Source organism: Nitratireductor sp. GCM10026969 (assembly GCF_042660605.1).
GTDB lineage: Bacteria > Pseudomonadota > Alphaproteobacteria > Rhizobiales > Rhizobiaceae > Chelativorans.
In genome coordinates this window covers 1-45,956 of sequence record NZ_JBHSUM010000020.1, presented here as the reverse complement: position 1 = coordinate 45,956, position 45,956 = coordinate 1, and the positions used below count along the sequence as shown (strand labels likewise).

The following is a 45,956-nucleotide window of genomic DNA, read 5'->3' as shown; positions in this document are numbered from 1 at the left end:
CGGCGGGCGAGCGGCGAGGCGAAGAGGCGATTGCCGCTGTCCTTGCTCGGCGAGGCAGCCCGCGGCGCTTCGGCCTGCCCGGCGGCACCATCGGGTTTCGGCTTCGCCGGCTCGGCTGGCGTCTCTTCCTTCTGCGGCTTCTCGGCCTTTTCCTCCGGAGCCTTTGCTTGAGGGGCCGGGGTGGAGTCCACCGCCTTGGCGGCTTCGGAGACGTCCTCGCCCTCGCCGGCAAGCACGGCGATCAGCGCGTTGACCTTCACGCCCTCGGTTCCTTCCGGCACCACGAGCTTGGCGACGGTCCCCTCGTCGACGGCTTCCACTTCCATGGTCGCCTTGTCGGTCTCGATCTCGGCGATGACATCGCCGGCAGAGACGTTGTCGCCTTCCTTGACCAGCCACTTGGCAAGGTTGCCCTCCTCCATGGTCGGCGAGAGGGCAGGCATGGTGACTTGTATCGGCATGGGCTCCCTCTCCTCAGTCCCGGTAGGTGACGGCTTTCACCGCGTCGACGACCTCGGCCACGCTGGGCAGCGCGAGCTTCTCCAGGTTCGCGGCATAGGGCATCGGCACGTCCTTGCCGGCGATCGTGATCACCGGCGCGTCGAGCCAGTCGAAAGCCCGCTGCATCACCTGGGCGGCGATATGATCGCCCACGGAGGACTGGGGAAACCCTTCTTCGACGGTGACCAGCCGGTTGGTCTTCTTCACCGATTCGATCACCGTATCGAGGTCCATCGGCCGGATGGTGCGCAGATCGATGATCTCGACGTCGAGCCCCATGCCGCGCAATTCCTCTTCGGCCTTGATGACATAGGTCATGCCGATGCCGAAGGACACGATCGTCGCATCCCTGCCCTGCTTGTGGATCCGGGCCTTGCCGATCGGCAGAACGAAATCGTCGAGCTTGGGCACTTCGAAGCTCTGCCCGTAGAGGATCTCGTTTTCCAGGAAGATGACCGGGTTGGGATCGCGAATGGCTGCCTTGAGGAGGCCCTTGGCATCAGCGGCCGTATAAGGCATCACGACCTTGAGACCCGGGATGTGGCCGTACCAGGCGGCATAATCCTGGCTATGCTGGGCGGCGACGCGGGCGGCCGCGCCGTTGGGCCCGCGGAAGACGATGGGCGCGCCCATCTGGCCACCGGCCATATACAGCGTCTTGGCGGCGGAATTCACGAGTTGGTCCATCGCCTGCATGGCGAAATTGAAGGTCATGAACTCGACGACGGGCTTCAAGCCGGCAAAAGCCGCACCGATGCCGACGCCGGCAAAGCCGTGCTCGGTGATCGGCGTGTCGACCACGCGCCTTTCGCCGAATTCGCTCAAAAGCCCCTGTGTGATCTTATAGGCGCCCTCGTATTCGGCGACTTCCTCGCCCATGACGAAGACGTCCTCGTCGCGGCGCATCTCCTCGACCATGGCATCGCGCAGCGCTTCGCGCACGGTCGTCTTGACCATCTCCGTGCCTTCGGGAATGTCCGGATCGGCCGGAAGGGGCTGCGCCTCGGCCCTTGGCGCGGCGGCGGGCTTCGGCGTGTCCTCCGTCTTCTGCTCGGCGGGCTCCTCGGCCGGTGCCTGCGCCTGCGCCGGCGGCGCGCTTGCGGGCGCCTTGTCGAGGTCCTCGCTGTTTTCACCCTCGCCGAGCAGAAGCGCGATCGGCGTGTTGACCTTCACGCCTTCCGCACCTTCCTCGATGAGAATCTTGCCGATCGTTCCTTCGTCGACAGCTTCCACTTCCATGGTCGCCTTGTCGGTCTCGATCTCGGCGATCACGTCACCGGGCGCGACGGCGTCGCCTTCCTTCTTCAGCCATTTGGCGAGGTTGCCCTCCTCCATGGTCGGAGAGAGAGCGGGCATGAGAATTTCCGTGGGCATGGGCAACTCCCCCCTTAAAGCAGGATGTTGGTGTAGAGTTCGGACGTATCGGGCTCGGGATCGGCCTGCGCGAAATCGGCCGCATCGGCCACGATGTCGCGGACCTTCTTGTCCTCCGCCTTCAATTCGTCCTCGCTTGCCCACTTCTTCTCGATGAGCCGCCGCCGCACCTGCTCGATGGGATCGTGCTCGGAGCGCATCTTCTGCACTTCGTCCTTGGACCGGTATTTCGCCGGATCCGACATGGAATGCCCGCGATAGCGGTAGGTCTGCATCTCCAGGATGATTGGCCCCTTGCCCGAACGGCACCACTCGACGGCCATGTCGCCGGCCGCCTTGACCGCGCGCACATCCATGCCGTCGACCTGAATGCCGGGAATTTTGAAGGACAGGCCCCGATGCGCGAAATTCGTCTCGGCCGAGGACCGCGAGACCGATGTGCCCATGGCGTAGCGGTTGTTCTCGATGATGTAGACCACCGGCAGCTTCCACAGCGCGGCCATGTTGAAGCTTTCATAGACCTGGCCCTGATTGGCCGCGCCATCGCCAAAATAGGTCAGTGATACGTGATCGTTGCCGCGATAGCGGTTGGCCAGCGCGAGGCCGGTGCCGATCGGCACCTGCGCGCCGACGATGCCGTGGCCACCGTAGAAATGCTTCTCCTTGGAGAACATGTGCATGGAGCCGCCCTTGCCCTTGGAATAGCCGCTCCGACGCCCCGTCAGTTCGGCCATCACGCCCCGCGGGTCCATGCCGGTCGCCAGCATGTGGCCGTGATCGCGATAGCCGGTGATCACCTGATCGCCCTCCTTGAGGGCCATCTGCATCCCCACGACCACCGCTTCCTGGCCGATATAGAGGTGGCAGAAGCCACCGATCAGCCCCATGCCGTAGAGCTGGCCCGCCTTCTCCTCGAAACGGCGGATGAGCAGCATCTCGTGATAGGCGGACAGTTCCTGCTCCTTCTTGAACTCCTCCGGCTTGGGCGTCCTGACCGCCGGCGTGCCCGTCGCGGCGGCCGCGGACTTGCCGCCGCTGCGCGATTTCGCCGATGTCGATCGTGAAGAGGTTTTCCTGGCGGCTGTCGCCATCGATCACTCCCTAGAAAATGTCTCTTGGCGGACGTGCGGAACTCGGCTTTGGGCGCCATACTGCCGCAGGAAAGAGATCTAGTCCACGACAGACGATAGTCCATGTCCGAGGAGGCTCGTCAGCGGGCGGGACGCTATCACGGAGCGTCGTTTTGTGCCATTGCAATTACGCATGGCTGTTATGTCGTTTAAGGAGCTGAAATTGCTCGATGATTAAGCGATTAACTTGAAACAAGTTAATCGTCTCGATTACGAAAAATGACGATTTCATTGTCCTGGGCGAGATTGAGCGCTCGCCGCGCTTGCTCGTCCAGCATGTCCTTCTCGAGCGTGCCGTCGCTGAGCAGGCTCACGCGCTCCTCGAGCTCGCCGCGCGTCTTGCGCAGCGCCCCAAGCTCCTCCTCGAGTTTGGCGGCACGCGTCTCAAGCCTCGCCTTGGCATTGAGACCATAATCGCCGTGATAGGCATGGAAGCCGAAATAGCTCAGCACCAGGATGGCGATCGCCGGCACGATCAGCCGGCCTGTATTGCGACGTTTGTGATGACGGGTCCACATGCGGCGATATCCTTCCGCCGCATATGGCCATATCCTTGCTTAACAGAGGGTTTAGCCGCGCAAGATTCCCCGCCCCGCATAGCGCGCCTGTCGACCGAGCTCCTCCTCGATGCGGATGAGCTGGTTGTACTTGGCCAGACGGTCGGAGCGGGCAAGCGAGCCGGTCTTGATCTGCCCGCAATTGGTGGCGACGGCCAAGTCGGCGATGGTCGAATCCTCCGTCTCGCCGGAGCGGTGCGACATCACCGCGGTATAGGCGGCCTTGTGCGCGGTCTCCACCGCATCCAACGTCTCGGTCAGCGAACCGATCTGGTTCACCTTCACGAGGATGGAGTTCGCGATTCCCATCTTGATGCCGTCGTTGAGGCGGGCCGAGTTGGTGACGAACAGGTCGTCGCCGACCAGTTGCACCTTGTCGCCGATGCGCTCGGTCAGGATCTTCCAGCCTTCGAAATCGTCCTCGGCCATGCCGTCTTCGATGGAGATGATGGGATAGTCGGCGGCAAGTTTGGCGAGATACTCGGCCTGCGCCTTGCCGTCGCGCGTCTGACCCTCGCCCTCATAGACATATTTGCCGTTCTTGAAGAACTCGGTCGCCGCACAATCGAGCGCGATCGCGACGTCGTCGCCGGGCTTGTAACCGGCCTTCTCGACCGACTTCATGATGAAGTCCAGCGCTTCCTCGGCGCTTTTCAGGCCCGGCGCGAAGCCGCCCTCGTCGCCCACATTGGTGTTGTAGCCGGCCGCCTTCAGCCCTGCCTTCAGCGTGTGAAAAATCTCGGATCCCCAGCGGACAGCCTCGCGCAGGCTTTCCGCGCCCACCGGCATCACCATGAATTCCTGGAAATCAATGGGGTTGTCGGCATGCGCCCCGCCGTTGACGATGTTCATCATCGGCACGGGAAGAACATGTGCAGCCGCGCCGCCGACATAGCGATAGAGCGGCAAGTCGGCGGCTTCGGCTGCCGCCTTAGCGACGGCCAGCGAGACGCCGAGAATGGCGTTGGCGCCGAGGCGAGCCTTGTTCGGCGTGCCGTCGAGCTCGATCATGGTGTGGTCGATCTGGATCTGGTTTTCAGCTTCCATGCCGCCGACGGCCTCGAAGATCTCGCCATTGACCGCCTCGACGGCCTGGGTCACGCCCTTGCCCAGGAATCGCGGTCCCCCGTCCCTGAGCTCGACTGCTTCATGGGCACCCGTCGACGCCCCGGAAGGAACCGCCGCGCGGCCCATGGAGCCGTCCTCCAGGACGACGTCGACCTCGACGGTGGGATTGCCGCGGCTGTCGAGAATTTCACGTCCGACGATATCGACGATGGCAGTCATGGGATGTCCTCTGGCTCGAATTGGCGTGGAGACAAATCGCGCCTCTCATACCGCACGCGGCAAAAAAGACAATGCTGCGCATCCGATCGATTGGACGGCGCGGCTTACGCCCCTTTCGCGATCCGGTCGAATGCCATCAGACGCTCTAGAAGCGCCGGCATGTCCTTGAGCGGCACCATGTTCGGCCCGTCGGACGGCGCTTTGTCGGGATCCTCGTGTGTCTCGATGAAGACGCCGGCCACGCCGACCGCCACCGCCGCGCGCGCAAGCGTTTCCACGAAGCGCCGCTCGCCGCCGGTTGAACCGCCCTGCCCGCCCGGCTGCTGGACGGAATGCGTGGCGTCGAAGATCACCGGCGCGCCCATCGCCGCCATCTGCGGGAGGCCGCGCATGTCGGTGACCAGGGTGTTATAGCCGAAGGACGTGCCGCGCTCGGTCACCAGAACGTCCGCATTGCCGGAATCGGTGATCTTGGCGACGACGTTCTTCATGTCCCAGGGGGCGAGAAACTGGCCTTTCTTGACGTTCACAGGCTTGCCGGTCGCTGCCGCGGCTATCAGAAGGTCGGTCTGCCGGCACAGAAAAGCGGGGATCTGCAGGACGTCGACGGCCTCGGCCACGGCGCCGCACTGCTCCTCGGTGTGTACGTCGGTCAGCACCGGCACGCCCAATTCGCGGCGCAGATCGGCAAAGACCGGCAGCGCCGCCTCCAGCCCAGCACCGCGCTTGCCCGCAAGCGAGGTGCGGTTGGCCTTGTCGAAGCTGGTCTTGTAGACGAAGCCGATCCCGAGCTTGTCCGTCAGCTCCTTGAGCGCGCCTGCCATATCGAAGGCATGACCCCGCGATTCGAGCTGGCATGGCCCGGCGATGAGCGCCAGCGGCGCGTCGTTGGCGAAGACCGCCCTGCCTATGTCCACGCGCGGATTGGGATTCATGCCCATATCTCCTCAGGCCTTTTTCGCCTCGTCACACCAGCCGCGACTGCTCCACCGCCGCTTCGATGAAGGAGGCGAAGAGCGGATGCGGCTCGAAGGGTCGGCTCTTCAGCTCCGGATGGTACTGCACGCCGATGAACCAGGGATGGTCCGGATACTCCACCGTTTCCGGCAGCACCCCGTCGGGCGAGAGACCGGCGAAGACGAGACCGCATTCCTCGAGCTTCTCGCGATAGCCGATGTTCACCTCGTAGCGGTGGCGGTGGCGCTCGGAGATCGCCTCGGTGCCGTAGATGTCGGCGATCCTGGAGCCCGGCGCGAGACGGGCGTCATAGGCGCCCAGCCGCATCGTGCCGCCGAGGTCGCCGGCGGCTGTGCGTTTTTCCAGCATGTTGCCTTTCAGCCATTCGGTCATCAGGCCGACGATCGGCTCGTCCGTCGGGCCGAACTCGGTCGAGGACGCCTTTTCGATTCCGGCCAGAGACCGCGCCGCCTCGATACAGGCCATCTGCATGCCGAAGCAGATGCCGAAATAAGGCACCTTGCGCTCGCGTGCGAACTTGGCGGCCAGGATCTTGCCCTCCGAACCGCGCTCGCCGAAGCCGCCGGGCACCAAGATCCCGTGCACCTTTTCAAGCCACGGTGCGGGGTCTTCCTCCTCGAAGATCTCCGATTCGATCCATTCGAGATTGACGCGCACGCGATTGGCCATACCGCCGTGGGCGAGTGCCTCGTTGAGCGATTTATAGGCGTCCTTGAGGCCGGTGTACTTGCCGACCACGGCAATGGTGACCTCGCCTTCCGGGTTGTGGATGCGCTCGGCAACCTCCTGCCAACGCTCCATGCGCGGCTTGGGCGCCGGATCGATGCCGAAGGCGGCCAGCACCTCCGAATCGAGCCCCTCGCGGTGATAGGCCGTCGGCACGTCGTAAATATTCGCCACGTCGAGCGCCTGGATGACGGCCGATTCGCGCACGTTGCAGAAGAGCGAAAGCTTGCGCCGCTCCTCCGGCGGGACTTCCCGGTCGGCCCGCACGAGCAGGATGTCGGGCGCGATGCCGATCGACTGCAGTTCCTTGACCGAATGCTGCGTCGGCTTGGTCTTGAGCTCGCCAGCCGCCGGGATCCACGGCATCAGTGTGAGATGGACATAGATGGCGTTGCCGCGCGGCAGCTCGTTGCCGAGCTGGCGGATGGCTTCCAGGAAGGGCATGGCCTCGATGTCGCCGACCGTGCCGCCGATTTCGCACAGGACGAAATCGAAATCGTCATTGCCTTCGAGGATGAACTGCTTGATCTCGTCGGTGACGTGCGGGATGACCTGAACCGTCGCGCCGAGATAGTCGCCGCGCCGCTCCTTCTCGATGATGTTCTGGTAGATCCGGCCGGTGGTGATGTTGTCGTGCCGATTGGCCGAGCGCCCCGTGAAACGCTCGTAGTGCCCGAGGTCGAGGTCCGTTTCGGCCCCATCGTCGGTCACGAACACCTCGCCGTGCTGATAGGGCGACATCGTGCCCGGATCAACGTTGAGATAGGGGTCGAGCTTCCTGATGCGCACGCGGTAGCCGCGCGCCTGCAGCAACGCACCGAGTGCCGCCGCCGCTATGCCTTTGCCAAGGGAGGAAACCACGCCGCCGGTGATGAATACATATCGCGCCATGGGACTCATCGCTTAACCGGACGCGGACGATTTCGCCAGAGCAAAATTGCCCTGTCCGCTTCTTTTTTGATCGGGTCGTGGTCAGCCGCTCAGCGGCCGGCGTCGAACCGTCTTGGGGGCGGCCTATTCGCCGGTCGGCACCCGCGGCTCGGAATTGCCGGGCTGCTGGGTCGGAGAAGACTGTTCACCGGCAGGCGCGGGTTGCGCCTCGGTTCCCGTGGGTGGTGCCGGGGACTCGCCACCGCCGAGTTCGTCGAGAATGCCGGCGCCGCCACCGTCCTCCTGCTGCGTCTCGTTCGCCGGAAGGGTGTCGAAGATGTCCGTCGGTTGCCCCTGATAACGGGCAATAAGCGACAGGGCCAGCGAGGTCGCGAAAAATGCGGCCGCCAGGATTGCCGTCGTGCGGGTCAGCGCATTCGCAGCGCCCCGCGCGCTCATGAAACCGGAGCCACCGCCGATGCCGAGCCCTCCGCCCTCGGAGCGCTGCATGAGGACCGTGCCCACGAGCGCGATCACGACGAGCAAATGGATGACGATGATGATGGTTTGCATGTTTCCTTCCGGCGGTCTGTCGCGGCGCGGGCCCTTGCCTGCGGACGCGGCTCATTACACGCCTTTGGCCCCTTTTCCAAGTCCCGCTGCCAAGATAGGCGCATGTGAAGCGCATGCAAGGAGACACGTGGGCGCGATCGATCAATTTGCCCTGGTTGCCTCGCAAATGCCGAGGTAATCCGCCGCCTTCAGGCTGGCACCGCCAATCAGTGCGCCGTCTACGTTGGAGATGGAGAGCAACTCACGGGCATTGGCCGGCTTGACCGAGCCGCCGTAGAGAATTCGAACGCGGTCGCTTTGCGCACCGATCGCCCTTCCAAGTTCCGCGCGCAGATGCGCATGGGCTTCGGCAACGTCCTCTGACGTCGGCGTGAGACCGGTGCCGATCGCCCATACCGGCTCATAGGCGACGACGGTGTTTTCGGCCGTCGCCCCGGCGGGAAGAGAGCCGGCGATCTGGCGGGAAAGGACGGCCAGCGTCTCGCCGCTTTCGCGTTGTTGCCGCGTCTCGCCGATGCAGATGATCGCGACGAGCCCGGCCCGCCACGCCGCCTTCGCCTTTGCGGCCACGTCGGCGTCGCTCTCTCCATGGTCGGTGCGTCGCTCGGAATGACCGACGATCACGTGGCTCGCACCGCAATCGGCCAGCATCTCGGCGGCAATGTCGCCGGTGTGGGCACCGCTTTCTTCGGCATGGCAATCCTGACCGCCGACGAACACGGGCGTGCCGTCGAGCGTCTCGCGCGCCCTTGAAAGGAGCGTGGCCGGCACACAGATCAGGCCTTCGATGTCGGCGCCCGCAGCGGACGAGTAACCCTCCCCGATCGCCTTCAACTCACCCAGGGATGCGCCGGTGCCGTGCATTTTCCAGTTGCCGGCAATGAGGGGGCGGATGGAGGTCGTCATGGGGCTCACCGTTCCTTATCTCGTCCGTTCGATCCGTGTTCCCTACCAAAAAGGGGCCACAAAGCAATCGACAGTGGCTTTTAAGGGCGCTATTGCCACACTGGAGGCTGTTGGGACTTCGGATGGAGGCTACGCAGCCGCTGGGATAAGAATAGTTGGAAAGACAGCGAACGCATCATGCTCGACAGCCTAAGAAATGCCACAAGCACCTGGATCTCGAAACTGCTCCTCGGCCTCCTCGTCCTGAGTTTTGCCGTGTGGGGCATTTCCGGCCAGATGTTCACCGGCGCCGGCGGCGACGTGATAACGGTCGGCAATACCTCCGTTTCCGTTCTCGACTACCGGCTGGCCTATGACCGCCGGGTGGCGGAGCTGTCGCAGCAGCTCGGCACGCGGCTGACGCGCGCGCAAGCCGAGGCGTTCGGGGTCGACAATCAGGTGCTCTCGCAGCTTACCGCCGGTGCATTGCTCGACGAGACGTCCCGGAAAATGGGCCTGGGACTGTCGCAGGAGAAAGTGGCTGGACTGACGGCCGCCGATCCGGCCTTCCGCGGCGCCGACGGCCGCTTCAACCGGCAGCAGTTCGAGTTCGTGCTGAACCAGGCGGGGATGCGCCCGGAGCAATATCTGAGGAATCGCGAGCAAGCGGCGATTCGCCAGCAGATCGTCGATGCCGTCGCGGGCGACGTCTCGGTTCCCGAGACGCTTCTGACCAATGTGGCGCTCTATCGAGGCGAAAGCCGGACGATGGAATATGTCCCCCTGCCCCGCTCGCTGGTCGAGCCCATCGAACCGCCCGGCGAGGAAACGCTTGCGAACTGGTTCGAGGAGCGCCAGAGCGACTACGCCGCGCCCGAGTACCGCAAGATCAACTACGTCAAGCTGGAGCCGGAGGACATCATCGATCCGTCGGTCATTTCCGACGAGCAGGTGCGCCGCTCCTACGAGGAGAACCGGGACCGCTACACGACGGCCGAGCGCCGGACGATCGAGCAGATCGCCTTCGCCTCGGAGGAAGACGCAGCAGCGGCACTTGAGAGCATACGCACCGGGGCGACCTTCGAAGACCTCGTGGCGATGCAGAACAAGAGCATGGAGGACGTCAGTCTCGGCACCCTCACCCGCGACGGGATTGCCGACGAGGCGGTGGCCGAAGCCGCCTTCTCGCTGCCTGAAGGCAAGGTGAGCGATGTCGTCGAGGGCGCCTTCGGTCCGGTGATCCTGCGCGTCACGGAGATCACGGCGGAAGAAGCGACACCGCTTGCGGAGGTGAGCGAGGAGATCCGCCAGGAACTGGCGCTTTCGGAGGCCAGCCATCTGGTTCTGGACACCTATGAGGCTTATGAGGACGCCCGCGCCGCCGGCCAGACCATGCAGGAAGCGGCCGAAAGCCAGCAATTGGCCATGCAGACGGTCGAGGCCGTCGACAGCTCCGGCCGCAGGCCCGACGGCTCGCTTGTCCAGGATCTCCCGGCCTCGCGGCAATTGCTGAGCCAGGCTTTCGAGACCGAGGAAGGCCTGGAGAACAGGCCGATCAATCTCGGCACCAACGGCTATCTCTTCTACGAGGTCGAGGAGGTCATCCCCGCCCGCGACCGCACGCTGGACGAAGTGCGGGACGAGGTCGTGGAGGACTGGACCGACGCCGAGGCCGCGCGGCGACTGTCGGAAATGGCCGCCAGGTTCCAGAAGGACATCGAAGGCGGCAAGACGCTGGACGAGATCGCCGCCGAGATCGGCCAGGAAAAGGCAGTCAAGCGTGGCCTGAAGCGCGAGGCCGACGATGCCGATCTGGGCCGTGCCGGCGTCGCTGCCGCGTTCGGCGTACCGAAGGGCGGAACGGGCGCTTTCCCCAATCCGGCGGGCGACGGACAGTTCCTCTTCCAGGTTACGGAGGTCTTCGAGCCGGCTTCAGCTTCGCCTGAAATGGTGCCGGAAGAGGTCGCCGGCTCGATGAGACGGGCTATCTCGAACGATCTTCTCGACCAGCTCATCGCACAACTGGAGACGGAGCATGAGATCTCCGTCAATCGTGGGGCGATGCAGCAGGCGCTGAGCTTCTGAGGCTGTTCATGGACCTCAAGGCACATATCGCCAAGGTGGCCGCGGGCACGCCGCTCAGCTTTGCCGATGCGCGCGAGGCCTTCGACATCATCATGTCCGGCGAGGCGACGCCGAGCCAGATCGGCGGCTTTCTGATGGCGTTGCGCGTGCGCGGGGAGACGGTGGAGGAAATCGCCGGCGCGGTGCAGACCATGCGCGCCAAGATGCTGCCCGTCGCGGCACCGGAAGGGGCGATCGACATCGTCGGTACCGGCGGTGACGGCTCTGGCACTTACAACGTGTCCACCTGTGCTGCCTTCATCGTTGCGGGCTGTGGCGTGCCGGTGGCCAAGCACGGCAATCGCGCGCTGTCCTCGCGCTCGGGCGCTGCCGACAGCCTTGCCGCACTCGGCGTCGACATCGAAATCGGGCCTGAGCGCATCGCCGCCTGCATCGCCGAAGCCGGCGCCGGCTTCATGTTCGCCCCTGCCCACCACGCGGCCATGCGCCATGTCGGCGCTTCCCGCGTCGAGCTCGGCACGCGCACGATCTTCAACCTGCTCGGCCCGCTGTCGAACCCGGCACGCGTTAAGCGCCAGCTGATCGGCGTCTTCTCGCCGGAATGGGTGGAACCCCTCGCCCACGTCATGAAGACTCTCGGTGCCGAGAAGGCCTGGGTGGTGCATGGAGACGGGCTCGACGAAATGACCACCGCCGGGACCACGCGCGTCGCAGAGCTGGCGGACGGGGAAATCCGCAACTTCGAGGTCACGCCGGAAGAGGCCGGCCTGCCGCGGGCCGACCTGGCCGACTTGAAGGGCGGCGATGGTGAGCACAACGCCAAGGCGCTGCGCGCGGTGCTTAAGGGCGAGCGCAACGCCTACCGCGATATCGCGCTACTCAATGCCGGCGGCGCGCTTGTCGTGGCCGACAGGGCTGAGACGCTGAAGGAGGGCGTGGCGATCGCCGCCCGGGCGCTCGACGAGGGCCGTGCGCTTGCCGTTCTGGAGAAGCTCGTCGACGTGTCCAACCGGAAATCGTGAAACGGAACGAGACGCCCATGGCCGATATTCTGCGCAGGATCGAGGCGTATAAGCGCGAGGAGATCGCCGCGGCTAAGGCGGCTCTTCCCCTGGCGGAGATCGCCGCGCGCGCCCGCGATGCCGGTCCGGCGCGCGGCTTCACCGCCGCGCTGAAGGCCAAGCATGCCGAAAGCCGCCTCGCGCTCATCGCGGAGATCAAGAAGGCGAGCCCCTCCAAGGGGCTCATCCGCACCGATTTCGACCCGCAAGAATTGGCCCGCGCCTATGAGCGCGGTGGTGCCGCGTGCCTGTCGGTGCTGACGGATCGGCCTTCCTTTCAGGGTGCGCCGGAATTCCTCACCAATGCACGAGAGGCCGCCGGCCTTCCCGCGTTGCGCAAGGACTTCATGTTCGAGCCATATCAGGTCTATGAAGCCCGGGCCTGGGGGGCAGACGCGATCCTTGTCATCATGGCGAGCGTTTCGGACGACGAAGCAAAGGCGCTCGAGGAAACCGCGGGCGAGCTCGGCATGGATGTGCTCGTCGAAGTGCATGACGAGGCAGAGCTCGAACGCGCGCTTCAGCTTTCCTCGCCGCTCATCGGTATCAATAATCGCGACCTGAGGACGTTCGAGACGAGGCTTGAGACCTGCGAGAGACTGGCGCCGCAGGTGCCGTCCGGTCGCATCATCATCGGCGAGAGCGGGATCTTCACCCATGAGGATTGCCGCCGGCTGGCAAAGTCGGGTATCGAAAGCTTCCTCGTCGGTGAAAGCCTGATGCGCCAGGAGGATGTCGCGATGGCCACAAGCGCCCTGCTCGGACTCGGAGCGGATATGCAGGCGGCCGGTTGAAATGGCGGAAACGGAGAAGCACGACCTCACCCACCTCGCCACCGACGGGCGCGCCGAGATGGTTGATGTCGGCGCAAAGCAGGACACGCAACGCACGGCGGTGGCAGTGGGCGCGGTGACCATGGCCCCGGAGACGCTGCGCGCCATCCAGGAAGGAAACGCCAAGAAGGGCGACGTCATCGCGGTGGCGCGGCTTGCCGGCATCATGGCGGCTAAGAAGACTCACGACCTCATCCCGCTGTGCCATCCGCTGGCGCTGACCAAGATCGCCGTGGAGATTGCGCCGGACGAGGCGCTCCCCGGGCTGCGGGTCGAGGCGACGGCCGCGCTGACGGGCAAGACCGGCGTGGAGATGGAGGCGCTCACGGCCGTTTCCGTCGCCTGCCTGACCATCTACGACATGGCCAAGGCGCTGGACAAGAACATGGTCATCGGCGCCGTGCGGCTGAAGGAAAAGGCGGGCGGCAGATCGGGTGACTGGCGCATGGACGAGGCCGGCGATGGCACTGCTTCCGGTTGACGAGGCACTCGAACGCATTCTGGAGGGTGTAGAGCCGCTTGCAGCCGAGAAAGTACCGCTAAATTCAGCGGCCGGGCGTATTCTAGCCGCCCCCGTGGAAGCCCGGTGCACCCAGCCCCCCTTCGATGCCTCGGCCATGGACGGCTATGCCGTTCGCGCTACCGACGTGGCCACCGTTCCCGCGCAACTCACAGTGATCGGCGAATCGGCGGCGGGCCGGCGATTTTCCGGAACGGTCGGTCATGGCGAGGCGGTGCGCATCTTCACCGGCGCGCCGGTGCCGCCCGGCGCCGACACCATTCTCATCCAAGAAAACGCCCGCCTTGTCGCCGAGGGGCGGATCGAAGCGGTCGAAACGGTGGCGGAAGGCTGCCACATCCGGCGCGCGGGGCTCGATTTCTTCGACGGCGCGACCGTTCTGGACGTCGGCCGCTCGCTCGATCCGCCAGCCCTGTCGCTGGCGGCCGCAGCGGGGCATCCGGAACTTGCCGTGGTCGGCCGACCGCTTGTCGCGATCATCGCGACAGGCGACGAACTCGTGCCGCCGGGAACCACTCCCGGACCCGACCAGATCGTCGCCTCGAACAGTTTCGGCATCGCTGCCCTGGCCGGTCAGGACGGGGCCGACATTCTCAACCTCGGCATCGTGCCCGACGACCGCGCGATGATTGCCGATGCGCTTTCCCGGGCGCTTTCGGCCGATGCGGACCTCATCGTGACGCTCGGCGGGGTCTCCGTGGGTGCGCACGACCTCGTGCGCGAGGTGCTGACGGCACAAGGTCTGGAACTCGCCTTCTGGAGGATCGCCATGCGGCCCGGCAAGCCGCTGATATTCGGCCGCCTGCAGGGAAGCCGCGTCCTGGGCCTGCCCGGCAATCCCGTCTCCAGCCTCGTCTGCGCGCATCTCTTCCTGCGCCCGCTCATCGCCGCCCTTTCCGGCCGCTCCTTCGCACCGGATCTGCGTGCGGCCGAGTTGGCCGCGCCGATGAAGGCAAACGATGAGCGCCGCGATTATGTGCGCGCGCGCGCCGAGAACGGTCCGCGCGGGCTCGTTGCCACGCCTTTCACGGTTCAGGATTCCTCCATGCTGACCACGCTTGCCGACGCCAACGCGCTCATTCTGCGTGAGCCCGGCGCCTGCGCGAGCGAGGCGGGTGAGCCCTGCCAGGTTCTGATGCTGCGTTAACCGGAAGGTAACGCTGATTTTTCACTCTTGCGGAACACAACTGGAACGTCTACCTTATGTTCTGGTTTTGTTTATGTTGATTCCCGGGGTGGAACCGATGCTAACGCGCAAACAGCACGAGCTGCTGCTTTTCATTCACAACCGTCTCAAGGAGACGGGCATCCCTCCTTCCTTCGACGAGATGAAGGAGGCGCTGGACCTTGCCTCGAAGTCGGGCATTCATCGGCTGATCACCGCCCTGGAGGAGCGCGGTTTCATCCGCCGCCTCCCCAATCGCGCACGCGCGATGGAGGTCTTGCGCCTGCCCGAGTCGATCGCCCCGGGCCTCGGCGGACAGCGAACGTTCTCGCCCAGCGTCATCGAAGGTGGCCAGAGCCGCAACGCCCCGGCGCCCACCAAGCCGGCCGCCGACAATGACGAGGACGGCGTGAGCGTCGTTTCGGTTCCCGTCATGGGGCGCATCGCCGCCGGCGTCCCCATCGAGGCCATTCAGCATCAGACGCATTCGGTGGGAGTTCCGCCCGACATGCTGTCGGGCGGGGAACACTATGCACTGGAGGTCAAGGGCGATTCGATGATCGAGGCCGGCATCTTCGACGGCGATACGGTGATCATCCGGGAGACGCAGACGGCCAATCCGGGCGAGATCGTGGTGGCCCTCGTCGACGAGGAGGAAGCCACGCTCAAGCGCTTCCGCCGCAAGGGTGCGTCCATCGCGCTGGAAGCGGCCAATCCCGCCTACGAGACCCGCATTTTCGGTCCCGACCGGGTGAAGGTGCAGGGCCGGCTGGTCGGCCTCATCCGGCGCTATTGAGGCGGACGACCGTCTTCAGCGATGTGGGGGCAGCCCCCGGGCGGCCCGCGACCAGGCACGGTGAGCGTGCCATGGCCGCCATGGCTTGGTGATTGCGAAGGTTATCCGCGCTTTCCCGCTGCCTTCCGCGCTCGGATTTTCCTCGAAGAAGATCGCTGCACTGCCGTAATGCGCCAGATCGCGCTTGGTGACGAGGGTGGCGGCTGGTGCCGGGCCGCAAGGAACAGTCGTCACGGCATCATCGAGAACGACAAGGTCGGCGCCGGCACAGGCCGCACGGGCGGCCTTGGGGGTTGCGGCATGGGCTACCAGGGCATCGCTTTCGTGGCGGGCGAGGCACAGGTCTTCACTGCAATGAAACCTCGTCTTCTCCGCGTTTGGCGGCTGCGGCGCACCCGTCTCTACATTCGTCGGCTTCACGACGGTTCCAGCCGCCAGTGCCCGCGTCCAGTCGTCCATGGTGAAGCCGTTCGGGCGGGTGCGGTTCACGGCGAGCGAGGCGCTTTCTCCAGACAGACCGACGAGCGTTGCATCTTCCGTAACCACGACGTCCGGCAGTTGCCGCATGGCGAGAAAAACCACGCCGGCGGCGGCGAGCGGCAGCGCCAGCAGGCGCAGCCATGTGGTCGAGACCACCAGGACAAGCAGCGCACCGGTAAAGGAAAGCATGGCCGTGAGCGGGATGAGACCGACGGCGTCCACAGGCGAATGGGTCGAAAACCACTCGGCGATGGCCACCACGGCGGCGATCGCCTGTCCCATCGCTTTTAGGAATATCCCATCGAGCCCGAAGGGCATGGACAGTATCGCCAGCACCGCGGCGGGCATGGCGAAGACGGATACGATCGGCATCGCCGTCAGATTGGCTGGCAGTGCCAGCGGGGTCACGCGCTGGAAATGCCAGACGCCGTAGATCGCGGTGGCCGTACCGGCGATGAGCGAGGTAGCCGACAGGCCGACGAGGAAGACCAGGCCGTAGCGCGTCAGCCGCCAAGGGAGGCTTCCCTCCGGCGGCGGCCTGCGCGTGGCGCGCTGCTGGCGCCAGTGATTCCAGGCCGCGTAGCCGGCTACCAGAGCCGCCGTCGCGGCAAAGGACATCTGGAAACTGGGCCCGACGACCACGTGCGGCGACCACGCCACGATGACGAGCGCGGCGATCGCCACGTTGCGCATCGTGATGGCGGCGCGGTCGCAAATGAGGGCGGCCAGCATCACGGCGAGCATGACGTAGCTGCGCTGCGCCGCCACCGCCGCTCCGGATATGCACAGATAGAGCGTGCACATGACCAGGGCCGCCGCCGCGGCGTATTTCTTGACCGGTACGCGAGAGGAAAATCCGGGGAACAGAGCGGAGACGGCGCGCACCATAACCATAACGGTCGCCGCCACGAGCGCCATGTGCAGGCCCGAAATGGCCAGGATATGCGCCAGGCCGGCGCGGCGCAGCCATTCGTTGATCTCTTCGGGAATGCCGGCGCGGAACCCGGTGATGACCGCCACTGCGATTTCACCCTCCGGTCCACCGATCCGGCTGCGGATGCGTTCGGCAAGCGCGCCGCGCATCCGTTCCAGCCAGCGTGCCGGATAGCTCAAGAGCGGTGCCGGCGTATCCAGTGTGACACGCTCCGGCCCGGACATGAAAAAGCCGACTGCCCCCCGCCCGGCGAAGTAGCTCGTGAACGAGAAATCATAGGCCCCGGGCCGGACCGGCCCCGAAGGCGACATCAGCCGCACCAGGCCGTAGACGCCGTCTCCCGGGCGGAGATCCGCGGGCACATCACGCGCAGTCAGCCGCACACGGTCCGGCGGATAGGATAGATGCGGACGCTCCGTTTCCAGAATGTCGATGGTGAGCCTGATCCGGCCGTCGGCCCGCCGTTCCTGCTGGACAAGGCGCCCGGTAATACGCGTGGTGACGTCGGACCCCACCATCGGCGTCGATGCGCGCAGCGTCTCCAGCTTCGCGGCGCCAACACCGACGGTAAAGACGAGAACGGCCGCGAGCGGGGTCGACAGGAGAAGTTTGCGCCGTGACAGCCAGGTCAGCAGGGTCAAAAACGCAATCGTCAGCACAAGCGCCCCGGTCCCCGGCTCACGTGGCAGAGCGAAATAGACCGCAGCGCCGCCAGCCAGCAGCACGGGCAGGCACAGAAACCCTGCCCCGCGAGCGGCGTCTCTTGAGAACTCACGTAAAAGATAAAATGCAAGAAGCTGTTTTATCTGGACAAGAGATTGCTTAATCGAGGCAATGCGTGGCCGTGGGTCCAGCTCGGTACGTCGCTCGTCCACAAGCGGAAAAGTGCCGCCGGAAGACTCCGCCTCGGCCGGCCGGAAGTGCGCCCGCTCGCCTTGCGCCGTCTCCGCGCTTTCGCCCCCCATGCCCGGCCCCTTCCACAGGCGCTTGCACCCCAGACTGCCTATGCTACATGACGGGCGAAAGATTTTCACCCCGCTTGCACGGCACTGGCGCCCGCGCAAAAGCCCTCCGGAAGAAAAATGTCGAAACCCGTCATCACCCGTTTTGCGCCCTCGCCCACCGGCTTCCTGCATATCGGCGGTGCGCGCACGGCCCTTTTCAACTGGCTCTATGCCCGGCACACGGGCGGCAAGATGCTGCTGCGCATCGAAGACACCGACCGCCAGCGCTCGACGCCGGAAGCGACGGAGGCGATCCTCGACGGGCTGAGGTGGCTCGGGCTTGAATGGGAGGGAGAGCCCGTCTCCCAGTACGCCCGTGCCGACCGGCATCGGGCGGTGGCGGAGGAGCTCGTCGCCAGGGGCGAAGCCTATCATTGCTACGCCTCGCGCGAGGAGGTCGTGGCGATGCGGGAGAAAGCGCGTGCCGAAGGCCGGCCGCCGCGCTACGACGGCACGTGGCGCGATCGGGATCCCGGCGAGGCGCCGGCCGGGATCAAGCCCGTCATCCGCATCAAGGCACCGCGCGAGGGCGAAACCGTCATAAATGACCGTGTGCAGGGCGAGGTCCGTTTCCCCAACAAGGACCTCGATGATTTCATCATCCTGCGTTCCGACGGTTCCCCCACCTATATGCATGCGGTCGTGGTGGACGATCATGACATGGGCGTCACCCACATCATCCGCGGCGACGACCACCTGACCAACGCCGCGCGCCAAAGCCTGATCTACCGTGCCATGGGGTGGGAGGTGCCTGTCATGGCGCATGTGCCGCTGATCCACGGGCCCGACGGGGCGAAGCTTTCCAAGCGGCACGGCGCCCTGGGTGTCGAGGCCTATCGCGCGATGGGCTATCTGCCCGCAGCGCTGCGCAACTATCTGGCCCGGCTCGGCTGGAGCCACGGCGATGACGAGGTGATGTCCAGCGAAGAGATGATCGAATGGTTCGAGATCGAGGACATCAACCGCGGTGCGGCCCGCTTCGATTTCCAGAAGCTGGAGGCACTAAACGGCATCCATATGCGGCAGATGGATGATGACGCGTTGCTCGACATTTTCATCGACGCCCTGCCCCATCTGGAAGGCGGCGAAATACTGCGCGCCCGGCTCGACGATGCACGCAAGGCGCAGCTGCGCGACGCCATGCCCGGACTCAAGGAACGGGCAAAGACATTGGTGGAACTGGCTGATGGCGCCGGGTTTCTTTTTGCCGAGCGGCCCCTGGCGCCGGACGAGAAAGCCGCCGCCCTGCTTGACGACGATGCCCGCAATATGCTCGCCGACCTGGCCGACCGGTTCGCAGCGGTGCCGGACTGGTCGGCACCGGCGCTTGAAACGGTCGTACGCGATTTCGCGCAGGAGACGGGGCGCAAACTCGGAAAAGTGGCGCAGCCACTGCGTGCTGCGCTGACGGGCCGTACCACCTCGCCGGGAATTTTCGATGTGCTGGCGGTTCTCGGGCGCGAGGAGGCCCTGGGACGCATCCGCGACCAGGCCGGCGGCTGACGGCATAAGAACGTATGTTGCAGCGCAACACCCATCCCTGTCAAGCTTGGCACGGGTGGGCAAATGCGCTAGCTACATGCCACGCTTGTGGCGAAATAACCACTCCGGGTGGGCAACTTCCCGCACCCCGAATTTCATGAACAGAGAGGTGACCGCGATGACCAACTCGACTGCGAAACTGGAATTTGGCGGTGACAACCGGGAATACGAAATCCACAAGGGCACCGTGGGACCGGACGTGATCGATATCGGTTCCCTCTACAAGGATACCGGGATGTTCACCTACGATCCCGGCTTCACCTCCACGGCCAGCTGCGAGTCCAAGATCACCTATATCGACGGTGATGAAGGCGTGCTGCTGCATCGCGGCTATCCCATCGACCAGTTGGCAGAGCAAGGCGACTTTCTCGAGGTCTGCTACCTGCTTCTTTACGGCGAGCTGCCGACCAGGACGCAGAAGGAGGATTTCGACTACCGCGTGACGCGGCATACCATGCTGCACGAGCAGATGTCGCGCTTCTTCACCGGCTTTCGCCGCGACGCCCACCCGATGGCCGTCATGTGCGGAATGGTCGGGGCGCTGTCCGCCTTCTACCACGATTCCACGGATATCTCCGATCCGCGGCAGCGCATGATCGCCTCCATCCGCATGATCGCGAAGATGCCGACGATCGCGGCCATGGCTTACAAATACCATATCGGCCAGCCCTTCGTTTATCCGCGCAACGAGCTTTCCTACGCGGCCAACTTCCTGCACATGTGCTTTGCGGTGCCGTGCGAAGACTACAAGGTCAATCCTGTTTTGGCGCGCGCCATGGAGCGCATCTTCATCCTGCATGCCGACCACGAGCAGAACGCCTCGACCTCCACGGTGCGGCTTGCCGGCTCCTCCGGAGCCAACCCCTTCGCCTGCATCGCCGCCGGCATCGCCTGTCTCTGGGGTCCGGCCCACGGCGGCGCGAACGAGGCCGCGCTCAACATGCTGTCGGAAATCGGCAGCGTGGACCGCATCCCCGAATATATCGAGCGCGCCAAGGACAAGGACGACCCGTTCCGCCTGATGGGCTTCGGACACCGGGTCTACAAAAACTACGATCCGCGTGCCAAGATCATGCAGAAGACCTGTCACGAGGTGCTGCAGGAACTCGGTATCAAGGACGACGCTCAGCTCGACATCGCCATCGAGCTGGAACGCATCGCGCTCACGGACGACTACTTCATCGAAAAGAAGCTCTACCCGAACATCGACTTCTATTCCGGCATCACGCTGAAGGCCTTGGGCTTCCCCACCACCATGTTCACGGTGCTCTTCGCACTTGCCCGCACGGTCGGCTGGATCGCCCAGTGGAAGGAGATGATCGAGGACCCGAACCAGAAGATCGGCCGTCCCCGCCAGCTCTACACGGGGGCCACCCAGCGCGATTACGTGCCGATGGAGCGGCGCTAAGCAAACGTCGACGGTTTCAGGCGGGGCCCTATGGGGTCCCGTCGTGCTTTCCAAGGACCGCTTTCGATCCGATAAGCCTGCCTTGAAGGCCTGCGCGAATGTATCCGGGGGATTTGAAAGCTCCGCGCTTTCCGGTCACGTATGTGGTCTTTTCCGCAGCAGGAGATCCCCTACTGAGGCCGACGGGCCAAAGTCTCTTCACGTCCCAGCAAAGGCAGCAGATCGGCCAGTTCCGGTCCGGACTCGCGTCCGGTCAGCGCGATGCGCAGCGGCTTGAAGAGGGCCTTGCCCTTGCGCCCGGTTTCGGCCTTCACCCGGTCGGTCCATTGGCGCCAGGTCTCCCGATCCCATGGCTCGGGTGGCAGGAGATCGAGCGCGGATTGCACGAAGACCTGATCGTCCGCGGAAAGCGCCGGGGTCGTCCCGGGCCCCTCCCTCACGATCCGCCACCATTCGGCGGCGTCCCCGACCGTCTCGAGATTGCCACGCACGACATCCCAGAACGGCTCGGCCAGCGGTCCGTCGATGCCCAGCTCGCGCAGTCGCGGCGCGGCCTCCTCGAACGGCATGGAATGGACGAGCGCGCTGCTTAAGGCCCGGAGTTCGGCGGGATCGAACTTTGCCGCCGATTTCGAGCTCGCGGCGGGATCGAAGCGGAGCGTCAGTTCCTTCATGTCGCGGCAGGCCGTCACCGCCCCGGCTGCGCCGATGAGCACGGCGAGCGATGCCACCGCCATCGGCTCGATGCCTTCTTCCCTGAGGCCGGCGATGGACAGCGAGCCGGTACGCTTGGAGAGCCCCTCGCCCGTCGCCGTGGTCAGCAGATTGTGGTGGCCGAAGGCCGGCGCCTCGGCGCCGAGCGCCTGAAAGAGGGCGATCTGCGCGCCGGTGTTGGTGACGTGATCGTCGCCGCGGATGACGTGGCTGACGGCAAGCTCGATGTCATCCACGACGGAGGGCAGCGTGTAGAGAAAGGTACCGTCTTCGCGGATGAGGACCGGGTCGGACATGGAAGCGAGGTCCACCGTCTGCGGCCCGCGCACGATATCGTCCCAATGGACCTCCGTGCGCCGGGGCGATAGCGGATCGTCGTCGAAATTCGGCAGGAGGAAGCGCCAGTGCGGCCTGCGTCCCTCCGCTTCCAGCCGGTTCTTCTCTTCCTCGGACAGCTTCAGCGCCTCGCGACCATAGACCGGCGGCAGGCGCCGCGACAGCCTGAGCCTGCGCCGCCTTTCCAGTTCCTCGCCCGTTTCATAGCAGGCATAGAGGAGGCCGGCTTCCCTGAGCCGTTCCACCGCGCGCTCGTAGCGGTCGAAACGCTCCGACTGGCGTACGACCAAATCCGGTTCGATGCCGAGCCAGGCGAGATCCGCCTCGATTCCGTCGGCGTATTCCGGGCGCGAGCGCTCCCGGTCCGTATCATCGAAGCGCAGGATGAAACGGCCGCCGGCCTTCAGCGTGAACAGCCAGTTGTAAAGCGCGGTGCGCGCATTGCCGATATGAATCCGACCCGTCGGCGACGGAGCGAAGCGAACCGTGACACTCATGGTGCGGAGGTAGCCGACGCCTCATCCCATTGCAAGGCGCGCGCGGCAAGCCGCCGGGAAACGAACAGCATGAGAGCCGACGCGGCGAGGCAGTAGAACCCCATGGCGGCGATCTGCAGCGGATAGGAGACGCCGAGATCGATGAGATAGCCGGTCAGGCCCGGCCCCATTGCGGTGGCGAACACCATGATGGCCACCGTCAGCGCCCGCACTGCACCGAGATGCCGCGTACCGTAGATCTCCGGCCAGATGGCGCCGAAGAGGGTCGAGGAAAACCCGTAGGAAATACCGAGCATCCCCATGAAGATGAAGGAAATCCACTGCGCGTCGAACGCGGCGAGCGTCAGGCAGGCGGCGGCCAGCGGCAGCAGGAAGACGGGCAACAGCGCCACGGCCGAGAAGCGGTCGATGAGCTGGCCCGAGATGAGCGCGAAGGAGACCGTCATGACCGCCATGAAGGTGAAGGACGAGGCGAAGACCTCCAGCGACCAGCCACGCAGTTCCACGAGATAGACCTGGTGGAAGAAAATGGTCGTTGAGATGAAGCCCGGGGCCATGACGCCCAGAAGCAGCGCGTAGAAGAGCGGGTCGCGAACGACCTCCGCGCGCGTCCAGTTGCGTCCCGTCGCGCGCCTGGGTGCGGGATCGCTGGAGCGTGGCGCCCGTTCCACGGCCACCAGCCCGGCGATCAGCGGCAGCGCGACGAGGACGAGGAATCCGGCGCCTACCAACCAGCTACCACGCCAGCCCACCAGCCCGGCAAGGCTCACGAAGATGAGCGGCAGCACCGCTTCGCTGGCATTCTGCCCGAGAACGGTGAGCGACACGGCGCGCCCGCGCTGGGCGGAAAACCACCGGCCCATGGCCGTCAGCGCGTTCTGGGTCATCATGCCCTGCCCGAAAAGCCGCAGGAGATAGATTGTCACGCAAAGCAGGACGATCGAGGTGGAGAGCGCCATGGACACGCACGCCAGCGCCAGCATCGGCACGATGATGAGCGTGACGGTCCTTGCCGAATAGCGGTCCACGATCTGTCCGAAGCGCGGCATCGTCAGGGCACTGGCCAGGGTGGCCAGCATGTAGATCATGCCGAAGGCGCCGTGGGAGAGCGCGTATTCCTGGCGAATGTTCCCCGCAGACAGGGAAATGAAGAAAGTCTGCCCGAAGGAAGAGAAGAAGGTGAGGAGAAACCCGCCGGCAAGCCAACGGGCGTTCTCGCGAAAAAAGTACAGAAAGGACATCGGTTTCTCTGGTGGAGGCGCGCGACCTATCATGCGCCCGCGCCAAGTGCCGGACTCGGCGAGATCGGGTGCATCGTAAAGGCTTGTGTCCACGGTGCAAGGCGTGCGAGCCCTGTCACACCAGCTTCCGCGCACTGGTGCAATCGCTCCTTCCGCATCCGGCTTGCACGATAGATAAGTGTATGCTTATCTGTTCCCATGTGTGAGACGGATGTTTTTCGTGCCTTGGCCGATCCCACACGGCGGGCCGTTCTGGAGCGGCTCCTGGACGGGGAGAAGAATGCCACCGAGCTGCGCGAAGGCCTGGATATCTCCCAGCCTGCGGTTTCCCAGCACGTGGCCATCCTTCGCGATGCCGGGCTGATCGAGCAGAAGCGCCAGGGCCGGCAAGTGCGTTACCGCCTCGCGCCGGACGGGCTTGCACCGATGGTCGACTGGCTGACGCGGTACAGGGCCTTCTGGCCCACGCGCGTCGAGCGACTGAGAACACTTCTTGAGGAGATGGAGCGATGACCCTCACGGCGGATGACAGGGAAAACAGAGTCGTCGTGGAATGTGAGATCGAGGCTTCGCCGGAGAAACTGTGGCGCGCCCTGACCGATGAAGAGCTCGCCGCCGATTGGCTCGGGGCCTTTCCCATGACCGAGGAGGGCCCGGCGCGGCAGGGGCCGAGCTTTCGCGTCCTGGAGGCGGAACCGTACAGCCGCCTGCGCTATGCCTGGCACGATCCCGAGAACCCCGATGCGCCGCGTGTGGTCACCATCGAACTGGCTCCCCTCGGCGAGGGCAAGATGCATTTTCGCCTGACGCACGGTGCGACCGCCCGTGCCCGACAACCCGAACCCGCCAACACGGATACGCCGCTGGCGCTGGCGGCCTAGCCGGGGCGGCGCTGTCAGAAACTGTTGTCCGAAAGGAGTTGCGCAATGCGCGACACGATGAATCTCGTCCCCATGGTCGTCGAACAGTCGCCCCGCGGCGAGCGTTCCTTCGACATTTTTTCCCGCCTTCTGCGCGAGCGGATCGTCTTTCTGAACGGTCAGGTGGACGACAATTCGGCCGCCCTCATCTGCGCGCAGATGCTGCATCTGGAAGCCGAAAATCCGGATCGCGAAATCGCCTTTTATATCAATTCGCCGGGCGGTGTGGTCACCAGCGGCTTCGCCATCTACGACACCATGCAGTTCATCAAATGCCCGGTCGCCACACTCTGCTTCGGCACGGCGGGATCGATGGGCTCGTTCCTGCTGATGGCCGGCGCACGCGGCCGGCGTGTGGCGCTGCCCAATGCGCGCATCATTCTGCACCAGCCTTCAGGCGGATTTCAGGGCCAGGCCTCCGATATCGAACGCCATGCCGAGGATATCGTCAGGCTAAAACGGCACCTGATCGGGCTTTACGCCGAACATTGCGGACGCACGCGGGAAGAGGTGGAGCGCACACTCGATCGGGACTTCTTCATGAGCGCCGAGGAGGCCCGCGACTGGGGCCTGGTCGATCACGTCTATCACCGGCGCGAGGCGCTGGAGGGGATCACGGGAGCGCTGGAGTAAGCGGCCAAGCGCCCTTTTCCCCTATGTCCGGTCGCGAAACCTGTTTGTGATGGGATAGCGGCGGTCGCGGCCGAAGTTCTTCTTGGTGATCTTTACACCCGGCGCGGCCTGGCGGCGCTTGTACTCGGCGATGTAGAGCAGGTGCTCGATGCGGTGGACCATCTTGCGGTCGTGGCCGCGCGCGACGATGTCGTCGACGGCCATCTCGTTCTCGACGAGGCATTCCAGGATGTCGTCCAGCACCGGATAGGGCGGCAGCGAATCCTGGTCGGTCTGGTTCTCGCGCAGCTCCGCCGAGGGGGCCTTGTCGATGATATTGGCCGGGATCACCTCGCCCGAGGGCCCGAGCGCGCCCGGCGGAACGTGGTCGTTGCGCCAGCGGCAGAGCGCATAGACCTGCATCTTGTAGAGGTCCTTGATCGGGTTGAAACCGCCATTCATGTCGCCGTAGAGGGTGGCGTAGCCCACCGACATCTCCGATTTATTGCCCGTCGTCACGACCATCGAGCCGAACTTGTTGGAGATCGCCATCAGGAGCGTGCCGCGTGTGCGGCTTTGCAGGTTCTCCTCGGTGACGCCCTCCTGCGTGCCCTCGAAGAGCGCTCCAAGGGCCTCCAGAAAGCCCTCAACGGGCGCTGCGATGGGCACCACGTCATAACGGCAGCCCAAGGCCTTGGCGCAGTCCTCCGCGTCCTTCAGGGAAATCTGCGAGGTGTAGCGGTAAGGCAGCATGACCGCCCTCACCCGCTCCTCACCCAGCGCATCGACGGCGAGTGCGGCGCACAATGCCGAATCGACGCCGCCAGAGAGGCCGAGGACGACATTCTTGAATCCGTTCTTGTTCACGTAGTCGCGCAGGCCCAGCAAGCAGGCGCGATAATCCGCCTCCTCCTTCTCCGGAATGACGGACATCGGCCCGTCGGCGCAAACCCATGCCTCGCCGTCGCGGCGCCAGGTCGTCACCGCAACCGCCGCCTCGAACTGGCTCATCTGGAAGGCCAGCGACTTGTCGGCCTGTATGGCGAAGGACGCGCCATCGAAGACGAGTTCGTCCTGACCGCCCAGCATGTTGGCGTAGATGAGCGGCAGGCCGCTTTCGATCACCTGGACGATGGCCACCTGCTGGCGCACATCCACCTTGCCGCGGTAATAGGGCGAGCCGTTGGGTACCAGGAGGATCTCGGCGCCGGATTCGGCCAGCGTCTCGCAGACGTCGAGCTGCCCCCAGATGTCCTCGCAGACGGGGATGCCGAGGCGCACGCCGCGGAAATTGACCGGCCCTGGCATGCTCGGCCCCGGCTGGAACACACGCTTTTCATCGAACTCGCCGTAGTTCGGCAGGTCGAGCTTATAGCGCTCGGCGATGATCTTTCCGTCATCGAGCACCATCGCCGCATTGTGCACGCCGCTTTCACGCTTGAGCGGGGTTCCGATGACGACCCCCGGCCCGCCGTCGGCGGTCTCCCCGGCGAAATCGGCGACCGCCTTCTCGCACGCCTCGACGAAGGCCGGCTTCATGACCAGGTCTTCCGGCGGGTAGCCAGCGATGAACAACTCGGTGAAGAGAACCAGGTCGGCGCCATGGCGCGCCGCCTCGGCGCGCGCCTGACGCGCCAGCGCCAGATTGCCGGCGATATCGCCGACCGTCGGATTGAGCTGAGCGACGGCGATGCGGATAATCCCGGGAGCGGCGTTCGTCATGCGGAACCTTCTCGACTGCAACACATCATATTGGCTTTCGGCCACCATCCAGCCGTTGGCCGTCCGCGCCATCGCCAAAAGCCGAAGCTACGTGCGGGATCACGGCTGCTCGGAAAGGATTAGCTATCCTGCGCTGTCGGGCGATGCAAGGATCGCGGGCCGCGCCCTAGCCCGCCACGCCGAGCGTATCCTCGCCGCGATCCAGGATGAGCGGGATGATGAGGTCTTCCTCGTCGCTGAGATGCCTGTCGAGCATCGCGATCAGGCCGGCATTCTCGTCGGCATAGGCGTCCGCCGCAAAACGCTGGCGGTCGGCGTCCTGCTGCAAGGCGAGGAGAAACGCTCGCGCCTTGTGGCTGTTGCGCTCCAGCGCCTCGTGTATGACGTGATGATCGCTGTCTAAAATATTGAAACCGCGCTCGAGCCGCCGTTCCGCCTTGGCGAAAAGAGGAAAGTAGTGCATGTCCTCGGTCTGATGGTGCCCGTGCAGTTGCTGCAGGAAAAAGCGCAGCCGCGGACCGAACCAGCGGGCGAACGCAGCCGGTTCCAACCGGCCCTCCCGGTACTCACCCACGCCGGATTGCAACAAGGTGCTGAGCTCGCGGAACATGTCGTGCCGCTGCAGCCAGAACTGTGCCATCTCGCCCAGATTGGCATGCTGCCGCCATTCCTCCCGCGGGTACTTCTCCACGAGAAAGCGCAGATCGTCCGGCAACCGGCTCCGGTTCTCCAGACGCAAATCTTCGGTGAGGTCGGTCATTCCTGGCTGTTTCCGGCCTGCGTCGGCTCGTCTGCCACGAGAATGCTGTCGCTCGAGCGTGCATGTTGCGGCAGCCCGTCCTCTATGTCGTAATAATCGCCCTTGTTTGCAACGAAGATGTGGGCTTCGGCCCTCAGCTCGCTCGGTTGCTCGAAGCCGCCGGCAAGGATCGAGGTCACATCAGCGCCGTTGCGTTTCCAGAAAAGCGCCGATCCGCAGGTGCGGCAAAATCCGCGCTTGGCGAAGTCGGAAGCGGCGTACCATGTAAGGTTCTCCGCCCCTTCGATCACAAGACGGGCATCGTCCACATCCGTCGCCGCATAATAGTGGCCCGTCTGCTTGCGGCACTGGGTGCAGTGGCAATAAACGACGCCGCGCAACCGACCGCTGGTCCGGAAACGCACGGCACCGCAAAGACAAGCGCCATGATTGTTCTGCGTCATGAAAACCTCCAGCGAAAACCCGCGCCACTATGCCATGGCGAAGGTTTCGGCTGCATCGCAAAGTGTTGAACGCTGTGATCAATATGAGCGCGGGCGCGGTTTCACGCCCCTGCGCCACATGGGTACGGCGAACACCTCCGGCATGCGCCGAGCAATGAAAAGCAGCCGACGGCTCCCTGACCCGCCTGCCGGGCCACACGGGCCCGCGCGGCGTCTGTTCTATCCTGCCGCCACCTTTTGCGCAGGCTGTGCTTCGGCATCCTTCTTCAGACGCTCCGCGACAAGGAATGCAAGCTCCAGGGCCTGATCGGCATTCAGGCGCGGGTCGCAATGCGTGTGGTAGCGGTCGTGCAGGTCGTCGGCCGAGATTGCGCGGGCGCCGCCGGTGCATTCGGTGACGTTCTTGCCGGTCATCTCGATGTGGATGCCGCCGGGATGCGTGCCTTCGGCCCTGTGGACGTCGAAGAAGGTCTGCACCTCCTTGAGGATATGGTCGAACGGACGTGTCTTGTAGCCGTTGAGCGAGATGGTGTTGCCGTGCATCGGATCGCACGACCAGACCACCTTCCTGCCCTCCTTCTCCACCGCGCGCAGCAGCTTCGGCAGGCGATCCTCCACCTTTTCCGCCCCGAAGCGGGCGATCAGCGTGAGGCGGCCCGGCTCGTTTTCCGGGTTGAGCACGTCGATGAGCCCGAGAAGATCATCCGCCTCCAGCGACGGACCGCATTTGAGGCCGAGCGGGTTCTTCACCCCGCGGCAATACTCCACATGCGCATGGTCGATCTGGCGCGTGCGGTCGCCGACCCAGATCATGTGGCCGGACGTGGTGTACCAATCGCCGGAGGTGGAATCGACCCGCGTTAGCGCCTCCTCGTAGCCCAGGAGAAGCGCCTCGTGGCTGGTGTAGAAATCGGTCTCGCGCAGCGACGGATGGTTTTCGGCATTGATGCCGATGGCGCGCATGAAGTCCATCGACTCGGTGATGCGGTCGGCAAGCGCACGGTAGCGCTCCCCTTGCGGACTGTCGGAGATGAAGCCCACCATCCATTTGTGCACGTTCTCCAGGTTGGCGAAACCGCCCTGGGCGAAGGCGCGCAGCAGGTTGAGGGTGGCCGCGGACTGGCGGTAGGCCATTTCCTGGCGCGCCGGATCGGGCGTGCGCGAGGCTTCCGAGAAGTCGATGCCGTTGACGATATCGCCGCGGTAGGAGGGCAGCGATATGTCATTCTTGGTCTCGATATCGGAGGAGCGCGGCTTGGCGAACTGGCCGGCAATGCGGCCGATCTTCACCACCGGCTTGGAGCCGGCAAAGGTCAGCACGACCGCCATCTGCAGGAAGACGCGGAAGAAGTCGCGGATGTTGTCGGCGCCGTGTTCGGCGAAGCTCTCGGCGCAGTCACCGCCCTGCAGCAGGAATCCCTCGCCGTTCGCGACGGCGGCGAGTTGCCGCTTCAGCTTGCGCGCCTCGCCCGCAAAGACGAGCGGCGGATAGGTCGCCATACGCGCCTCGACCTCGGTAAGCGCAGCCTTGTCCGGAAACTCCGGAACCTGCTGGATGGGCTTGCTTCTCCAGGAACTCGGCGACCAATTCTTCATTTCTGCACCCGATACGCTGTGCCCGCCAACGGGGCGGGCCTTCTCGCGAGCCGCTATTTAGCGAAAGCATGCCTGCGATACTAGCCCACATTTCCGTGCGAAGCGAACAAATGCGGGACGGCCGGCGTCGCGCTACGACGGATCGACGCGTTCGCCGCCGCGCACGAGGTAGGTCGGCTTGTACATCGTCACCAGTTCCTCCGCCGCCGTGGGATGGACTGCCATGGTGCGGTCGAAGGCATCCTTGGTGAGCTTCGCCTTGATGGGAATTGCCAGGAGTTGTGCCATCTCGCCGGCGTCAGGCCCCATTACATGGGCGCCCACCACGCGCCGCGTGGCGGCATCGACCACCAGCTTCATGATCATCTTCTCCCGGCGCCCCGAGAGCGTGTGGCGCATGGGACGGAAGCTAGCGCGATAGATCTCCAGATCGCCGTAGCGTTCCTGAGCTGCCTCCTCGGAGAGGCCGACCGTACCGATCTCCGGCTGCGAGAAGACGGCCGTGGCAATGTCCTCGTGATCCACCTTCGTCGGATTGTCCCGGAAAACGGTCTCGATGAAGCACATGGCTTCGTGGATGGCGACGGGTGTGAGTTGCACGCGGTCGGTGACGTCGCCGATCGCCCAGATATTGTCGATATTGGTGCGTGAATGGGCGTCCACCAGGATCTCGCCCTTCACGCCGGTCTCCACGCCGGCTTTCTCAAGGCCCAGTCCTTCGGTGTTGGGGATGCGGCCAATCGCCAGCATGACCTGGTCGAACGTCTCCTTTCCGCCGGATTTCAATTGGGCATCCAGACGACCGTCGGTGCGCTTTTGAACACCCTCGAAGATCTCGTGGCACAGGATGCGGATGCCCTTGGCCTCCATCGCCTCGTGCACGCCGCGGCGCATGTCGCCGTCGAAGCGGCCCAGGATCTCCTTGCCGCGATAGACGAGCGTCGTCTCCACGCCGAGGCCGTGGAAGATGTTCGCGAACTCGACCGCGATATAGCCGCCGCCCTCGATGGCAATGGAGCGCGGCAGGGCCGGCAGGTCGAACGCCTCGTTGGAAAAGATGCAGTGTTCATGGCCGGGAAGCGCCTGGTGCGGATTCGGGCGCCCACCGGTGGCGACGAGAATGTGCTTGGCTGTAAGCGTGCTGTCGCCAACGCGCACCGTGTGCCGGTCGAGTAGCTCGGCCCGCCCGTCGATGATGCGCGCGCCGGCGGTATCCAGCCCCTTGCGGTAGAGGCCTTCCAGGCGCGCGATCTCCCGGTCCTTGTTGGCGACGAGCGTCGGCCAGTCGAATCGCGTTTCTCCCAGCGTCCAGCCATAGCCGACCGCGTCGGCGAAATGCTCCGGAAACTGCGACGCGTAAACGAACAGCTTCTTGGGCACGCAGCCGCGGATAACGCAGGTGCCGCCGAACCGGTGTTCCTCGGCGATGGCGACACCCTTGCCCATCTGGGCTGCGAGCCGGGCTGCCCGCACACCGCCCGAACCGCCGCCGATCACGAAGAGATCCAGATCAAAATCAGCCATGCCCGCTCCGATGGTCCATTAACTACCCATGCCTTCAGCTATGACGTCAGCGCTGAAAAAGAAAGCCCGGCGCTGCGGCCGGGCTGCTTCAATTTCGCTTGCGCGGTGTGAGCGGCCTATTGGCTGCCCTCTTGACCGCCTTCTTGCTCGCCCTGTTCCGGCGCCTGCGTGTCTATCGCGGCCCCGAGTTGCCTGGAAACGGCGTTCGCCAGGTCGCGGACAACGCCGCGGCGCCAGATTTCCGCCGCCTGGAGCACCTCGCGCGTGACGATGGGTCCGTCGGAAAGGAGCTTCTGGCCGGTGGGTGAATTGTAGAATTCAGCAATCTCGTTGAGTTCCTCTTCCGAGAAGACCCGCGCATAGGCCGTCGCCGCCTCGTTTTCCAAGTCGGCGCGGCGGCTGGCAAGCGCGAGAGCCTGCTCGTTCACGGTCGCGCTGATGAGATTTTCCATGTTCGGGTTCTGCTGGATAAGCTCGGCTTTCAGCCTTTGCGCGGCATCCGGCAGAATGCTGTCGAACTCGGCGGTGGCGTCTATGGCCTCTATCGCAGTTCGCGCAGCCTTCAGATGCGTCTGCGAAATCTCTTGGGCCTTGGCGGGCAGCGCGACCGCGGCGATTGCGATCGCCGCGGTAAATGCAACGAGACGAGCGCTTTTGACCAATTCCATTGTTCGTTCCTACTCCGTTGTGGGTTCCGTCTCAGCTCTTCGCGTCGATTGTCCTGATACCGTCCTTGCCGGCGAGAATTGCCAGGTCGGCAAGCCCGATGAAGAGGCCGTGCTCCATGACACCGGGAATCGCGTTCAGCTCGTCGGCGAACGCTCTTGTCGCCGGAATACGGCCAAATGATGCATCGACGATGAAATGGCCGCCATCCGTGACAAACGGCTGTGTGCCGGCCATGCGCGTCTCGAGTTCGCCCGTCAGACCGAAACGTCTCCCCGCCGCCTCGATCGCAAATCTGGTCGCCCGCAGTCCGAACGGATTGACCTCGATCGGCAGTGGAAAGCGGCCCAGGCTTTCCACGTGCTTGCTCTCGTCGGCGATGACGATCATGCGACGCGATGCCGCGGCGACGATCTTCTCGCGCAGAAGCGCACCGCCGCCGCCCTTGATCAGGGCAAGGCCGGGGCCGATCTCGTCGGCACCGTCCACCGTCAGGTCGAGTTGCGGTATCTCGTCCAACGTGCTGAAGGGGACGGACAGCTCACGGCACAGTTTTTCCGTGTGCTCGGAAGTCGGCACACCGACGATCTTCAGCCCGGACGTCACCTTCTCGGCGAGAAGCCGCACGAACTCTTCCGCCGTCGAGCCCGTGCCGATGCCGAGCCTCATGCCGTCCTCGACGTGCTGCAATGCCGCGCGCGCCGCTTCTCTCTTCAATGCTTTTGCGTCTGGTGCCATCTCCGCCCCCGATCATCGCAACGCTTCCTAACCGTTTTCACCACGTGCGGCAAACCCCTTCACCGGTCCCCGCTGCTTGCGAAGAGAACGGCGCCGGGATAGGCCTTGGCCACCGCAAGGGGGATACTTGCATGAGCTTGCCGATTATCGTCTTCGATCTCGACGGAACGCTGGTGGACACGGCACCGGACCTCCTCGACAGCCTGAACCATTGCCTGCGCAGCGTGGAGCTTCCGGCAGCCGACGCCGGGGAATTGCGCAAATTCGTCGGCTCCGGCGCACGTGTGATGCTCGAGCGTGCCTTCGCTGCGCATGGCCAGCCGCTCGGCGACAGCCAGCTCGAAGCGCTGATGGCCCTGTTCATCGAGCACTATACGGCGGGCATGCCCGGCCGCTCGCGCCCCTATGCCGGGGCACTTGCGGCTCTGTCACGCTTCGAAGAGGCCGGATACATCGCCGCCGTGTGCACCAACAAAATGGAACGCATGGCGCAGCGTCTGCTCGAAACCCTGGGAATCGCAAGCCGTTTCAAGGCAATCTGCGGTGCCGACACGTTCGGCCATCGCAAACCGGATCCGCGTCACCTCACCGATACGATCGCACGGGCCGGCGGCGACCGCGACCGCGCCATCATGGTCGGCGATTCGCGCACCGACATCGACACCGCCAGAGCCGCCGGCATTCCCGTCGTCGCCGTCGATTTCGGCTATTCCGACGAGCCGGTGCAGGCATTCGCCCCAAGCCGCGTAATCACGCATTTCGACGACCTCACCGTGCCGCTCGGCGAAACGCTGCTACAGGCGGTCGCCGGAGAAGCGGCATCTTGACTTCGGCATCGCCGCCCTCTTATATCGCCGCGCGTTCGGCGATGTCGGCCGGGCGGGCGCGTAGCTCAGCGGGAGAGCACACCCTTCACACGGGTGGGGTCGTAGGTTCAATCCCTACCGCGCCCACCATTTGCTGCATAAATGACGAGGAACGCGGCCACAGCGACGGAAAATCGCCCACCGGTTTCTTTCGATCTTTCTTGAAAGCATCCTCCATATGCACGGGTCCGTGATCAGGGCGGCGGCCTTCGTGGCCGCCATTTTCGCGCTGTATATCGCCGGGGCAATGCTGTTGCCGGCACTGGTCGACCTCTACTACGGGAACGAAGACTGGAAGGTTTTCGCCGTGTGTGCTTTCACCACCGGAGCCATCGCACTGACGGTCGCCGCGGCGACCCGTGACCGAACGCCCATCCGTTCCACGCGTCTTGCCTTTTTCGTGGTCGCGGTCCTCTGGACGACGCTCGGCGTCATCGGCGGACTTCCCCTGTACACGGCATCGCTGCGGCTGGATTTCACCAGTGCCGTCTTCGAATCCGTCTCTGCGATCACCACGACCGGCTCCACGGTGATCTCGGGGCTCGACGACCTGCCGCCGGGCATCCTGTTGTGGCGATCGCTGCTTCAGTGGATCGGCGGGCTGGGCGTGATTGCGCTCGGCTTGTTCTTCCTGCCGCTGCTGAATGTCGGTGGCTTTTCCTATTTCCGCATCGAATCGTCCGATATCGAAGACCGCCCCTTCGATCGTCTTGCCAGCTTTCTGCGGGCCCTCGTCGGCATCTATATCGGCCTCACGGCGCTTTGTGCTTTCGCGTATGTGGCGGCGGGCATGAGCACGTTCGATGCCGTCAACCATGCCATGACGACGCTCGCCACCGGCGGCTTTTCCACCCACGACGCTTCCTTCGGTTATTTCGAAGGCTCTGCCGTCCTGTTGGTGGGAACGCTGTTCATGATCCTGGGCGCCCTGCCCTTTTCGATTCTCATTCTGTTTATCGTGCGCGGGCGGCTTGATGCATTGCGCGATCCGCAAATCCGCCTGTTCCTGGTCTATACGGTCGTGATTCTGCTCGCCGTGGCGATCCACCGGCGCATCGTGAACGAAACACCGTTCAGCGAAGCCCTGGTGACGTCAGCGTTCAACATCGTCTCCATCATCACGACCACGGGATACGCCAGCGAGGACTACTCGCTTTGGGGGCCCTTCTCGGTCATGGTGTTCTTCTTCGCGACCTTCCTCGGCGGCTGTTCCGGTTCAACCTCCGGCGGCACGAAAGCGTACCGGTTCGTCATCCTGGCGAGAATGCTGCAAAACGGGCTGCGCCTGCTGGTCTACGGACGCGCCATTCAGCCGTTGCGCTACGGGACCCGCGTCGTGGACGAGGAAATGCAGCGCTCCGTCACCCTGTTCGTGATTGCCTTCATCGTGGTTTGGGTCGGCGGCTCTCTGGCGCTGGCGGCCGGCAATGTCGACATCGTCACTTCGATGACGGCGAGCCTTACCGCGCTCACCAATGTCGGCCCGGGCCTGGGCCCGATCGTCGGGCCTGCCGGCAATTTCACGCCTCTCAGCGATTACGCCAAGTGGATCCTGTCCGCCATCATGCTGCTCGGCCGGTTGGAGATCCTGGCCGTGCTCGTACTGTTCACGCCGACCTTCTGGCGCAACTGAAGCGCCATCAGCTTCCCGGAGCGCGCAATTCCTCGACCTTCGCCAGGGCCGTCGACAGCTTCTCATCCCGCTCATAGATGTCGGGATAGTAGCCCACCGCGCCGGAACGTTCCGGCCAGGCGGTGAAATAACCGACATAGACGGGGATCTTTTTGGGCAGATTCCTGCGGCCGTTGCGGCCCGTACCGATCTCCCGCGCGACGTCGTCGGTCGTCGTCTCAAGCACGGCCGCCGCCATGGCGCGGGGATCCTGCAGACGAACGCAGCCGTGGCTGTAGGCGCGGGTATCACGGCCGAAGAGGTGCTTGGCGGGTGTGTCGTGCATATAGATGTTGTGCGTGTTGGGGAACATGATCTTCAGTTCCCCAAGGGCATTCTGAGGCCCCGGGCGCTGGCGCACGCTGAAGGGGATGTTGGCGCCGTAGCGCGACCAGTCGATGGAAGCGGAAGGCACCCGCCGTCCAGCGGAATTGATCACCTCATATCCGGTGCGGTCCAGATAGCCGGGATCGCGCCGCAGCTTCGGCAACTTTTCGTTGATCAGAATCGAACGCGGCACCCCCCAATAGGGATTGAACTCCACATATTCGATCTCGTCGTGGAAGAAGTTCGTCTGGTTGGACGGCTTGCCGACCACCGCGCGCATGGAAAGCCGTTCCTCTCCCTCCTCGACAAAGCTTGCCGTGTAGGAAGCGGCGTTGATCATCACCCGCGTGTTGCCGAAGTAGGAGGGATGCCACCGCAGCCGCTCGAGCGCCAGAACCACCTTGCGGATTCGCGCCTGTTTCGATTCCCCGGCCAGGGCTCCGACCGTCTGGCGCCCGACGATGCCGTCCGGGTTGAGGTCGTGCGTTCTCTGCGCCGCCTTGATGACCGGCTCCAACTCCGGCACATAGGTCTCGCTGCCGGCATGGGCGAGCAGCACCGGCCCGTGCTCCGCGCGAAATTCCGCATCCGCGTCGCGCTCAATGATGCGCAGGATCTTGGGAAATTCCGGATGGCTCGCGCCAGGCCGCACGAAGGTCTCGGGATCAACGACGATCTCCTTCTCGGCACTCTCCCGCAGGGCTTTCAGTTCCGCGCGAAGGGTGGCGTAGTATTCATTCTTTGGATGCAACGATGTCAGATAGGCGGCGGGCTTTGGAGAATGCGCGAGCGCTCTTAGCACCCGGCCTTCGTCGAGCGTTTTCTGCGGAAAATCGTGATAGCCGGAAAGCTTGTTGGGATTGATGCGGCCCCAATGCGCATCGCGCGCATAGCGCAAGGCACGTGCGGAAAGCGTCATCTCGAAGCGCAGGAGCGCGGTCTTGCGCTCATCGGCTGCATCCACGGAAGGCTTCGGTGCTGCAAATGGCGTGCTGACGGCGTAATCAGCCTCCAGGAGGCCGTATTCGCCGGCGTCCTCCAGGACGCGCAGCACCTTCTTGGCCCGGGCATTGGGCCTGCCGTTCTCGATCCAGATGAAATCCGGATTTTCGGCATAGTAGTTCAAGAGCGCCGCCGAGACCTCCTTTTCCGCAAGGAGATTGATGTCGGCGAAGCCAAGCGCCTCGGCGAAGAGGGATTCCTCGTTTACCTGCTGTCGGAGCGCGCTCGACAGGGAGGGGAAATCCACCTTCACCAGCCCCTCGGGCTTGTAGTTGTAGTAGGAAGGACCGGAAATCTTCGGCAAGGGCGCCGGCTGGCGCGCCCGGGCCTCCGGCTGCCGGGGGCGCGGCGCTGCTTGGCCGCGCTCCGATTGGGAGCGCTGCTGGCGTTCGCCGAACAGCATATCGAACAGATTTTGCGCCGCTGCGGCCTCAGGGACGCTCCCGGTGATGGCGATCGTCAACGCCAAGGCTGAAAGGCCGGCTCCCTTTGCGCGCTTTCCAAGCATGAAACTGTCCCCGATCCGGATATATCGTCACGCCGGCACGGTCCTCTCAAGGACTCACGCCAATGCGCGATTTGCCTAAAACTATACCCATATGGTGAAGCAAGTGTAAGCGATCGCCCATGCGGACAGGGGGAAGCGACAGTTTTCAAGAAATTGTGACCGAGCGTCCACACTCGATCCCAAATCTATCGCGCGCTGCCTACCACATGGTCTTGAGCGCGCGCTGCGGCCATTCCGCGTCGTACGTGTCGGCGTCGATGGCGCCGCCGCTAAGTTCGCCGAGAATCCGCCCGATGCTCGGCAGTGAGGCCGGGTCCACCTGGCTTTCAGCATCCCAGAGCCTGGAGCGGCGGATCGCGCGGGCGCACTGGAAATAAACGCTTTCCACGCAAACGATGATGACCGACCGTGGCGCCTTCTCTTCCACCGCGAAGGAAGCGCAGAGTGCGGCGTCGGCGGAAATTCGCGCCGTGCCGTTCACGCGCAGCGTGGTTCCCGAGCCCGGCACGAGAAAGAGGAGACCGACACGGCCGTCCCGAACGATGTTTCTGAGCGAATCGAGGCGGTTGTTTCCATGCCTGTCCGGCATCATCAGCGTGCGCCGGTCATGGATGCGCACGAAGCCTGGCCGGTCGCCACGCGGCGAGCAATCGAGCCCCTCGGGGCCGGCAGTCGCCAGCGTGAGGAAAGGCGAAGCCTCGATGAAGGCGGCATAGGCGGGGATGATGTGGTCGGTTTCCTTGACGAGGGAGTTTTCGCCCGGCCCGCCGTAGAGCGTCTCGAGTTGCTCGATCGTCGTAACGGCTCCCGCCTCGCCTGACTCATCGCTCACGGCTCAACCCCTTCTCCTCCAGCTCGCGCAGGTAGTCCTTCCAGCGCGCCGCGCGCTCCCGCCCGAGCGTCGCCAGATAGCTCCAGCTGTACAACCCGGTTTCATGGCCGTCGTCGAACACGATGCGCACGGCGTAATTGCCCACCGGCTCGATGCGCGAAATGGCGACATCCTTCTTGCCGCCGACCGTCACGCGCTCGTCGGGGGAATGGCCCTGCACTTCCGCCGACGGCGAAAACACGCGGAGCATCTCCGCACTCAATTCCATCGGCGCCTCGTCCGGAAAGGTCACCGTCAGAAGCTTCCGGTCCATGGAAACGCGCAGTTCTTTGGGTGGTCGCATGGTTCGCCTCCATCCTCCACCTACGCCGACAGGTCCCGTTTGAAAAGGGTCGCGTCTTGAAACGCAGTCGCGCATTGCCGCGACCGGCCGGCAGATGCTAGCGTGCCGCCAAACTTGAATAGTTGTGTCCCATATTCCACATGGTGGATAGCGAAACGGGCGTAGGGCGAGGAACCCGATGGACCAGACAAGCAGCATGATCGATCCCTTCGGCCGCGCAATCACCTATTTGCGCGTTTCGGTCACCGATCGCTGCGACTTCCGCTGCGTCTACTGCATGGCGGAAGACATGACCTTCCTGCCGAAAAAGGATCTTCTGAGCCTCGAGGAGCTGGAGCGCCTGTGCGCCGTCTTTATCGATAAGGGCGTGCGCAAGCTTCGGTTGACCGGCGGCGAGCCGCTGGTGCGCAAGAACATCATGCATCTCATCCGGCAGCTTTCGCACCATCTGGACACGGGAGCGCTGGAGGAAATAACCCTGACCACCAACGGCTCCCAACTCGAGCGTTTCGCCGCCGAACTCGCCGATTGCGGCGTGCGCCGTGTCAATATCTCGCTCGACACGCTGGACCCGGAGAAGTTCCGGGCCATCACCCGCTGGGGCATCTTCGACCGCGTCATGCGGGGGATCAACGCCGCCCAGGAGGCTGGGCTTCATATCAAGCTCAACACGGTGGCGCTCAAAGGTTTCAACGACGCGGAAATTCCACACATGCTGCGCTGGGCGCACGATCGCGGCATGGACATGACGGTGATCGAGACCATGCCCATGGGCGAGATCGATGCCGACCGTACGGACCAGTACCTGCCCCTGTCCGAATTGCGGGCGCAGCTCGAACGGCAGTTCACGCTGACCGACATTCCCTACAAGACCGGCGGGCCCGCGCGCTACGTGGAAGTGGCGGAAACGGGCGGACGGCTGGGTTTTATCACACCGCTGACGCACAATTTCTGCGAAAGCTGCAACCGGGTGCGCGTCACCTGCACGGGCACGCTCTACATGTGCCTCGGCCAGGACGACGCCGCGGACCTGCGTGCGCCCATGCGCGCCTCGGAAGGCAACGAGCTCCTGTCGCATGCCATCGACGAGGCGATCGGGCGCAAGCCGAAGGGCCACGACTTCGTGATCGACCGCAGTACGAAACGCCCGGCGGTTTCGCGCCACATGAGCGTCACGGGCGGCTGACAACGTTTTCCCTAAACTGGACCGATTGCCCGGCCCGTGTTTCGGCCGTAAGGCGGGCCGACCGGAACGTGGGAGTCCGTCCGCCCCGATGACCGGCTTCCTTGCTTCCCCGTGCCCACGGGAGTGGCGGGTCTGCCGCGTGAAACAGAAGAAACACGATGACCGCCCGCCCCTTCGATCGCACCACGCCGCCCCATATCCTGACGCTGGTCATCGCGGCGGCGACCGCTTCGGTGGCGACGAATGTTTTCCTGCCGTCGCTGCCCGGCATGGCCACTTATTTCGGGGCGGACTATGCCCTGGCCCAGTTGACCGTTTCCTTCTATCTCGGGGCCACCGCCATCCTGCAGCTTTTCATCGGCCCGGCTTCGGACCGGTTCGGCCGCCGGCCGGTCATGCTGTTCAGCTTCGGCGTCTTCATCCTCAGCACCTTCGCCGCGATCCACGCGCCGACGATGGAGCTTTTGCTCTTCTATCGTCTTCTCCAGGCCTTCGCAGCCGCCGGAATGGTCCTGTCGCGGGCGGTGGTGCGCGATACGGTCGACGCGAACGAAGCAGCCAGCCGCATCGGCTACATCACCATGGGCATGACGGTCGCGCCCATGGTCGGGCCGATCATCGGCGGCTTTCTCGATGCGCTTTACGGCTGGCAGGCGGCCTTCTATCTGATGCTCGTCTTCGGCATCGTCGCCTTCACGGTCGTTTATCTCGACCTCGGCGAGACCAACCACCAACGGTCCGCGAGCATGGCGGCCCAGTTCCGCAACTATCCGGAGCTCTTCCGCTCGCGGCGTTTCTGGGGGTATGCGGCCACCGCCGCCTTCACCTCGGGCGGATTTTTCGCCTTTCTCGGCGGCGGGCCGTTCGTCGCCACGCGCATCCTGGAACTCTCCCCCGCCATCTACGGACTCTATTTCGCGATCGTCACCATCGGCTACGCCGTCGGCAACTTTCTGTCGGGACGCCACTCCCAATCGATCGGCATCAACCGCATGATGCTAATCGGCAATCTCGTCGCCGCCTGCGGCATGGGCCTGTCCATTTTGCTCTTCGCCATCGGTTTTCACCACCCGATGTCGCTGTTCGGTCCAACCTTCTTCGTCGGGCTCGGCAACGGCATCACCCTTCCGAGCGCCCTTGCCGGCGTGGTCAGCGTGCGGCCGCACCTGGCCGGATCCGCCTCGGGTTTGGGCGGGGCCCTGCAGATCGGCGGCGGGGCCGCCCTTTCCGTGCTGGCCGGGGCCTTCCTGACGGTACAATCCGGACCGTATCCACTGCTCTTCGTCATGCTGTCTTCCTCCCTTTGCGGCGTTGCCGCCACGCTGTATGTCATTCATATCGCTCGCCGCATGGGCGAACTGTGAAACGGAGTGCCGACCATGCAGAAGATTGCCGGGATCGTTCTGACCGGGGGCCGCGGGCATGATCCCTTCTTCAACAGCAATATGCCGGAAGACCTGCAGGCGGCGGAGCGGATAGCCGCAGAGGCGCAGGAATGAAACAGAATGTCTTCGGTATCACGGGCTGGAAGAATTCCGGCAAGACCACGCTGACGGAACGTCTCGTCGCCGCATTTTCTGAGCGCGGCCTCGAGGTCGCCACCGTGAAGCACGCGCACCACGCTTTCGACGTCGACCAGCCGGGCACCGATTCCTTTCGTCACCGCGCGGCGGGCGCAAGGGAGGTCGCCGTCGTATCGAGCCTCCGCTGGGCGCTCATGCACGAGTTGAAGGAGGAGGCCGAGCCGACGCTTGCCGATATCCTGACCCGCCTGTCGCCCAGCGACCTCGTGCTGGTGGAGGGGTTCAAGCGTGGCAGCCATCCCAAGATCGAGTGCCGGCGTGGCGAAGCCCGCGACCAGGCACCGCTTGCCGGCAGCGTGCCGGCGATCGTCGCCGTGGCCAGCGATGCGCCGACCGCAGACGGCGGTTTGCCGTCGTTCGACCTGGACGACATCGAGGGCATCGTCGATTTCATTCTCGCTCACCTGAACCTTCAAAAGCGAAAAAATCGGTGAAAATAACCGTCCATCGCCGCTTGCAATTTTATTGCCGGGAATGGAAATGTTCCTCCTTAAGCCTCGCCGGCTCGATGAACGGCGGGGCATAAGAACGAGACAGAGAGGAACACGCATGCATATCAAACGGCGCATCGCATTTGGCTTTTCGGCGGCGGCGCTTGCCTTTACGGCCGCTGGCGCCCTCGCGCAGGACCAGATGCAGCTCAAGATCGGGACCGAGGGCGCCTACCCGCCCTTCAACAATCTCACCGCCAGCGGCGAGCTCGTAGGTTTCGACGTCGACATCGCCCGCGCCCTTTGCGAGGAGATGAACGCCGAGTGCGAATTCGTTACCCAGGATTGGGACGGCATCATCCCGGCGCTGCAGGCCGGCAAGTTCGACGCCATCATCGCCTCGATGTCGATCACGCCGGAGCGCGACGAGCAGGTCGATTTCACCAAGCCCTACTACACGAATTCGCTGGTGTTCGTGGCGCCCAAGGAGTCCGAGTTCGACCCGAACAATATCGAGGACAAGGCCATCGGCGTACAGGCCGGCACCATCGCCGCCCAGTTTGTCGAGGAGAACTATTCAAATGCCGAGCTCAGGGCCTATCCCTCGCAGCTCGAAGCATGGGCGGATCTGAGCAACGAGCGTGTCGATGCCGTGCTCGCCGATTTCGGCGTCCAGTATGAATGGGTCAACAGCGAGGACGGCGCCTGTTGCGAGTTCAAGGGCGAGACGGTGAGCGGTGACGACCAGATCGGCATCGCCGTCCGCGAGGGCGAGACGGAACTCGTCGAGAAGTTCAACGCGGCGATCGACGCCATCCGCGAGAACGGGACCTACGCGGAAATCAACGCGAAGTATTTCCCGTTCGACATCTACGGCGAGTAAGCATGACGGCCGGATGCGGGACCGTTTCCCGTATCCGGCTTCGCGTCGCCGCGCCTTTCCGGCCTTTGACGATTCTCCGTTGAGCCGCAGTCCGGACGCAGGTTCAGGTCGTGGACTATACCACCCTACTCAGTTTTGGCCCCGAAGGCTGGGGAGACGACATCGCTTCCGGCGTTGCGGTGACGGTGAGCCTTGCGCTGGTAACCCTGCCGCTCGGCCTTGTGCTTGGCTTCGTCGTAGCGCTGGGAAAGCGCTCCGCCGAACCGACATTGCGCCTATCGGCCAACATCTTCACCACGATTTTTCGTGGCTTGCCCGAGCTTCTGACGCTGTTCCTGGTCTATTACGGCGCACAGATAGCAATTCAGCAGGTCGTTCAGGCGGCGGGCGGCGAGACATATATAGAGATCAATGCTTTCGCGGCCGGCATGGTGGCCCTCGGCGCGGTTTTCTCCGCCTATGCCAGCGAAGTGTTCGTGGCGGCCTTCAGCGCCATTCCGAACGGCCAGTATGAGGGCGCCTATGCGCTCGGTCTGTCGCGCCGACGCACCATGCGGCTCGTGATCCTGCCGCAGCTCATCCGGGTCGCCCTGCCCGGCCTTTCCAATCTCTGGCTGATCCTGCTGAAGGAGACGGCGCTCGTCTCCGTCATCGGCCTTTCCGACATCCTGCGGCAGACTGGTGTCGCCGCCCGCACCACAGGAGAGTCCTTTCTTTTTTACGGGACGGCTTGCCTGCTCTATCTCGCCCTGGCGCTGATCTCCTCGATTGTGCTTTCCTCCGTGGAACGGCGGGTTTCCGCCGGTGGTGCCGCGCGATGAGCGAGCCTCCTCCCGTGATCGACACTCCGGCCCTGCCGGCGCGCGGCGGAACCGGTGTCCTGCCGCCTCCCCCGCCGGCAAGAGGCCTGACCCGGGCCCGCGTGGCGGGCATCGGCCTGCTTGGCGTGTGGGCGCTCGTCGGTATCGGCACGGCGGTCTTCCTTCTGGCTTCCTGGAATCCCGAGCTCTTCGCGCGCTACGCACCGCGCTATCTGTCCGGCCTGTGGATCACAGTGCAGCTCGTCGCCATCTCGGTTCTGGCGGGCGCGGTGCTTTCGATCCCGGTAGCGCTCGGCCGCCGCTCGAAGAACCGCGTCGCGGCGGCACTCGCCTACGGCTATGTCTATTTCTTCCGCGGCACGCCGCTGCTTGCCCAGACTTTCCTCGTTTATTACGGCCTGGGCTCCTTCCGGCCGGAATTGCAGGCCATCGGGCTGTGGGGCTTCTTCCGCGAGGCCTGGTACTGCGCGCTTTTCGCCTTCACGCTCAATACCGCGGCCTATCAGGCAGAGATCCTGCGTGGAGCCTTCGAGAGCATCGGGCGCGGCCAGTGGGAAGCCGCCTCCGCGCTGGGGCTGTCGCGGCTGCAGACGATCTATAAGATCATCCTGCCGCAGGCGCTGATGATCGCCCTGCGGCCCTACGGCAACGAGATCATCCTGATGATCAAGGGCTCGGCCATCGTCGCCATCATTACCGTCTACGACCTGATGGGCGAGACAAGGCGCGCCTATTCGCGGACTTTCGATTTCCAGACCTACATCTGGGCCGCCCTCATCTATCTCAGCCTGGTGGAGATGCTCAGGATCGTCATCGAGCGTATCGAGCGGCGCTTGACACGCCATCTGCGCCGATAAACCCTGAACGGAGAAGAAACGCGGAGGATCGACCCGAATGGCCAAGGTTGCATTCATCGGACTTGGGGTGATGGGCTATCCCATGGCCGCGCACCTGAAGAACCGTGGCGGACACGACGTCACCGTCTACAACCGCACGGCGGCGAAGGCGGAGAAATGGGTTTCCGAGCATGGTGGAGCGAGCGCGGCCACCCCGGCCGAGGCTGCGCGCGACAAGGATTTCGTTTTCACCTGCGTGGGCAATGATGATGACCTGCGCTCCGTCACCACCGGTGAAGCCGGGGCCTTCGAGGCGATGAGGGCCGGGGCGGTCTTCATCGACAACACCACGGCCTCCGCCAAGGTCGCGCGCGAACTGGCGGCGGAGGCGCAAGAGCGCGGCTTCGGCTTCATCGACGCGCCGGTTTCCGGCGGCCAGGCAGGCGCCGAAAACGGCGTGCTCACCGTCATGTGCGGCGGTGAGCAGGCAACCTTCGACAAGGCCAAACCGGTGATCGAATCCTATGCCCGCATGGTGGGACTGATGGGCCCGGCGGGTGCGGGCCAGCTCACGAAGATGATCAACCAGATCTGCATCGCCGGCCTCGTCCAGGGCCTCGCCGAAGGCATCCATTTCGGCAAGAAGGCCGGTCTCGACATCGAGAAGGTGATCGAGGTGATCTCCAAGGGAGCGGCCGGCTCCTGGCAGATGGAAAACCGCCACAAGACGATGAATGCCGGCGAGTATGACTTCGGCTTCGCCGTCGACTGGATGCGCAAGGACCTCGGCATCTGCCTGGAAGAGGCGAACGGAAACGGGGCCAAGCTGCCGGTCACCGCCCTCGTCGACCAGTTCTACAAGGAAGTCCAGGAGATGGGCGGCAGGCGCTGGGATACCTCCTCGCTGCTCGCCCGGCTGGAGAAATAGGGACACGGGGACGTGCGGCATGCCGGCCACGCTTTCCTTCGTCCCGGTAACCACCGGCAATCTGGATGATTTCGAGCGGCGCCACGTCATGCGGCTATCGAGGGACGATTAGGAGAAGCGCGCTCCTTCACCGGCGGACCCGGCCGGTCCGACGCGGTCCCCTCGCCTCAAGCGGCCACGTTGGCGGCTTCCTTGTCCACCACCAGATAGTCGAGCGGCAGCTCGGTGGTGTACTTGATCTGCTCCATGGCGAAGGCGGAGGACACGTCGCGGATTTCGATCTTCGAAATCAGCTTCTTGTAGAACGCGTCGTAGGCAGCGATGTCCGGCACGACGACACGCAGGAGATAGTCCACGTCGCCGCTCATGCGGTAGAACTCGACCACCTCCGGGAACTCCTTGATGACCTCGGAGAAGCGCTTCAGCCATTCATGGCTGTGCGCGTTGGTGCGGATCGAGACAAACACCGTCACCCGGGCGTTCACCTTCGCCGGATCGAGGATCGCCACCCGGCGCCGGATGACGCCCTCCTCCTCGAGCTTCTGAATGCGCCGCCAGCACGGCGTCGTCGAAAGCCCGACCTTCTTTGCGATATCGGCCACGGCCAAGGTGGCGTTTTCCTGAAGCAGGCGCAGAATCTTGCGATCGAGGCGATCCATGACTCTCTCTCCAATGGAATTTTTTTGCTTTCTGACGCGTATGGAGGCTTATTTCAAGAAAAATATTCTCAATCCGATGTGAAGTCCGGCTTAACCTGCAGATTTCCCCTGGATCCGGATTCGCACCTCTTCCTTGAGCACCGGCAGCAGCTCCTGTTCGAACCACGGGTTCTTCTTCAGCCATGCGGTGTTGCGCCAGGAGGGATGCGGCAGCGGCAGGACGCGCGGCTGGCGCGGCGCCTCCAGGATCGCCCGCCAGTCGCGCACGGTCTCGGTCACGGTCCTGCGCCGCAAATCGCCCAGATGCCAGGCTTGCGCGTATTGCCCGATGGTCAGAACAAGGTCGACCTGCGGCATCTCGGCCATGAGCCGCGCCCGCCAGGCCGGTGCGCACTCGCGCCGCGGCGGCAGGTCGCTGCCCTTTTCGTCAGAGCCGGGAAAGCAGAAGCCCATGGGCACGATGGAAAAACGTGCGGGGTCGTAGAACTGCGTCCGATCGACCCCCATCCAGTCGCGCAGGCGGTCGCCGGAGCGGTCGTCGAAGGGCAGCCCCGAAACGTGGACGCGCGTCCCCGGCGCCTGGCCCGCGATCAGGATGCGC

43 protein-coding genes, 1 tRNA gene and 1 pseudogene are annotated in these 45,956 nt (G+C 64.3%); 21 read left to right on the top strand and 24 right to left on the bottom strand.

Annotation, left to right across the window (positions count from 1 at the left end):
- The 9 genes from ACFP9U_RS07290 to tpiA all read right to left on the bottom strand — a co-directional run.
- Positions 1 to 461: biotin/lipoyl-containing protein (locus tag ACFP9U_RS07290; RefSeq protein ID WP_378620171.1), on the bottom strand; the 461-nt coding region annotated here is incomplete at its 3' end.
- A gap of 13 nt (positions 462 to 474) precedes the next feature.
- A complete protein-coding gene (locus tag ACFP9U_RS07285; RefSeq protein ID WP_378620170.1) occupies positions 475 to 1,875 on the bottom strand; it encodes a pyruvate dehydrogenase complex E1 component subunit beta in 1,401 nt (466 codons plus the stop codon).
- A gap of 14 nt (positions 1,876 to 1,889) precedes the next feature.
- Complete coding sequence (gene pdhA / locus ACFP9U_RS07280) at positions 1,890 to 2,966, bottom strand: pyruvate dehydrogenase (acetyl-transferring) E1 component subunit alpha (protein ID WP_378620169.1); 1,077 nt, start codon at positions 2,964 to 2,966, stop codon at positions 1,890 to 1,892.
- A 236-nt stretch (positions 2,967 to 3,202) separates the two neighbouring features.
- Positions 3,203 to 3,523: an FtsB family cell division protein gene (locus tag ACFP9U_RS07275; protein WP_378620168.1), complete on the bottom strand. Its 321-nt coding sequence runs from the start codon at positions 3,521 to 3,523 to the stop codon at positions 3,203 to 3,205.
- A gap of 51 nt (positions 3,524 to 3,574) precedes the next feature.
- Positions 3,575 to 4,849: a phosphopyruvate hydratase gene (gene eno / locus ACFP9U_RS07270; RefSeq protein ID WP_378620167.1), complete on the bottom strand. Its 1,275-nt coding sequence runs from the start codon at positions 4,847 to 4,849 to the stop codon at positions 3,575 to 3,577.
- Positions 4,850 to 4,953: 104 nt separating this feature from the next.
- On the bottom strand, positions 4,954 to 5,784 hold the full coding sequence (gene kdsA / locus ACFP9U_RS07265) for a 3-deoxy-8-phosphooctulonate synthase (protein WP_378620166.1): 831 nt from the start codon (positions 5,782 to 5,784) through the stop codon (positions 4,954 to 4,956).
- Positions 5,785 to 5,815: 31 nt separating this feature from the next.
- A complete protein-coding gene (locus tag ACFP9U_RS07260) occupies positions 5,816 to 7,444 on the bottom strand; it encodes a CTP synthase (RefSeq protein WP_378620165.1) in 1,629 nt (542 codons plus the stop codon).
- 123 nt (positions 7,445 to 7,567) lie between these two features.
- Positions 7,568 to 7,996: a preprotein translocase subunit SecG gene (secG, locus tag ACFP9U_RS07255; protein ID WP_378620164.1), complete on the bottom strand. Its 429-nt coding sequence runs from the start codon at positions 7,994 to 7,996 to the stop codon at positions 7,568 to 7,570.
- A 141-nt stretch (positions 7,997 to 8,137) separates the two neighbouring features.
- Complete coding sequence (tpiA, locus tag ACFP9U_RS07250) at positions 8,138 to 8,902, bottom strand: triose-phosphate isomerase (protein WP_378620162.1); 765 nt, start codon at positions 8,900 to 8,902, stop codon at positions 8,138 to 8,140.
- A 177-nt stretch (positions 8,903 to 9,079) separates the two neighbouring features.
- Between tpiA and ACFP9U_RS07245 the strand changes: the two genes are divergently transcribed.
- From ACFP9U_RS07245 to lexA, 6 genes are all read left to right on the top strand, one after another.
- Positions 9,080 to 10,966: a SurA N-terminal domain-containing protein gene (locus ACFP9U_RS07245; protein WP_378620161.1), complete on the top strand. Its 1,887-nt coding sequence runs from the start codon at positions 9,080 to 9,082 to the stop codon at positions 10,964 to 10,966.
- An 8-nt stretch (positions 10,967 to 10,974) separates the two neighbouring features.
- Positions 10,975 to 11,988: an anthranilate phosphoribosyltransferase gene (trpD, locus tag ACFP9U_RS07240; protein ID WP_378620159.1), complete on the top strand. Its 1,014-nt coding sequence runs from the start codon at positions 10,975 to 10,977 to the stop codon at positions 11,986 to 11,988.
- 17 nt (positions 11,989 to 12,005) lie between these two features.
- Positions 12,006 to 12,821, top strand: coding sequence for an indole-3-glycerol phosphate synthase TrpC (gene trpC, locus ACFP9U_RS07235; RefSeq protein WP_378620157.1), 816 nt, complete (start codon positions 12,006 to 12,008; stop codon positions 12,819 to 12,821).
- Between the two features lies 1 nt (position 12,822).
- Positions 12,823 to 13,341: a cyclic pyranopterin monophosphate synthase MoaC gene (moaC, locus tag ACFP9U_RS07230; RefSeq protein WP_378620156.1), complete on the top strand. Its 519-nt coding sequence runs from the start codon at positions 12,823 to 12,825 to the stop codon at positions 13,339 to 13,341.
- A complete protein-coding gene (gene glp / locus ACFP9U_RS07225) occupies positions 13,322 to 14,527 on the top strand; it encodes a gephyrin-like molybdotransferase Glp (RefSeq protein WP_378620153.1) in 1,206 nt (401 codons plus the stop codon). Before moaC ends, glp begins: the two co-directional genes overlap by 20 nt.
- A 97-nt stretch (positions 14,528 to 14,624) precedes the next feature.
- Positions 14,625 to 15,341: a transcriptional repressor LexA gene (gene lexA, locus ACFP9U_RS07220; protein WP_322451596.1), complete on the top strand. Its 717-nt coding sequence runs from the start codon at positions 14,625 to 14,627 to the stop codon at positions 15,339 to 15,341.
- 15 nt (positions 15,342 to 15,356) lie between these two features.
- Here lexA and ACFP9U_RS07215 read toward each other — a convergent pair whose 3' ends face one another.
- A complete protein-coding gene (locus ACFP9U_RS07215) occupies positions 15,357 to 17,720 on the bottom strand; it encodes a ComEC/Rec2 family competence protein (RefSeq protein WP_378620151.1) in 2,364 nt (787 codons plus the stop codon).
- A 117-nt stretch (positions 17,721 to 17,837) separates the two neighbouring features.
- On the opposite strand from ACFP9U_RS07215, the gene gltX reads away from it, so the two are divergent.
- Both gltX and gltA read left to right on the top strand, forming a co-directional pair.
- Entirely contained in the window at positions 17,838 to 19,262 is a 1,425-nt protein-coding gene (gene gltX / locus ACFP9U_RS07210; RefSeq protein WP_378620150.1) for a glutamate--tRNA ligase, read from the top strand.
- A gap of 157 nt (positions 19,263 to 19,419) precedes the next feature.
- Positions 19,420 to 20,709 (top strand): citrate synthase, encoded by a 1,290-nt coding sequence (gene gltA, locus ACFP9U_RS07205; protein ID WP_378620148.1) that lies wholly within the window; start codon positions 19,420 to 19,422, stop codon positions 20,707 to 20,709.
- A 170-nt stretch (positions 20,710 to 20,879) separates the two neighbouring features.
- Here the strand turns inward: gltA and ACFP9U_RS07200 are convergent, their stop codons facing one another.
- The gene (locus ACFP9U_RS07200; protein ID WP_378620146.1) at positions 20,880 to 22,256 is read right to left on the bottom strand and encodes a glutamate--tRNA ligase; all 1,377 of its coding nucleotides are present in this window, start codon (positions 22,254 to 22,256) and stop codon (positions 20,880 to 20,882) included.
- Entirely contained in the window at positions 22,253 to 23,497 is a 1,245-nt protein-coding gene (locus tag ACFP9U_RS07195; protein ID WP_378620145.1) for an MFS transporter, read from the bottom strand. Before ACFP9U_RS07195 ends, ACFP9U_RS07200 begins: the two co-directional genes overlap by 4 nt.
- A gap of 198 nt (positions 23,498 to 23,695) precedes the next feature.
- Here ACFP9U_RS07195 and ACFP9U_RS07190 point away from each other — a divergent pair, with 198 nt between their 5' ends.
- From ACFP9U_RS07190 to ACFP9U_RS07180, 3 genes are read left to right on the top strand one after another with little or no spacing between them, the layout of a single operon-like run.
- Positions 23,696 to 24,010 (top strand): ArsR/SmtB family transcription factor, encoded by a 315-nt coding sequence (locus ACFP9U_RS07190; protein ID WP_378620143.1) that lies wholly within the window; start codon positions 23,696 to 23,698, stop codon positions 24,008 to 24,010.
- The gene (locus ACFP9U_RS07185; RefSeq protein WP_378620141.1) at positions 24,007 to 24,378 is read left to right on the top strand and encodes an SRPBCC family protein; all 372 of its coding nucleotides are present in this window, start codon (positions 24,007 to 24,009) and stop codon (positions 24,376 to 24,378) included. Before ACFP9U_RS07190 ends, ACFP9U_RS07185 begins: the two co-directional genes overlap by 4 nt.
- Positions 24,379 to 24,423: 45 nt before the next feature.
- A complete protein-coding gene (locus ACFP9U_RS07180; protein WP_378620140.1) occupies positions 24,424 to 25,050 on the top strand; it encodes an ATP-dependent Clp protease proteolytic subunit in 627 nt (208 codons plus the stop codon).
- Positions 25,051 to 25,071: 21 nt separating this feature from the next.
- On the opposite strand, the gene ACFP9U_RS07175 is transcribed toward ACFP9U_RS07180, so the two are convergent.
- The 7 genes from ACFP9U_RS07175 to rpiA form a co-directional block, all read right to left on the bottom strand.
- The gene (locus ACFP9U_RS07175; protein WP_378620139.1) at positions 25,072 to 26,751 is read right to left on the bottom strand and encodes an NAD+ synthase; all 1,680 of its coding nucleotides are present in this window, start codon (positions 26,749 to 26,751) and stop codon (positions 25,072 to 25,074) included.
- Between the two features lie 166 nt (positions 26,752 to 26,917).
- Entirely contained in the window at positions 26,918 to 27,511 is a 594-nt protein-coding gene (locus ACFP9U_RS07170; protein ID WP_378620136.1) for a hemerythrin domain-containing protein, read from the bottom strand.
- Complete coding sequence (locus ACFP9U_RS07165) at positions 27,508 to 27,954, bottom strand: GFA family protein (RefSeq protein WP_378620134.1); 447 nt, start codon at positions 27,952 to 27,954, stop codon at positions 27,508 to 27,510. The genes ACFP9U_RS07170 and ACFP9U_RS07165 overlap by 4 nt, the downstream gene beginning before the upstream one ends.
- Before the next feature lie 219 nt (positions 27,955 to 28,173).
- Positions 28,174 to 29,550, bottom strand: coding sequence for a class II 3-deoxy-7-phosphoheptulonate synthase (locus tag ACFP9U_RS07160; RefSeq protein WP_378620132.1), 1,377 nt, complete (start codon positions 29,548 to 29,550; stop codon positions 28,174 to 28,176).
- Positions 29,551 to 29,682: 132 nt separating this feature from the next.
- Positions 29,683 to 31,074, bottom strand: coding sequence for a glutathione-disulfide reductase (gene gor / locus ACFP9U_RS07155; protein ID WP_378620131.1), 1,392 nt, complete (start codon positions 31,072 to 31,074; stop codon positions 29,683 to 29,685).
- Positions 31,075 to 31,190: 116 nt separating this feature from the next.
- Positions 31,191 to 31,742: a DUF2059 domain-containing protein gene (locus ACFP9U_RS07150; protein WP_378620130.1), complete on the bottom strand. Its 552-nt coding sequence runs from the start codon at positions 31,740 to 31,742 to the stop codon at positions 31,191 to 31,193.
- A 31-nt stretch (positions 31,743 to 31,773) separates the two neighbouring features.
- A complete protein-coding gene (gene rpiA / locus ACFP9U_RS07145) occupies positions 31,774 to 32,478 on the bottom strand; it encodes a ribose-5-phosphate isomerase RpiA (RefSeq protein WP_378620128.1) in 705 nt (234 codons plus the stop codon).
- Between the two features lie 131 nt (positions 32,479 to 32,609).
- Between rpiA and ACFP9U_RS07140 the strand changes: the two genes are divergently transcribed.
- From ACFP9U_RS07140 to ACFP9U_RS07130, 3 genes are all read left to right on the top strand, one after another.
- Positions 32,610 to 33,305: an HAD family hydrolase gene (locus ACFP9U_RS07140; RefSeq protein ID WP_378620126.1), complete on the top strand. Its 696-nt coding sequence runs from the start codon at positions 32,610 to 32,612 to the stop codon at positions 33,303 to 33,305.
- 54 nt (positions 33,306 to 33,359) lie between these two features.
- Positions 33,360 to 33,434 (top strand) — tRNA-Val (locus ACFP9U_RS07135).
- An 88-nt stretch (positions 33,435 to 33,522) separates the two neighbouring features.
- Positions 33,523 to 34,977 carry a TrkH family potassium uptake protein gene (locus ACFP9U_RS07130; RefSeq protein ID WP_378620125.1) on the top strand — a complete coding sequence of 485 codons (1,455 nt, stop codon included), beginning with the start codon at positions 33,523 to 33,525 and terminating at the stop codon, positions 34,975 to 34,977.
- Between the two features lie 7 nt (positions 34,978 to 34,984).
- On the opposite strand, the gene ACFP9U_RS07125 is transcribed toward ACFP9U_RS07130, so the two are convergent.
- The 3 genes from ACFP9U_RS07125 to ACFP9U_RS07115 all read right to left on the bottom strand — a co-directional run bounded on the left by ACFP9U_RS07125 (position 34,985) and on the right by ACFP9U_RS07115 (position 38,028).
- Entirely contained in the window at positions 34,985 to 36,853 is a 1,869-nt protein-coding gene (locus tag ACFP9U_RS07125; protein WP_378620123.1) for a L,D-transpeptidase family protein, read from the bottom strand.
- Positions 36,854 to 37,052: 199 nt separating this feature from the next.
- On the bottom strand, positions 37,053 to 37,685 hold the full coding sequence (locus ACFP9U_RS07120) for a pyridoxamine 5'-phosphate oxidase family protein (protein ID WP_378620122.1): 633 nt from the start codon (positions 37,683 to 37,685) through the stop codon (positions 37,053 to 37,055).
- Entirely contained in the window at positions 37,675 to 38,028 is a 354-nt protein-coding gene (locus ACFP9U_RS07115) for a gamma-butyrobetaine hydroxylase-like domain-containing protein (protein ID WP_378620120.1), read from the bottom strand. Before ACFP9U_RS07115 ends, ACFP9U_RS07120 begins: the two co-directional genes overlap by 11 nt.
- Positions 38,029 to 38,206: 178 nt before the next feature.
- Between ACFP9U_RS07115 and moaA the strand changes: the two genes are divergently transcribed.
- The 7 genes and pseudogenes from moaA to ACFP9U_RS07080 form a co-directional block, all read left to right on the top strand.
- Complete coding sequence (gene moaA, locus ACFP9U_RS07110; protein ID WP_378620118.1) at positions 38,207 to 39,214, top strand: GTP 3',8-cyclase MoaA; 1,008 nt, start codon at positions 38,207 to 38,209, stop codon at positions 39,212 to 39,214.
- 158 nt (positions 39,215 to 39,372) lie between these two features.
- Positions 39,373 to 40,578: a multidrug effflux MFS transporter gene (locus ACFP9U_RS07105; RefSeq protein ID WP_378620117.1), complete on the top strand. Its 1,206-nt coding sequence runs from the start codon at positions 39,373 to 39,375 to the stop codon at positions 40,576 to 40,578.
- Positions 40,579 to 40,709: 131 nt separating this feature from the next.
- Positions 40,710 to 41,231 (top strand): molybdopterin-guanine dinucleotide biosynthesis protein B, encoded by a 522-nt coding sequence (gene mobB, locus ACFP9U_RS07100; RefSeq protein WP_378620115.1) that lies wholly within the window; start codon positions 40,710 to 40,712, stop codon positions 41,229 to 41,231.
- A gap of 115 nt (positions 41,232 to 41,346) precedes the next feature.
- Entirely contained in the window at positions 41,347 to 42,111 is a 765-nt protein-coding gene (locus tag ACFP9U_RS07095; protein ID WP_378620114.1) for an ABC transporter substrate-binding protein, read from the top strand.
- A 110-nt stretch (positions 42,112 to 42,221) separates the two neighbouring features.
- Positions 42,222 to 42,932, top strand: coding sequence for an ABC transporter permease (locus ACFP9U_RS07090; RefSeq protein WP_378620111.1), 711 nt, complete (start codon positions 42,222 to 42,224; stop codon positions 42,930 to 42,932).
- Entirely contained in the window at positions 42,929 to 43,789 is an 861-nt protein-coding gene (locus ACFP9U_RS07085) for an ABC transporter permease (protein ID WP_378620109.1), read from the top strand. Before ACFP9U_RS07090 ends, ACFP9U_RS07085 begins: the two co-directional genes overlap by 4 nt.
- Positions 43,790 to 43,817: 28 nt before the next feature.
- A pseudogene (locus tag ACFP9U_RS07080) lies at positions 43,818 to 44,696 on the top strand (NAD(P)-dependent oxidoreductase); the annotation flags it as partial.
- A 167-nt stretch (positions 44,697 to 44,863) separates the two neighbouring features.
- Here the strand turns inward: ACFP9U_RS07080 and ACFP9U_RS07075 are convergent.
- A complete protein-coding gene (locus ACFP9U_RS07075; protein WP_378620107.1) occupies positions 44,864 to 45,355 on the bottom strand; it encodes an Lrp/AsnC family transcriptional regulator in 492 nt (163 codons plus the stop codon).
- Between the two features lie 90 nt (positions 45,356 to 45,445).
- The coding region (locus tag ACFP9U_RS07070) for a uracil-DNA glycosylase family protein (protein WP_378620106.1) at positions 45,446 to 45,956 on the bottom strand (511 nt) is incomplete at its 5' end.

Bases quoted from the DNA above. Each gene is read 5' to 3' on its own strand.
- ACFP9U_RS07075 (WP_378620107.1), bottom strand. From the start codon at position 45,355: ATGGATCGCCTCGATCGCAAGATTCTGCGCCTGCTTCAGGAAAACGCC.
- trpC (WP_378620157.1), top strand. From the start codon at position 12,006: ATGGCCGATATTCTGCGCAGGATCGAGGCGTATAAGCGCGAGGAGATC.
- rpiA (WP_378620128.1), bottom strand. From the start codon at position 32,478: ATGGCACCAGACGCAAAAGCATTGAAGAGAGAAGCGGCGCGCGCGGCA.
- gor (WP_378620131.1), bottom strand. From the start codon at position 31,074: ATGGCTGATTTTGATCTGGATCTCTTCGTGATCGGCGGCGGTTCGGGC.
- ACFP9U_RS07195 (WP_378620145.1), bottom strand. From the start codon at position 23,497: ATGTCCTTTCTGTACTTTTTTCGCGAGAACGCCCGTTGGCTTGCCGGC.
- ACFP9U_RS07115 (WP_378620120.1), bottom strand. From the start codon at position 38,028: ATGCGACCACCCAAAGAACTGCGCGTTTCCATGGACCGGAAGCTTCTG.
- tpiA (WP_378620162.1), bottom strand. From the start codon at position 8,902: ATGACGACCTCCATCCGCCCCCTCATTGCCGGCAACTGGAAAATGCAC.
- ACFP9U_RS07130 (WP_378620125.1), top strand. From the start codon at position 33,523: ATGCACGGGTCCGTGATCAGGGCGGCGGCCTTCGTGGCCGCCATTTTC.
- moaC (WP_378620156.1), top strand. From the start codon at position 12,823: ATGGCGGAAACGGAGAAGCACGACCTCACCCACCTCGCCACCGACGGG.
- pdhA (WP_378620169.1), bottom strand. From the start codon at position 2,966: ATGGCGACAGCCGCCAGGAAAACCTCTTCACGATCGACATCGGCGAAA.
- ACFP9U_RS07275 (WP_378620168.1), bottom strand. From the start codon at position 3,523: ATGTGGACCCGTCATCACAAACGTCGCAATACAGGCCGGCTGATCGTG.
- ACFP9U_RS07105 (WP_378620117.1), top strand. From the start codon at position 39,373: ATGACCGCCCGCCCCTTCGATCGCACCACGCCGCCCCATATCCTGACG.
- ACFP9U_RS07175 (WP_378620139.1), bottom strand. From the start codon at position 26,751: ATGACGAACGCCGCTCCCGGGATTATCCGCATCGCCGTCGCTCAGCTC.
- ACFP9U_RS07245 (WP_378620161.1), top strand. From the start codon at position 9,080: ATGCTCGACAGCCTAAGAAATGCCACAAGCACCTGGATCTCGAAACTG.
- mobB (WP_378620115.1), top strand. From the start codon at position 40,710: ATGAAACAGAATGTCTTCGGTATCACGGGCTGGAAGAATTCCGGCAAG.
- ACFP9U_RS07140 (WP_378620126.1), top strand. From the start codon at position 32,610: ATGAGCTTGCCGATTATCGTCTTCGATCTCGACGGAACGCTGGTGGAC.
- glp (WP_378620153.1), top strand. From the start codon at position 13,322: ATGGCACTGCTTCCGGTTGACGAGGCACTCGAACGCATTCTGGAGGGT.
- ACFP9U_RS07085 (WP_378620109.1), top strand. From the start codon at position 42,929: ATGAGCGAGCCTCCTCCCGTGATCGACACTCCGGCCCTGCCGGCGCGC.
- ACFP9U_RS07260 (WP_378620165.1), bottom strand. From the start codon at position 7,444: ATGGCGCGATATGTATTCATCACCGGCGGCGTGGTTTCCTCCCTTGGC.
- gltA (WP_378620148.1), top strand. From the start codon at position 19,420: ATGACCAACTCGACTGCGAAACTGGAATTTGGCGGTGACAACCGGGAA.
- eno (WP_378620167.1), bottom strand. From the start codon at position 4,849: ATGACTGCCATCGTCGATATCGTCGGACGTGAAATTCTCGACAGCCGC.
- ACFP9U_RS07215 (WP_378620151.1), bottom strand. From the start codon at position 17,720: ATGGGGGGCGAAAGCGCGGAGACGGCGCAAGGCGAGCGGGCGCACTTC.
- ACFP9U_RS07170 (WP_378620136.1), bottom strand. From the start codon at position 27,511: ATGACCGACCTCACCGAAGATTTGCGTCTGGAGAACCGGAGCCGGTTG.
- ACFP9U_RS07150 (WP_378620130.1), bottom strand. From the start codon at position 31,742: ATGGAATTGGTCAAAAGCGCTCGTCTCGTTGCATTTACCGCGGCGATC.
- ACFP9U_RS07095 (WP_378620114.1), top strand. From the start codon at position 41,347: ATGCATATCAAACGGCGCATCGCATTTGGCTTTTCGGCGGCGGCGCTT.
- secG (WP_378620164.1), bottom strand. From the start codon at position 7,996: ATGCAAACCATCATCATCGTCATCCATTTGCTCGTCGTGATCGCGCTC.
- ACFP9U_RS07190 (WP_378620143.1), top strand. From the start codon at position 23,696: ATGTGTGAGACGGATGTTTTTCGTGCCTTGGCCGATCCCACACGGCGG.
- ACFP9U_RS07125 (WP_378620123.1), bottom strand. From the start codon at position 36,853: ATGCTTGGAAAGCGCGCAAAGGGAGCCGGCCTTTCAGCCTTGGCGTTG.
- ACFP9U_RS07200 (WP_378620146.1), bottom strand. From the start codon at position 22,256: ATGAGTGTCACGGTTCGCTTCGCTCCGTCGCCGACGGGTCGGATTCAT.
- gltX (WP_378620150.1), top strand. From the start codon at position 17,838: ATGTCGAAACCCGTCATCACCCGTTTTGCGCCCTCGCCCACCGGCTTC.
- kdsA (WP_378620166.1), bottom strand. From the start codon at position 5,784: ATGAATCCCAATCCGCGCGTGGACATAGGCAGGGCGGTCTTCGCCAAC.
- trpD (WP_378620159.1), top strand. From the start codon at position 10,975: ATGGACCTCAAGGCACATATCGCCAAGGTGGCCGCGGGCACGCCGCTC.
- ACFP9U_RS07185 (WP_378620141.1), top strand. From the start codon at position 24,007: ATGACCCTCACGGCGGATGACAGGGAAAACAGAGTCGTCGTGGAATGT.
- ACFP9U_RS07165 (WP_378620134.1), bottom strand. From the start codon at position 27,954: ATGACGCAGAACAATCATGGCGCTTGTCTTTGCGGTGCCGTGCGTTTC.
- lexA (WP_322451596.1), top strand. From the start codon at position 14,625: ATGCTAACGCGCAAACAGCACGAGCTGCTGCTTTTCATTCACAACCGT.
- moaA (WP_378620118.1), top strand. From the start codon at position 38,207: ATGGACCAGACAAGCAGCATGATCGATCCCTTCGGCCGCGCAATCACC.
- ACFP9U_RS07285 (WP_378620170.1), bottom strand. From the start codon at position 1,875: ATGCCCACGGAAATTCTCATGCCCGCTCTCTCTCCGACCATGGAGGAG.
- ACFP9U_RS07180 (WP_378620140.1), top strand. From the start codon at position 24,424: ATGCGCGACACGATGAATCTCGTCCCCATGGTCGTCGAACAGTCGCCC.
- ACFP9U_RS07160 (WP_378620132.1), bottom strand. From the start codon at position 29,550: ATGAAGAATTGGTCGCCGAGTTCCTGGAGAAGCAAGCCCATCCAGCAG.